Genomic DNA, 53277 nt, shown 5'->3' on the forward strand with positions numbered 1-53277 from the left:
AATTCGGCTTCGTCCTCTTCACTGCCTCGGCCGCGAGCCTGATCTTCCCGCGCGAGACCTCCTCGCTGCTGATCGCGATCGTTACCCTGTCGATGGCGCTGACACCGCTGGCCACATGGCTGGCGCGACGGTTTTCCATCGAACACACCGAAGAGGAGACCTTGGAGGAGGATTTCGAAGGCGCCGGTTCGGCCGTTCTGATGGTTGGCTTCTCACGCTTCGGGCAGATGGCAGCGCAGGTCCTGCTTTCCAGCGGCATCGACGTGACGATCATCGATTCCTCGGCCGAGCGCATCCGTAACGCGAGCAAATTCGGTTTCCGGATCTATTTCGGCTCCGGCCTGCGCAAGGACGTTCTGGAGGCGGCCGGCATCCGCAAGGCGAAGCTCGTCGCGGTCTGCACCAACAAGCGCGAAACCACGGATCGGGTCGTCGACCTGATCCGATCCGAATTCCCCAATGTCAGCCTTTATGTCCGTTCCTACGACCGCTCGCACGCGCTGTCGCTCCGCGCCCGTGGTGTGGATTTCGAAATACGGGAGACGGTCGAATCAGCGCTGGCCTTCGGTGCGGCAACGCTCGACGCCTTCGGAATCGAGGAGGAACTCGCCGATCGCATCGTCGAGGACGTCAGGCGGCGGGATCAGGCGCGGCTGAAGCTGCAGGAAGCCGAAGGCTTCTACGCCGGCAACGACATGGTGACGACGCGCGTCGTCACCCCCGAACCGCTGGTCAAGCCGCGCCCCTCCTTGCAAGCCATCGAAAAATCGGCTGATGAGAACGGAGACACGTCACCGATCGACGAAGGCCCTCCACGCAAACGCCGCCGTGGGCGCCCCTTTGCCGGGCGCCGCCGCAACTTCGACAAGGTCCAGTCCCGATGAGCACGACACCGTTCCACCTTGCCTTTCCCGTTCGCGACCTCGAGGAAACCCGGGCATTCTACCGCGATGTCCTCGGCGCCAATATCGGCCGATCCTCTGAGAGTTGGGTCGATTTCGATCTGTTCGGCCATCAGCTCTCGGCGCACAGCCGTCCCGGAATGACAAAAGCCGACGGCAGTGGACAGGTGGATGGCCACGCCGTGCCGATCCCGCACTTCGGCGTCGTGCTGACGATGACCGATTGGCAGGCACTCGCCGATCGCCTGACGGAGCGCGACGACGTCGACTGGATCAAGCGCCCGATGATCCGGTTCAAGGACGAGCCAGGCGAACAGGCGACGCTGTTTCTCTACGATCCCTCCGGCAATGCCCTCGAATTCAAGGGTTTCTCGGACATGAACCGGGTTTTCGCGAGCTGAGGCTAAGCGGTGACGCTCAGTAGCGTACCACGGTAAGCGACGCTAAATCGCGCAAAGGGGATCCGCCGTTCCGGGACACGCCCTCGCAAGCGCGCCTATGGCCGCCAAAGATTCCCTGACACGGCACCCAATCTTCACTCCTGCAGGTCTCGCCGTCAGAATGGCGGGCCTTTTGTCACGCAGTGTCTCGATTGTTCCCTTTTCAAATTTTTAATGCACTTTATCCCGTTTGTTGATTTTATTCACGACTGGTTGTTCTTGCCGCATAAGGCGGTTGACTGAGACACATCCGCCGCTTCGAGACCGATAGGCAACTCGGCAATCTCCCTTCCAAGCAGGGGAACCCGTTTCGCAAAGCTGGCGTTTCCGAGGGCCGAAGAACACGCCGGATGCAAGCCGTCTCCCGATGAACCGACATCTCGCCCTCCACGCCGAACGGTTTGGCCTTAGCGTCGTCGCACCGGAGATCTTCGACGTCGAGCGGCGTTTGAACGGTAAGGGGTTCCGCATCTGTTTCCGGGATGGCGAGCCGATCACCGACAAGGACATCAAGCGAAGGGTCGAGGCGCTGGTGATCCCGCCGGCCTGGACCGAAGTGCGGATTTGTATCGAGGCGACCGGCCATATCCAGGCGATCGGCCGCGACGAGAAGGGCCGGCTGCAATATCGTTACCATGACGAATGGGTGAATGTGTGCAACGCGGTAAAGACCGAGCGACTCCTGCGCTTCGGCCGCGCCCTGCCCCGACTTCGGCGGATGGTGGAAAAGGACATGCGCCGCAGCAAGGTCGACCGGCGGACGACATCGGCGATCGCGACGCGGCTAATCGACCTCACCGCCATGCGGCCAGGTCACGAGAAATATGCGGCCGATGGCGGCCGGGGCGTGGCCTCGCTGCGCAAGGGAAACCTCCGCATCGTCAAGAAGGTCGCGGTTCTGAACTTTGTCGGAAAATCCAACAAGGAACACTGCATCGAGATCGCCGACAAGCCGCTGGTGCGCTCGCTGAAGCGAGTTCGTAAGGGCAAGGGGCAGCGTCTGTTCCGGTTTCCCGGCCAGAAGAAGAAGCAGCGCGAGCTGACCGCGAACCTGTTGAACGACTATCTGCACGAGGCCGGCGCGGCACGGATCTCGGCCAAGGATTTTCGGACGTTTCACGGCTCGGCCGAGGCGCTGCGCTATCTGGTCGAGGACGTGGGTTCAGCAGCCGATACCGAGGCCAAACGCAAGCGCGCCGTTGCCGCGGCGATGAAATCGGTCTCGCGTCCTGCGCAACACGCCGACCGTAGCGCGATCCTCGTATGTCCATCCCCGGATCGTGCAGGCCTTCGAGGAGCAAAATCTGCCGCCAGACCTGCTGAAGGGCCGCAGGCGCGATGGGCTGACCCGGGTCGAGACCGGGCTGATGCGATTTCTCGAACAGACCGCCCAATAGAAGGGCGACCGCTCAGCGCGCCGAGGCTTTTCCTGCGTGGGTGCTTTCGGCCGCCGCCGCAGTGCTCTTATGGTCTCCCAACAGGCGACCGAGCGCGCGCTTGGTTTCCTCCTTGAATGAGGCCGTCTCCTCGAGGATCTGCCGCGTGCGCAGGAAATCGAGCACCCGATAACCCGACACCGATGGGCGCAGCAGCAGGTCGGGTGGACACATCCGCAGTTTGGAGTCGGTGATCGACTGCATCATCAGTTGCGAGGCGCCGAACATCGCCTCCATCTGCGTCGGCATGGTGTCGCCACTGCCCACCGGACCGCCGTTGACGTCGACCGCGACGACAAGGTCGGCCTTGCCCCGCAGCCGGTCGAAAGGCAGCGGATTGAAGATACCGCCGTCGAACAGCACCTTGCCGTCCCGGCGAATCGGGCGGAACACGGCGGGGATGGCCGCCGAGGCCGCCAAGGCGCTGGGCAGGTCGCCGCTGTCGATCTCGCACTCGGTGCGGGCGTAGAAGTCCGTCGCCATCACCCCGAGCGGTATTTCGAGGCCCTCGAAGGTCGTCGGCAGATCGGCGGGCAGGAAGACCGACAGCACGCGCTCGGCATCGAAGGGGCCGAAGCGCAGGGCCCCGTCGCTCATGAAGTCCTGGAAGGGCGTGGGCCGCGTTTGCCAGAGCCGGGACAGCACGAGCCGCTTGCGGGCAAAGCTGTCGAGCGCGAAGGCGCGCAGCTCGGCACCGCTCATGCCGGCGGCGTAGCCCGCGCCCATGATCGCGCCGATCGAGGAACCGACGATGCGCTTCGGCCGCACGCCGAGCTCATCGAGCGCCTCGATCACGTGGATATGGGCGATGCCACGGGCACCGCCGCCGCCAAGCGCCAGCGCGAAATCGCTCACGCCGTCAGGCTCCGCCTGGGCCGACGGTGATGACGGTGGGTTCGTCCGAGAGCAGCTTGCGCGCGATCTGCTTCACCTCCTCCATCGTCACGGCATCGATAATCGCCTTGCGACGATCGATATAGTCGTTGCCGAGGTCGTCGAGCTGAATCCCCACGAGTGTCGAGGCAATCGCCAGGGAGGAGTCGAGATTGCGGATGGCGTAGGAGCCTTTGACATAGGCTTTGGCCTTGGCGAGTTCCTCCTCGCTCGGACCGTCCTTCGCCATGCGCTTCAGTTCGTCGCGGATGATCTCGATGCTTTCGGCCGCCTTGTCGGAGCGGGTCGCGGTGCTCGCGCCGAGCACGGCGGCATGATCGTAGCTCGCCAGCCACGAGCCGGCGCCATAGGCAAGACCACGCTTTTCGCGAATCTCGGTATAGAGCCGCGAGGTGAACGAGCCGCCGCCGAGGATATGATTCATCAGATAGGCGGCGAAGAATTCCTCGTCGTTCCGCATGACGCCGGGAAGCGCGAACTGGATCGCCGTTTGCGGCACGTCAAGCTCGACGGCGACGGTCTTGCCGGTCACCGGTTCGATCTGGGCAACCGGCTTCAGATCGGCCGTCTCCGGCAAGGCGCCGAAAACCGCGTCGAGCCTTTCACCCAGCTTTTCCGGGCTGATCGCGCCGACGACGCCGACATACAAATTGTCCTTGGCGAAGGTCTTGCCGCGCAAAGCCTTCAAATCCTCGGCCGTCACCTTGTCGAGGCTTTCCAGGGTGCCCTCAGTCGGACGCGAATAGGGATGGCCGGCGAAGACGGTCTCGCGGAATGCCTTGCCGGCAAGTTCGCCGGGGTCGTTCTGGTCGGCGAGGATGCCGGCCTTGATCTGACCACGGATGCGCGCCACCGGCTCCTCGTCGAAACGCGGATCGTTGACCGACAGCTTCAAGAGATCGAAGGCATCGTCCTCGAACTCCACGATGGTGCGGAAATTGCCGGTGAAATTGTCGAGGCTGGCGTCGTAGCTCAGCGAGACACCGAGATCGTCGAGACGCGCCTGAAACGCGCGGCTGTCGATCTCGCCGGCACCCTCGTCGAGCAAACCCGACATCAAATTGGCGGTGCCTTCCTTGCCGTCTGCATCCTGGGTCGAGCCGGCGCCCTTGAAAGCGAATTTCATGGCAATCAGCGGGTTCGTGTAGTCCTCGACGAGGAGGGCCTTGATCCCGCCTGGGCTCGTCACCTCCTGGATTTCCACCGCGCCGACCGGGCCGAGCGAAGCAAAGGAAAGACCGAGGGACAGGGTCAGGGCGGCGACTGCGCCGGCAAACGGATTGGCGAATGGCTTCAACGGTTTCTTCCTTCCGCGATGCGAAAAATCAGGAGCGGGTTTCGGCGGACGGCTCCGGCAGCAGATAGCCGGTCACGGAGCGCTTCGGCTGGAGATATTTCCGAGCCGCGGCCGCCACGTCTTCGACGGTGACCGCCTCGATCCGCTCGGGCCAACCCTCGACATCCGCGATGGTGCGGCCCGTCGAAAGCGCCGCGGCATAACGGCGCGCCATCGAGGTCTGACTGTCGCGCAAATAGATGACATCCTTGCGGACGCGGTTCTTGGCGCGCTCCAGTTCCTCCGCGGTGATGCCCTTTTCGACGATGCGGGCGATCTCGGCATCGATCGCCGCCTCGATCTCCTCCAGGCTCGCCTCGCCCCGCGGCATCCCGTAGACGACGAACTGTCCCTCCTCCAGCGCGGTTCCGGCGTAGTGGGCACCGGCGCCGGCGGCGATCGCCTTGTCGACGACAAGGCCGCGATACAGCCGGCTCGTGGTGCCACCGCCAAGAACGTCAGCCAGGACATCAAGCGCTTCGGCCTCGCCCGGATCGGCGGTCGTATCGGAAGGCACGAGATAGGCCCGTTGCATCGACGGCTGGGTGACGCGCGCGTCGGTCAGCGTCACCGTCCGCGCGGCCAGCGGCTCCGGCTCCACCGGCCGGACGCGCTCGCCAGGTTCCGCGCGGCGCGCAACCTTGCCATAGGTCGCCTCGGCAAGCCGGCGAACTTCCGCTTCGGTCACGTCGCCGGCGATCAGGAGGATCGCGTTGTTGGGGGTATAATATTTGTCGTAGAAGGCGACGGCGCCATCCCGCGACAGCGCCTCGATCTCCGAGCGCCAACCGATCACCGGATCGCCATAGGGGCTGTTCTGGAACAGTGCCGCCTGAACGGCCTCGGCGAGCTGCGAGCCGGGATCATTGTCGACGCGCGACCGGCGCTCTTCCAAAATGACGTCGCGCTCGGGTGCCACCGTTTCCTTGGAGAGCACAAGGTTCTCCATGCGGTCCGCCTCGAAGGTCATAACCATTTCCAGCGCGTCGGCCGGCACCTGCTGATAGTAGCCGGTGTAGTCCGAGGTGGTGAAGGCGTTCTCCTGACCGCCGATCTCGGCGACGGCCCGCGAGAAAGTCCCTTCCGAGTTGGTCTTGGTGCCCTTGAACATCAAATGCTCGAAGAAGTGGGCGATGCCGCTTTCGCCGGGCGCCTCGTCCGCCGCGCCGACCTTGTAGTAGAGCATCTGGGTCACGACCGGGGCGCGATGGTCGGGCAGGACCACGACCTGGAGCCCGTTGTCGAGCATGAAGGTCGAGAGTTCCGCGGCCTTTTCCTTGGCCGTGGCCTGCTGCGTCGCGGCCTCGGCCTTCGGTGCGGCCACCGTTTCGGCACGGGCCGCGAGTGGCAAAGCGAAGGCGACGGCGAGAGCCGATAGGCCGATCTGGCGCGAGAAAAGCTTCATCGTTCGGTCTGATCCTCGTTCAGTGCATCTGGTCAGGGACGCCCGGACTATGGCGGATCGCAGGAATCGTGACCAATTACGGTTTAGTTAGGTCGCCGGGTTCAGGGACGCGGAGTCGGACGCGGCCACCAGAAAGCGCAAAATCGTCTCGCCCATGGCCCGCTCTTCTTCGAGCGTGAAGCCGTCCGGGGTCTCGAATGGGGCGGAGACCGCCTCCTCGACCACTACGAGCGCGCCCGGCTTCAGCCAGCCGCCATCGCGGGCGGAGACCAGCGCCGCCTCGCCGAGCCGCTTGCCGTAGGGCGGATCGGCAAAGAGACAGGAGAACGGCTCCATCGTGCTGACGCCGCCGAGCCGGGTCGCATCGCGCCGAAAGATCTTCGATCGCCCCTGCAGCCCGAAGGCCTCGACATTCTCGCGCACGAGCCCCCGGCCCTCGACACCCTCCTCGATGAAGAGACAAAAGCGAGCGCCACGCGAGAGAGCCTCCAGCCCTAGCGCGCCGGTCCCCGCGAACAGATCGAGCACCCGGCACCCATCAAGGGTGAAGCCGCCCCTGTGAGCCAGCACGTTGAACAGGGTCTCGCGGTTGCGATCCGTGGTCGGGCGGATCGCGTCGGTCTTCGGTGTCGCCAGGCGGCGGCCACGAAATTCACCCCCGACGATGCGCATCGCGGCTCAGCCCTTGCGCGGCGGTCGCGGGCCGCGCGGTCTATCGCCGCCCTCCCGCCCGGTCGAGCCGGCGCCGGCGGGCGGCCTGCCCCCGCCTCCCGGTCCCCGGCGCTGCGGACGGTCCTGAGCCGCCAACCCCTTTTTCGTGCCCTGTGGCCGCGCGCCCGGCGCCATCCAGACATTGGCCGAACGCTTGCCTTCCCCGAACGGCTTCTTGGCCGCCGGCTTGTCGCCATCAGCAGACGCCGCGCCGCGATCGCCATAGGGCTTCTTCGGACCGTCGAAGCGCTTGCCGGCGCCGCCACGCTCCGGCCTGTCCGGCCGTTCGCCGCGCTGCGGACGCGGTGCGCGCGTGTCCAGACGGCCGAGGGCATCCTCGCGCTTGGCCTCGCGGGCGCGCTTCTTGTTCGGCGCCGTCTCGCTGGCGGAAATCCAGTCGCCGCGCTTGATGGGCCGCAGATCCTCGTTCGGCTGTTCGGCCTCGACCGGCTTGTTGGAGAAGGGCTTGGCGACAGGCGCGTCGAAGTCGGCGCCGGCCTCCTCGATCAGGCGATCGCCGAGCTGGTCGCGCAGCGTCCGTCCCTTGATTTCCTGCACCGAGCCTTCGGGGAGATCGCCGAGCTGGAAGGGGCCGAAGGACAGCCGGATCAAGCGGTTCACGTCCAGGCCGAGATGCGCGAGGACGCGTTTGACCTCGCGGTTCTTGCCTTCGCGCAGGCCCAGCGTCAGCCAGACGTTGGAGCCCTGCTCGCGATCGAGACTGGCCTCGATCGCGCCATAGAAGACGCCGTCGATGGCAATGCCCTGACGCAGCTCGTCGAGGCGCGCCTGATTGATCGCGCCATGGGCACGGACGCGGTAGCGGCGCAGCCACCCGGTCGCGGGTAGTTCGAGGATGCGTGCCAGACCACCGTCATTGGTCAGGAGCAGGAGGCCCTCGGTGGTGATATCGAGCCGGCCGACAGTGAGGACGCGCGGCATATCCTTCGGAAGTCGTTCAAAAACGGTCGGACGCCCTTCCGGATCGCGGTTCGTCGTGACCGTCCCGGCCGGCTTGTGGAACAGCCACAAGCGCGTGCGCTCGATCGCCGGTAGCGGTGCGCCGTCGATCTCGATCCTGTCGGCGGCGGTTACGTCCAGCGCCGGCGTGTCGAGCACCTTGCCGTTCACCCGCACCCGGCCGTCGGCGATCATGCCCTCGGCGTCGCGGCGCGAGGCGATGCCCGCCCGCGCCAGCCGCCGGGCGATCCGCATCTTGCCCGGCATCGTCGCTTCCGCGTCGGCGCTCGCAGGACGATCCGTCCGTGGTGGCCGTCTTTCTTTGTCCGCAGGCCTTGGCTTGCGCTCGGCTTTCCCGGAATCATGAGCGAGCTGTCCGTAGCTGCGCGGCTTCGACGCCGCGCCGTCGCCGCTCTCGCTTCGTGGCCCGCCATGGGAGGCCATTCCGCGGCTGCGCGGCGTGAACGGCTTGCGCTCGCCGTCGGCGCCAGCGCCACCGGCGCGGCCGGGCCGCGGCTTGTCCGACGAGGGACGGTCACCGCGTGGCTTGCCGGCGTCCGGCCGATCGCCAGTCCGGGCTTCGGCGCGCGGCCGGAAGGGGCGCTTTTCGCCGCCGCCGCCACTCTTGCCGCCACGCGCACCGCCGCCATCACCCGGTTTGCGGCCGCGGCCTTTCCTGTCGTCGCCGTTCGTCGTATCGCTCATGCCATTGCCTTTGCTGCGGCGGACCCTGGCCTCGGGAACCCCTCAGATCGAATAATATGTGCCTTTGTCCGGCATGCCGGATCGGCTGGAAAGACCGGTCTGCGGCGCGGCGAAGGGCGCGACGAGCTTCAAGTCGATCCGCGCACCGGCCGAGGATCGCTCTAACAGGTCGTCACCCCTGGAGCGAGAGGAACCCGACGGTGGCCAGTCAGAATTTCATGGATGTCGCGCTCGAAGAAGCCCGCGACGCGGCCGAACGCGGCGAGACGCCGGTCGGCGCCGTGTTGGTGCGAAACGGCGAAATCCTCGCCCGGGCCGGCAACGAAACGCGCCAACGCCACGATCCGACCGCTCATGCCGAAATCCTCGCTATCCGCGCTGGCGCAACGGCGCTCGGCTCGGAACGGCTGCCGGACTGCGATCTCTATGTAACGCTGGAGCCCTGCGCCATGTGCGCCGCGGCGATCTCCTTCGCGCGAATCCGGCGGCTCTATTTCGGCGCCAGCGACCCAAAGGGCGGCGCCATCGAGGCCGGTCCGCGTTTCTTCAGCCAGCCCACCTGCCATCACGCGCCGGAGGTCTATGCGGGCATCGCGGAAAGCGCGAGCGCGACGATCCTGCGCGAGTTCTTCCGCGCCAGACGCTGAGACCGGCACGTCGCGCAACTGAAAAGCCAATTGCGGCCTGGGTGTCCCGCCCCGGTGATCAGAACGGCAGCAGGTTGCGGATTTTCGAACCGATACTTCCGTCGCTGCCGCGCATTCTCCGCTCCTTGACGCTCTCGTCCTCGCCCGGATCGCCGACCGGCGCCGTGGCCGCCGGCTTGCGATAGGCGATCGGCGGCTCGCTCAGATATTTGCGCTGGGTCGCGCTGCCCTGCTGACTGTCGCGCTGGCGCTGACGAATGAGTTCGCCGCGGCTGCGAAGTTCTCCAGGCGAAAGCGTGGTGTCGGGCCTGCCGTTGTCGAATTTGTAACCGCTACCGCCCGCGCGATCGAGATAGGCTTGGGTCACGCCTTCCTTGCGCGCCGTCGCAACATCGGCCGGCACCGGGCCATCGCCCTGATAGGCGGCCGCCTGCAGACGCGCCGCGCGCTGCTCCGGCGATTCCGGCCAGTTGGGATCGCCAGTGGTGTTGCGGGTTGCCTGCGGTGGCGGCAAAATGCTGGTGTTCTCAGGCTTCACCAATTCCGGTCGCGGGGCGTAGGCGATCTGGGCGGCATCGCTGCTACCCCCAAGGGAAACCACGTTGTTGAGATCGTCGAACAGCGTCTCGCCCTGCGACTTGCCGGTGCCGTAGGTCGGTCCGAGACAGCCGGAGAGGGCCAGCGCGACCGCGCCGATGGTCATCGCGTGAAACGCGAATCGAACTGTCTTCGTCATACGATACGGCCCCCTAGCCGAATTTGCCGCCCTCATGTCAGCGGAGGGCCGGCGGCCGGCAGTCGCCGGACGCGGCCCGCGCATGCCACGAAATTCAGGCGAATTCCGGGCGCATTTTTAAGCCGCTCTCCATCACCGCGCAAGCGCGGTTGGCGGTTTTACCCCACCATCTTCGATGGGAGAGCCGTCCATTGGCGCAATTCACGCGCCTACCGAGAACCCTCAGCCTCATGGAGGACGCGCGCGGTGGTCAGGCCCAATTCCCGCAAGGCCGCCGCGTCGCGCGCCGAAACGTCGGGGAAATCGGAATCCGATCCGACATCGTCGGTGATCTTCCACGACCGGGCGCATTTTATCCCCTGGGCCTTGCGGAAGATGACGGCGATGCCGGGTGTGTCGGCCAGGCGGAAAGCCTCGGCCGGCGCCGGCTCGCCGGAGATTTCGAGGCCGCTGGTGATGGCGATCTCGGCGAAATCGACGGACGCGGCCAGTGCGCGCAGATCGGCGTCGTCGAGATGGACGACAGGCGCGGCCTCCAGCGACGATCCGATGGTCTTTGCGCGTCGCTGTTCCTCCAGTGCGCCCATGACGACCCGCCGGATGCGGCGCAGCTTTTGCCAGCGGGCGGCGAGCGCATCCTCGCGCCAGGCCGGATCGACATCGCGGAAGGATTCCAGATGCACCGACCGCGCCTCCGGATAACGCGACAGCCACGCCTCCTCCATGGTGAAGGGCAGCATCGGCGCGAGCCAGGTGACCAGATGGTCGAACAGCGTCCGCACGACCTGCAGCGCCGCCTTGCGGCGGACCGCCGAGGGCGGATCGCAATAGAGCGAATCCTTGCGGATATCGAAGTAGAAGGCCGACAGCTCGACCACGACGAAATCGAGCAGCGCGCGGCTGATCCGCTTGAAATCGAAGCCGTCGTAGCCCTTGCGGACCACCTCATCGAGCTCGGCGAGCCGGTGCAGCATCAGCCGCTCCAGCTCCGGCATCTCGGCCAGCGGCACCGTTTCACCGGTGTCGTGGGCAAGTGTCCCGAGCATCCAGCGCATGGTGTTGCGCAGCTTGCGGTAGCTGTCGATGTTGGTCTGCAGGATCGTCTTGCCGAGCCGCAGATCCTCCGAATAGTCGGAACTGACCACCCACAGCCGCAGGATGTCGGCGCCGGACTGCTTGATGACGTCCTGGGGGGTCACGACGTTGCCGAGGGACTTCGACATCTTGCGCCCCTCCTCGTCCATGACGAAGCCATGGGTCAGCACCGCGTCATAGGGCGCCCGGCCGCGCGTGGCGCAGGATTCCAGCAGCGAGGAGTGAAACCAGCCGCGATGCTGGTCGGAGCCTTCGAGATAAAGGTCGGCCGGCCATTTGAGGTCGGGCCGCTTTTCGAGGCAGAAGGCATGGGTCGAGCCGGAATCGAACCATACGTCGAGGATATCGCGGACCATCGTCCACTTCTGCGAATCGTGTTCGTTGCCGAGGAAGCGCTCCTTGGCACCGTCGGCGAACCAGGCATCAGCGCCCTCTTCCGCGAAGGCTTCCAGGATGCGAGCGTTCACCGCATCGTCCTTGAGGATCTCGCCATTCTCGTCGGCGAAGACGCAGATCGGCACGCCCCAGGCGCGCTGGCGGGACAGCACCCAGTCCGGTCGATCCGCGATCATGCCGCGCAGCCGGTTCTGGCCCGATGTCGGCACGAAGCGGGTGGTGTCGATGGCGGCGAGTGCGCGGGAGCGGAGGGTGTCACCCTCCCCACCGGTGGGGAGGTGGGCGCCGGCGTTCATCCCATACCCGCCGAGGTCCTTGTCCATATGGACGAACCATTGCGGGGTGTTCCTGAAGATCACCGGCTTCTTGGAACGCCAGGAATGCGGGTACTGGTGCTTCAGGCGACCCCGCGCGAGCAGATTGTTCCGCTCGATCAGCGCGGCGATGACGCGCTTGTTGGCGTCGCCCTTCTTGCCCTTGTCGTCGATGACGCGCGCGGGACCGCCTTCCGCGTCCGGCCCGAAGCCCGGCACGTCCTTGGTGTAGAAGCCGTCGTCGTCGACGGTGAACGGGATCGCCGTGTCGATACCGCGCGCTTCGAGATCGCGGCGGGCGTCCATCCAGGCGTCGAAATCCTCGCGGCCGTGGCCGGGCGCCGTGTGGACGAAACCAGTGCCTGCCTCGTCGGTGACGTGATCGCCGGCAAGGAGGGGGACCGAGAACTCATATCCTCCGCCAAGGCATTTGAGCGGGTGGTCAACGAGCAAGCCTGCGAGAGCGGTTGCTGGTACGCCCTCGACACGCCGGTAGCCACCGTCCGGAACACGCGCCTTGGCAAAGACGTCGGCCGCCAGCGCGTCGGCCAACACGAGCCGGTCGCCGTGCGCTGCCCAGCGCGGGTTCTCGGCGTCATCCGGCGCGGTGACCTCGTAGAGGCCGTAGGCAATGCGAGGTGAGAAGGCGACAGCACGGTTGCCCGGGATCGTCCAGGGCGTCGTGGTCCAGATAACGACGGAGGCTTTTCCAAGATGATAGTCATCCGGAACAGACATTGAGGGCTCGGTGTCATGTGCCAGGAATCGCGTAGCGCCATCCCGGACCGGAAACTTCACCCACACCGTATCGCTTTCGTGGTCGTGGTATTCGACCTCCGCTTCTGCCAGCGCGGTCTTTTCCACCACCGACCACATGATCGGCTTGGAGCCGCGATAAAGCTGGCCCGACATGGCGAATTTCAACAACTCGCCGGCGATCACCGACTCGGCCCCATAGGCCATGGTCAGATACGGGTCCTTGAAGTCGCCCTCGACGCCGAGGCGGCGGAACTCCTCAGTCTGCACCCCCACCCAATGGGCGGCGAAGTCGCGGCATTCCTTGCGGAACTCGTTGACCGGCACCTCGTCCTTGTTCTTGCCCTTTGCCCGATACTGCTCCTCGATCTTCCACTCGATCGGCAGGCCGTGACAGTCCCAGCCGGGGACGTAATTGGCGTCGTAACCGCGCATCTGGAACGAGCGGGTGATGACGTCCTTGAGGATCTTGTTGAGCGCGTGGCCGATATGCAGGTTGCCGTTGGCGTAGGGCGGCCCGTCATGCAGGACGTATTTCGGCCGGCCCTCGGACGCCTTGCGCAAGGTGCCGTAGAGATCCATCGCGTCCCATTTGGCGATCCATTCCGGCTCGGCCTTGGGCAGGCCGGCGCGCATCGGAAAATCGGTCTCAGGCAGGAACAGCGTCTTGGAATAATCGACGGCGCCGTCGGAATCTGTCGTCTTGGTGTCGCTCATGATGTCAGCCATGTCGTCCGCCGCGATCAAAGCACGGCACAAAGGAAAAAAGCGGTGGTGGCGCGGCGGCCGGCAAACCCGGCCCCTCCCCGGCCGAGCCGGTCAGAAGGCCGGGCGGCTAATTCGTATGAAAACGGAATGCGCGCGCGGACTGAGCATGGCTCGAGCCTTTAGCAAGTCCGGCCAGCGAAGGAAAGGCGGGCGCGGTGGCCTGCCTCAAGGAGGCAAGCGCCACGTTGGCCTGGCGGGCCGAATGATATAATTTCGAACATCGGGGTCGGCACGCTTGCTCGATGCCCCGTAAGGAGGTCGCGATGCCCCATCTCTTTCGCTTTCTCGCCCGCAACGCGCTGATCGGCTTTTGTGCCGCCGCGTTCTTCGTCGCCGTGCTGGCGCTTGCCGATATCGGCGGTTTCGGGACGATGATCGCCCGATCGGATTCCGGCCCGCTGGCGATCGGGCTGGTCATCTATTTCCTCGGCCTGACCTTTTCGAGCGTTCAGATCGGCATGGTGATCATGCTCAGCGGGCGCCTTCCCGACGATGACGAGGGTCCGAATGGCGGCAAACGCAAGCGCGCCGGGATGGCTCGCTCCGCCGGCCGGCCGCTCGCCGATCATGGCCGCAGCGCCGGCGCCGAGACCAACGCAGGCCGGCTAAAACGCGATCGCGTTATCCAGCGGCGAGAGCGGCGCCACGCCGGCGAGCACCGCCTTCGCCTCTTCGGCATCGCGGTCCATCTGGGCGACAAGGGCTTCGGCGCTCTCGAAGCGGGCCTCGCCGCGCAAAAAGGCAAAGATCGAGACGTCGACGGTTTCGCCATAGAGATCGCCGGAAAAGTCGAACAGAAACGTCTCGAACAATGTCGCGCCATTGTCGAAGGTCGGGCGGCGGCCGAAGCTGGCGGCGCCGTCATGCAGCGTGCCGTCGGCGCGGCGCAGGCGCACGGCATAAATGCCGTGCTTCAGCATCTCGTCGGGCTCAAGCACCAGATTAGCGGTCGGATAGCCGAGGCTGCGGCCGAGCTTCTGGCCGTGGACGATCTCGCCGCGGATGGTCCAGCGATAACTGAACTGGCCGGCCGCCGCCGCGACGTCGCCGGCTTCGAGAAGCGCACGGATACGGCTCGACGAGACTGTTTCTCCGCCCTCGTCGGCGAAAGCCGGCACCAGCGTCACGCCGAAGCCGTGGCGCGGGCCCGACTCGGCAAGCGTCTGCGGCGTGCCGCCGCGCTTGGCGCCATAGTGAAAGTCGAAGCCGGCAACGACGTGATGGGACTTCAGGCAATCAACGAGAACGGTTTCGACGAAGGCCTCAGGCTCCAGCGCGGCAAATGCCCGGTCGAAGGGCTGCTCGACCACGGCGTCGAACCCAAGCGCTCCGAGCAGCCGCGCTTTCATCGGCGCCGGGGTCAGTCGCGCAACTGGCATGTCGGGACGGAAGACCGTGCGCGGATGCGGCTCGAAGGTGAGGCAGACGAGCGGCCGACCCTCGGCCTCGGCCAATTCGCGCGCGACCGCGAGCACCGCCTGGTGGCCGCGATGGACGCCGTCGAAATTGCCGACCGCGACGACGCAGCCGGCGAGGCTCTCGGGAATGTCCGCGATGCCGCCAAGCCGCAGCGCGGCGCCATTCGTCATGCCAGCGACGCCATGAAAGTGCGGGCGTCGAGACCGCGTTCGCCCAAGACCCGCGCGACCGCCTCGGGGTCGGGGTCCGGTCCGCCGAACTCGTCGCCATGGACGCCGTCGGTGATCAGCAGCACATCGATGCCGAAATCGTTGGCGCCCTTGATGTCGGTCATCAGGCCGTCGCCGATGGCGAGAATGCGCGCGCGATCCGACATGCCGGCCACCCGGGTCGCGACGTCGTAGATCGGCCGATGCGGCTTGCCGGCGAGATGGACCGTCGCCCCGAGGGCGGCATAGTCACGCGCCAGCGCGCCGGCACAGTAGATCAGCCGGTCGCCACGATGCACGACGAGGTCAGGGTTGGCGCAGATCATCGGCAGGCCAAGGGCGTTGAGGCGAGACAGCAGATCGCCATAGTCGGCGGGCGTCTCCGCCTCGTCGTCGTAGAGGCCGGTCGCCACAATCACCGCCGCGTCCGCCTCATCGACCCGGTCGACGCAGAGCCCGTCGAACAGCTCGATGTCCCGTGCCGGGCCGAGATGGAAGACCGGCCCGCCGGTCTCCGCGATCAGCGCGCGGGTTGCGTCGCCGGAGGTGACGACCGCATCATAGGCATCGCGCGAAAACTCCAGCGCGTCGAGCTGGTCGATGACGCTCGCCGATGGACGCGGCGAATTGGTCAAAAGAACCACTTTGGCGCCGGCCCCGCGCGCCGCTGTCAAGGCGGCTTCGGCGGCCGGGTGCTTGCGCTCGCCATTGTGGACGACGCCCCATACGTCGCAGAACAGCGCGTCGTAGCCGTTGGAAATTTCGGCCAGAGCCTTTATCTTGCGACTGATGCCGGAATTACCGGGAGTGGTGATGTCCATCGACGGCCCGTTGTCTTTCAACTGATCGCCCGAGGCGTTAGAGGCGGGGCGCCGACCGGTCAAGGCGCTGATCGACCGGACCTGCGTCCCGACGAACGAGCCGAGCATGACCGTCTCGGCATATAAAAATCCTGTCGTCAGCCGTCCGCGACATCTTGACATCGCGCCGCGCGCCACCCTATCTGCCTCGTCGTTAGCACTCTCCATTGGTGAGTGCCAAATTCTTCGAGCCGGGTCCCGTTCTGGGTCCGGCCGTATTCGTTCAACGAAGGGTTCAACGAACATGGCAGCTGTGAATTTCCGTCCCCTGCACGATCGCGTCGTCGTACGCCGGGTGGAATCCGAAGCCAAGACCGCTGGCGGGATCATCATTCCGGACACGGCGAAGGAAAAGCCCCAGGAAGGCGAGATCATCGCCGTCGGCTCCGGCGCGCGTGACGAGTCCGGCAAGGTCGTACCGCTCGACGTCAAGTCCGGCGACCGCATCCTCTTCGGCAAATGGTCGGGCACCGAGGTCAAGCTGAACGGCGAAGACCTTCTGATCATGAAGGAATCCGACATCATGGGTATCGTCGGCTGAAGACGAGCGACGGCTCCTGAGCCGACGTTCCACAACGACATTCCAAGAAACTTCAAACGGCGCGGCCTTCGATGGCGCGCCCGGGAGAATTAAGACCATGGCAGCTAAAGAAGTAAAATTCGGCCGCGACGCACGTGAACGCATGCTGCGCGGCGTCGACATCCTCGCCGACGCGGTGAAGGTGACCCTCGGCCCCAAGGGCCGTAACGTCGTCATCGACAAATCCTTCGGCGCGCCGCGCATCACCAAGGACGGCGTTACCGTCGCCAAGGAGATCGAGCTTGAGGACAAGTTCGAGAACATGGGCGCCCAGATGGTGCGCGAAGTGGCCTCGAAGACCAATGACAAGGCCGGCGACGGCACCACGACCGCGACCGTTCTCGCCCAGGCGATCGTTCGCGAGGGTGGCAAGTCGGTTGCCGCCGGCATGAATCCGATGGACGTCAAGCGCGGCATCGACATGGCCGTCATCAAGGTCGTCGAAGCCCTGCAGGCCTCTGCCCGCAAGATCGAGACCTCGGACGAAGTCGCCCAGGTCGGCACCATCTCGGCCAATGGCGAGAAGGAAATCGGCGAGATGATCGCCGCCGCCATGCAGAAGGTCGGCAACGAGGGCGTCATCACGGTCGAGGAAGCCAAGACCGCCGAGACCGAGCTCGAAGTCGTCGAGGGCATGCAGTTCGATCGCGGCTATCTGTCGCCCTACTTCGTGACCAACCCGGAGAAGATGGTCGCCGAGCTCGAGGACGCCTACATCCTCCTGCACGAGAAGAAGCTCTCCAACCTCCAGGCGCTGCTGCCGGTGCTCGAGTCCGTCGTGCAGTCGTCCAAGCCGCTGATCATCATCGCCGAGGACGTCGAGGGCGAGGCTCTGGCCACGCTCGTCGTCAACAAGCTGCGTGGCGGCCTGAAGATCGCCGCCGTCAAGGCGCCGGGCTTCGGCGATCGCCGCAAGGCGATGCTCGAGGACATCGCCGTCCTCACCGGCGGTCAGGTCATCTCCGAGGACCTCGGCATCAAGCTCGAGAATGTCACGCTCGACATGCTCGGCCGCGCCAAGAAGGTCTCTATCACCAAGGAAAACACCACCATCGTCGATGGTGCCGGTGAGAAGGAGCAGATCCAGGCCCGTGTCGGCCAGATCAAGGGCCAGATCGAGGAGACCACCTCGGACTACGACAAGGAGAAGCTGCAGGAGCGTCTCGCCAAGCTGGCGGGCGGCGTCGCGGTCATCCGCGTCGGCGGTGCGACCGAGGTCGAGGTCAAGGAAAAGAAGGACCGCGTCGACGACGCGCTCAACGCCACCCGCGCGGCCGTCGAAGAGGGCATCGTCGCCGGTGGTGGCGTCGCTCTGTTGCGCGCCTCCAACGCCCTGACGATCAAGGGTGAGAACCAGGACCAGGAAGCCGGCATCACCATCGTGCGCCGCGCGCTCCAGGCTCCGCTTCGCCAGATCGTCACCAATGCTGGCGCCGAAGGCTCCATCATCGTCGGCAAGATCCTCGACAATTCGTCGGTGACCTTCGGCTACAACGCCCAGACCGGCGAATATGGCGACATGATCCAGATGGGCATCGTCGATCCGGTCAAGGTCGTGCGCTCGGCGCTCCAGGACGCGGCTTCGGTCGCCGGCCTGCTGGTCACCACCGAGGCGATGATCTCGGAGGCTCCGAAGAAGGATTCGGGCGGCGGCATGGGCGGCGGAATGCCCGGCGGCATGGGCGGCATGGGCGGCATGGACTTCTAAGAAGCCGTCAGGCTTCGCGGAAGGTCATCATCGCGCATTGCGACAATATAGAAGGGGCTCGGCATCGCCGGGCCCCTTTTTCGATTCCAGGTCGTGGCCAACGATTTATCGATCCATCTTCGGAACGCGCGCCGAGGAAAAGCGTTTGTTTTTCCGAAGCCTGGCAAGTTCGCCGGACTATTTCTCAAAGGAATGGATCGATGGTCGACAAGAACGAGATCAAGGGCGGCGCCAAGGAAATCGGCGGCAAGCTCAAGGAAGCGGCCGGCAAAGCCGTCGGCAACGAGCGGCTGGAAGCCGAAGGTCAGATTGACCAGGTCGAGGGCAAGACCCAGAAGAACTACGGCAAGGTCAAGGATGCGGTGCGCGACCAAGTGAAGTGACCATTGGTCGCACCGGACTGACATCGAGGGCTGCTCCGACGCTGGAGCGGCCCTTTTGTTTCGCCCCTTCGCCAACGTCGGCGGGGATCGACCTGCCCACCACGCCCGTGGTTGCCGTCAGTGGATCCGCCCAGAGACCAGAGGTGAACACAGAGTTCCGCTTTTCGGCCACGTAGCTGCACTTGTCTCGCGCAAGGCCGCGGCTAAGTTTTAGAAAATGCTAATTTTCGGCCGCGGGAAATTTCCGGCCGCTCCCTTTCAGCCAACCGCAAGGAGGCTTGCTTGATCAATTTCACGCTTAACGGCGAAGAGAAGACGTTCGACGGTGATCCCGACACACCGCTGCTCTGGGTGATCCGCGACGCGGAAAAACTGACCGGCACGAAATATGGCTGCGGCATCGCCCAATGCGGCGCCTGCACCGTCCATCTCGACGGCATGACCCGCCGCTCCTGCATTACCCCGATCTCGACGGTTGACGGCTCCAGCGTTACCACCATCGAAGGGGCCGAGGGTCGCGAGGCCGAAGCGGTCCAAGCCGCCTGGACGGCGATCGACGTGCCCCAATGCGGCTATTGCCAGTCCGGCCAGATCATGTCGGCTGTCTCACTACTGCAGTTCAATCCCAAGCCGAGCGACGAGGACATAGACAACGCGATGGCCGGCAACATTTGCCGTTGCGCCACCTATGTCCGCATCCGCCAGGCGATCCATGACGCCGCCGCGAAGCTGGAGGGCTGACCCATGAATATCCAGAGCATCCAAACGACACGGCGCGGCTTCCTCGCTGGCGCCGGCCTCGTGATTGGCGTCAGCCTCGCCATGCGCGGCAGAGCCGCGGCTTCCTTGCTGCAAGGCGCGCCGGCCGGCGCGGCGGGACCGGTCCAGGATCTCAATGCGTTCGTGCGCATCGCGCCGGACGGCGTCGTCACTGTGCTGTCGAAGCATATCGAGTTCGGCCAGGGTCCCTATACGGGCCTGACCACACTGGTGGCCGAGGAACTCGACGCCGATTGGGGCCAGATGCGGGTCGCGGCCGCCCCTGCGAATGACGAACTCTACGCCAATCTGGCCTTCGGCATTCAGGGAACCGGTGGCTCGACCGCGATCGCCAATTCCTACGAGCAGATGCGCAAGGCCGGCGCCACCGCACGGGCGATGCTGGTCGCCGCGGCCGCCGAGGAGTGGAGCGTTTCGGCCGGCGAGATCACCGTCGCCAAGGGTCGCATCCGGCACGAGGCGTCGGGCAAGGAGTCCGGCTTCGGCGAACTCGCTGAAAAAGCCGCCACCATGGACGCGCCGGCCGATCCCGTTCTGAAAGACCCGAAGGATTTCGTGCTGATCGGCACCGACCGGCCAAAACTCGACACGCCGGAAAAGACCAATGGTCAGGCAGTGTTCACGCTCGACGTGCTGGCCGACGATATGCTGATCGCCATGGTCGCTCACCCCGCGCATTTCGGCGCAACGGTAAAGAGTTTTGACGACACCGAGGCCCGCAAGGTTCCCGGCGTCGTCGACGTCAGGCAGATCACGCAAGGCGTCGCGGTGTTCGCCGAAAACACCTTTGCCGCGCTTAAAGGGCGGGCGGCGCTCACGATCGACTGGGACCTCAGCGCGGCGGAGACGCGCTCCAGCGAGGCGATCTACGCTGACTATCGCAAGCTTCTCTCGGGCGACGGGCTCGAAGCGACCAACAATGGCGATACCGAAAGCGCCTTGTCCGCCGACGGCATCACCACCTTGCGTTCGGAAATCACCTTCCCCTTCCTCGCCCACGCACCGATGGAGCCACTTGACGCGGTGCTGATCCGGGCCGCGGACGGCTCGATCGACTGTTATAACGGCTCGCAGTTTCCCGGCCAGGACAAGGCGGCGATCGCCGATGTGTGCGGCGTCGATCCGGCCAAGGTGCGGGTCAACACCCAGCTTGCCGGCGGCAGCTTCGGCCGGCGCGCGCAGTTCGGGTCTCCCTATATGCGCGAAGCGACGGAAGCGTTCAAAGCCTCTGGCATGACGCGGCCGATCAAACACATGTGGACCCGCGAGGATGACATTCGCGGCGGCTTCTACCGGCCGATCTACGTGCATTCGCTGGAAGGCGCCATTGATCGGGACGGCAACATCGTCGCCTGGGACCAGCAGATCGTCGGCCAGTCGGTCATGAAGAAGACCGACCTCGACGAGAGCACCGTCGAGGGGGCCGCGGATATGCCCTACGGGATTTCCAATCTGCGGGTGCGGGCCTACAATGTCGAGCTTCCGGTACCGGTGCTGTGGTGGCGCTCGGTGGGTCACAGTCACACCGGCTTTGCCGTCGAGACGTTCATCGACGAACTGCTGGAGAAGGCCGGGAAGGACCCGGTCGAGGGTCGCCTCGCCCTGCTTCAGAACGATCCTCGTCGCGCCAATGTCCTGCGCAAGGCGGCCGAGATTGCCGATTGGGGATCGCCCGTCGCCGACGGACGCCAGCGTGGCGTCGCCGTGCATAAATCCTTCAATACCTACGTCGCCGAGATCGCCGAAGTCTCGATCGGCGAGAGGGGCGAGCCACGGGTGCATAAGGTCTGGTGCGCCGTCGATTGCGGTGTCGCCGTCAACCCCAACATCATCCGCGCGCAGATGGAAGGCGGCATTGGCTATGGCCTCGGGGCGGTCCTCTTCGACCAGATCACCCTCGGCGAGGGCGGCGAGATCGTCCAGTCCAACTTCCACGACTACCGGTCGCTGCGCATCAACGAGATGCCCGAGGTCGAGGTCGCAATCATCGAATCCAGCGAGGCGCCGACCGGCGTCGGCGAACCGGGCACGCCGCCGGTCGGACCGGCCGTCGCCAATGCCTGGCGTCGCTTGACCGGCCAGCCGGTGCGGCAATTGCCATTGGTGAAGGCGCTGACATCGTGAACAACGGGATATTCAAAGTGACAGCATCAAAAATTCTGGCCGGCCGTTGGGCCGCTATGGCTCTGACCGCCAGCCTTATCCTGGGTTCGGGACCCGGCCTGGCCCAGGACAGCGCGTCCGAGGCGCCCGCCTCGCCGGCCGCGGTAGCCGATACAGACACCGGGTCGCTGAAGTCGGTCGCCGACTTCGATTCCATCGCCGATGAGAAGGAGCGCTCGATCGCCATCTTCGAGGAGACCGGCAAGGTGCTCCAGGATCCCCGTTGCGTGAATTGCCATCCGCGCGGCGACTCGCCTTTGCAAGGTGACGACATGGCGATCCACGAACCGCCGGTGGTGCGGGGCGAGGCCAACTTCGGCGCGCCCGGCATGACCTGCAACACCTGCCATGGGCCGGAAAACGCCCAGGTCGTCGCCCAGACCGAGGACATCCAGTCGATCCCCGGCAACCCCAACTGGCATCTCGCCCCGGTCGAAATGGCGTGGGAGGGCAAGTCGCTCGGCGAGATCTGCGCGCAGATCAAGGACGAAAACCGCAATGGCGGCAAGACCCTTGCCGAGCTCGTCGAACACATGGCGAGCGACGATCTCGTCGGCTGGGGCTGGAATCCGGGCAAGGGCAGGAAGCCGGCGCCGGGCACGCAGGAACAGTTCGGCCAGCTCTACGAGGCTTGGGTCGCCACCGGCGCCCATTGTCCGGCCGCGTAAGGCTAAAGCCTCGGACGGGCGGGTCTTGCGATCCGCCCGTTTTCTTTTTGGCACTGCCGCCCGTCGCACCTTGGCTTCATCTAAACCGATTTTACGCCGCCCACGCCTCTTTCGATCCGCACGCGCGCCAGCTAAGCAGGCCGCAACGACATGGCAGAGCAGCGAGGGCATAAGATGAGCACCCGGACCGAAACCGATTCCATCGGCGCGATCGAGGTCGAGGCCGACCGCTATTGGGGCGCCCAGACCGAACGCTCGCGCAACAATTTCAAGATCGGCGGCGACCGCCAGCCGATGCCGTTGATCGTTGCGCTGGCCACGGTCAAGAAGGCCGCCGCGCGAGTGAACACCGCGATGGGCCGCCTCGACGGCGGGGTCGCCGACGCGATCGAAAAAGCCGCCGACGAGATCATCGCCGGCAAGCTCGACGACCACTTTCCGCTGGTGGTCTGGCAAACCGGGTCCGGCACCCAGACCAACATGAACGTCAACGAGGTGATCTCGAACCGGGCGATCGAAGCGCTCGGCGGCACGATGGGCTCGAAAAAGCCGGTCCATCCCAACGACCACGTCAATATGAGCCAATCGTCCAACGACGTATTTCCGACCGCCATGCATGTCGCGGCGGTCGTCGAGACGACGGAGCGCCTCTTCCCCGCGCTTGACCGGCTGCACGCCTCGCTCGACGCCAAGGCCAAGGAATATGCGTCGATCATCAAGATCGGCCGCACCCATACCCAGGACGCGACACCGGTGACGCTCGGCCAGGAATTCTCCGGGTACGCCGCCGCGCTGGAACTCTCCAAGAAGCGGATCGGCGATGCCCTCGACGGCGTTTATGCGCTAGCGCAGGGCGGCACCGCTGTCGGCACGGGCCTCAACGCGCCGGAAGGCTTCGACACCGCGATCGCCGCCGAGATCGCCACGCTCACCGGCGAGCCGTTCCGCACCGCAACGAACAAGTTCGAGGCGCTGGCTTCGCACGGGGCGCTGACCTTCTTCCACGGGGCGCTCAATTCGCTGGCGGCCGATCTGATGAAGATCGCCAACGACATCCGCTTCCTCGGCTCCGGACCACGCTCCGGTCTGGGCGAGCTGAATTTGCCGGCCAACGAGCCCGGTTCCTCGATCATGCCCGGCAAGGTCAATCCGACCCAGGCCGAAGCGATCACCATGGTCGCCTGCGAAGTCTTCGGCCATGACACCACCGTCACCGTCGCGGCCAGTCAGGGCCATTTCGAGCTCAACGTCTTCAAGCCGGTGATCGCCAACGCGGTTCTCTCCTCGATTCGGCTGCTGGCAGATTCGATGGAGAGCTTCGCCGAACATTGCGTGGACGGGATCGAGGCCAATGAGGACCGGATCAGGAGTCTGATGGAACAGTCGCTGATGCTGGTGACGGCGCTGGCGCCGACCATCGGCTACGACAACGCCGCGAAGATCGCCAAGACGGCGCACCAGAACGGCACGACCCTGCGCCAGGAAGCGGTGGCCAGTGGCCTCGTCTCCGAGGCGGATTACGACCGCATCGTTGATCCGGCCGCCATGATCCACCCCGGCTGAGGCGGCGGAAGAGCAACTCAGACCGATCGTCACCCTTCGTTTTTGATTGTATCGCTTTTGGTTGACGTTTCGTCGGCTGCAGGCCGGCTGTATTCGGCGCCCTCTTGGTTTACCTGGGGACATCGGAACATGGAGAGAGGCACAGGCCTCTCCCGCCAGACGGAGTCTTTCGCATGAACCCCACTCTTATTCTCGTCGGCCGGGTCCTCCTGTCGATCATTTTCATCGTCTCCGGCTTCGGCAAGCTGACCGGTGCGGAAGACTTTGCCGGCTATCTCGGCAGCCTTGGCTTTCCGGCCCCGCTCGCGATGGCCTATCTGACCGGCGCATTCGAGCTGTTCGGCGGCCTGGCGATTTTCGCCGGCTTCCAGACCCGCGTCGTCGCGATCGCACTGGCGGCTTTCTGCGTCGCGACCGCCCTCGTCGCCCATCTCGCCGAGCCGAACGTCCTGATGAAGAACATCGCGCTCGCTGGCGGTTTCCTGGTGCTCGCCGGCTCCGGCGCTGGCGCCATGGCGGTCGACAAGACTAAGCGCGAAAGCCGCTACGCCTGAGAGGCGATCACGCTCGTGCTTTGAACCGGGCGTGATCCGCGCAGGTCAACCGGCCTTCCGCACCTCACCGTCCGGCAGTTCGCCCGACGCTTCGGCGTCGGGCATCCTTGACCAGACCTTGACACGATTGCGACCATCCTGCTTGGCGTCATAGAGCGCCCGGTCGGCCCGTTTGAGCGCGTATTCGATCGCAGCATCGTCTTTGAGACAAGGAGCGACGCCGATGCTGATGGTAAACGGGATCGGCCCCTGCTCTCCCCAATCGTGCTCGAATCGGGCTTTTGCAACCGCTTGGCGCAATCGTTCGGCAATAACGATGGCCCGCTCCTCATCGGTCTCGGGCAGGAGCACGGCGAACTCCTCGCCGCCGAGCCGCCCGAAGATGTCGGATTGGCGCAGGATGCATTTGCCGGCGGACGCCATGGCCTTGAGCACCATGTCGCCCGCCGGGTGCCCCCTGGTGTCGTTGATCCGCTTGAAGCGATCGAGATCGATCATCAGGATGGAGAGCGGCCGTTCGTGACGGCGTGCAAGTGCGATTTGGTGGACAGCCTGCTCATTGAAAGACCGCCGGTTCGGCAGTCCCGTCAACAGATCGATCAGCGCCTGGCGTTTTAGCTCGTCGATCAGCTTGGCGCGCTCGGAGATGTCGCGGATGAGGGCGGTGAACTCGGTGGCTCCGTCAACCGTGATCTTCGCGATCGAGATCTCGACGGGAAATTCCGTGCCATCCTTGGCCAGGCCGGAAATCCGCCCTCCACGCTCGAACATTTGCCGCGAGGAAATCGGCGATGTAGCGAAATTCTCCAAATGCTGACCGTGACGGTCATGATATTTTTCGGGGATGAGGGTGTTGAGCGGTTTGCCCTCGATCTCCTCGGCGCTGTAGCCGAACATCTCCTCGGCCGCGGCGTTGAACAAATGAATGCGCTGCTGCCGATCCACGGTGACGATACCGTCATAGGCCGACTGGATGACAGCGCCGAAGCGGGAATTAGCCGTCTTCAGCTCGTTTTCCAAGCGGATCTTCTCGGTGATATCCAGGCAGGTGAGCAAGACCCCGCCTGGCTCGCGGGCACCATTCAGGATCGGTTGCGCCGCAATGCGCCACCAGAACGTCCGACCTTCCAGATCGAAGGCCTGCACGATCTCGACCGGGGTGACGGTCCGAACGCATTCCTCGATTTGCGCCTCGATGTCCCGCCGTGCATAGCCCGGCAAGAAATTCCGGAGCCGAGCCCCGAGCCCGTCAGTCGCGGCGATACCCAGCATGCGGCGAAAGTGGCAGTTGCAGGCGAGGACCCGATCCGGTTTTCCACCATCGAGACCGATCACCGCGACGCTGGCAGCGATCGCGTCGACGACACCGGGAAGCTCGTCGAGCAGAATTTTCTTGATACTCACTAAGAGGCCGTTTCGAAACCCTGCCAAGACCAGCCTCCATGGTTCACCCGGGACGCCCAAACCCGCGGAAATCGGGTATCATGTCATTGCGGAGCGACCATCCGAGGGGCCTTTGAACCCGCCGCAGTGAGTTTCGAAACGGACTCTAAGTTTTACCCCCAGGCCGAAGGCGCAATTTTTAGCGCAGAATCGTTAACGCTGCCTTGCCCGCATGCTCCGACGGAAGCGGGCGTTACCCCCCTTGCCGGCGCGAGCGCACCCGAACCGCGGCGCGTTCCAGCATGTATGTTTCCGCTTCGATCATATGGCCGCGCATGATCATGCGGCCCAGTTCCGGATCGCCCGCCTTGAGTGCCCGCAAAAGGCGCACCTGGTAATGCAGGCCGGTCTCGCGCAGGCCGGGATTGGGCTCCTTGTAGATCGCTCGGCAGACCGTCATCTCCCGCAACAGGCTCAACAAGAATCTGCCGATGAAGGCCAGCAACGGGTTGTCGGAATGGCGCGTCAGCTCTTCGTGGAAATCGAGCTCGGCGAGACGCTGGGCGTATTCCTCCTCCGCAGTCGTCGGTTCGTCCTCATAGAGCCGAATGGTGGATTGCAGGGCCTCCAAGCCTTCCGGCGACAATTTTCCGGCGACGCTCGCGGCGAGTTCCGGCTCGACCCATTTGCGCAGCGCGTAGATATTCGCGATCGAGGGCTGCTCGAACAGGAACAGATTGTCCAGCAAGCGGATCGCCTGATCCGGACTGACGGCCGATACGAATATGCCGCCGCCCGGCCCGGTCTTGCTGGTGATCAGCCCCTGAAATTCGAGGATCTGCAACGCCTCCCGCAGGGTGCCGCGCGAGGCTTTCAGATTTTGAGGCTGGAACCACTCCGGCGCGACCGGATCGCCCGGCCGCAGGCCATGCGCGACGATCAGCTCACGAAGCTGGTCGGCGATGATATCCGGCCGTTTGCGGCGTCTGGGACCCTTGTCCGAGACGCGCGGAGCCGGGACCATGGGAGCTTTTTCGTGCATGGGATCAGCCCCCATTGGGATGGTAACAGGCCACAAGGTGGTCCGCGCCACCGCCGGGGATCGTATCGAGGGCAGGAGGCCGGGATCGGCACACATCCGTCGCGTTCGGACAGCGGGCGTAAAACGCGCAGCCCGGTGGTGGGTTGTATGGATCAGGCAGTTCGGTGTTGGCGTCTTCCGGAATCAAATCATGGCGGCCGGGCGCCGGGGCGGAGCGCATCAACAGATCGGTATAGGGATGGCGCGGCGCCGCGAAGACGCTTCGCGCCAGGCCGAGCTCGGCGATCCGGCCGAAATACATCACCGCGACGCGGTCGCTGACGCTCTCGACCACCGACAGATCATGGCTGATGAACACATAGGTGAGGCCGAAGCGGTCCTTCAGATCGTCCAGAAGGTTGAGCACCTGCGCCTGGATCGAGACGTCGAGCGCGGAAACCGGTTCGTCGAGGACGATCAGCTCCGGCCCGGCGGCGAGCGCCCGGGCGATACCGATGCGCTGAGCCTGGCCACCGGAAAACTCGTGCGGATAGCGCTCGAGGAATTCCGGCGCGAGATTGACGGCGGCCATCAACTCGTCCAGCCGCGCCGCGCGGGCGTCGCCCTTCAGCCCGACGAGGTGAATCAGCGGCGCCTCGATAATGGTTCGGATGGTCTTGCGGGGATTGAGCGAGGCGACCGGGTCCTGGAACACGTACTGGACCTGACGCGCCAGCGCCCGGCGGTCGCGCTTGGCCTCCGCGACGAGGTCGCGGCCGTCCAGCGTGATACGCCCGGCGGTTGGCAGGTCGAGCCCGACCATCAGCCGCGCCAGGGTCGACTTGCCGCAGCCCGATTCACCGACGATCCCGAGGGTCTCGCCCTTCTTCACGTCGAGCGACAGGCTCTGCACCGCATGAACCGCCGGCTTTCGCCCGCCGAACAGGGTTTGCCCGCCGCCGAAGATCTTGGCGACGTCCGCGATCGCAAGAAGTGTCCGGTCAGACATCGGCTTCCCCCGCTGCCAGAGGATACAGGCAGCGCACCGCCCGCCCCTCGCCTGCGTCGCTCATCGCAATGTCGCCGCTTCGGCAGTCCGCCCGCGCCCGTGGGCAGCGCGGCGCGAAGGCGCAACCGTCCGGCAGGGCGTCGACCAGCGGCGGGCGGCCCGCGATGGCGTCGAGACGGCGCTCCGGTTCGCCGAGTACCGGCACGCACTGGATCAGCTTTGCCGTATAGGGATGGGCCGGGGCCGACAGAATGGCCTCCGTCGGGCCGGTTTCCACGATCCGGCCGGCATACATCACCGCGACCCGGTCGCAAATCGCCGAAACGACGCCGAAATCATGGGTGATGAACAGGATCGCCATGTCGCGCTCCCGGCGCAGCCGGTTCATCAGTGCCAGGATCTGCGACTGCACGGTCACGTCGAGCGCGGTGGTCGGCTCGTCGGCGATCAGCACCCTGGCGTCGTTGGCGAGCGCCATGGCGATGCAGACGCGCTGGCGCATGCCACCGGACAGTTCATGCGGGAACACGTTCAGCCGCTCGCGCGGGTTCGGAATCCGCACCAGATCGAGGAGGTCGATGGCCCGCTTTTTCGCTTGCGAACCGGTCATCCTCTGATGCGCGCGGATCGCCTCGGTCAGCTGATCGCCGACGGTGAACAGCGGATGCAGCGTCGACAGCGGATCCTGGAAGACATAGGCGACGGCGGCGCCGCGCAGCTGGCGTATCCGCTCATTGGAAACGGCGAACAGATCTTCCTCGCCGAGAAAGGCCGCCCCGCCGACGATACGGCCCGGCGGCGTCGGCACCAGCCCCATGATCGACATGGCGGTGACGGATTTGCCCGAGCCGGATTCGCCGACAAGGCCGAGACATTCGCCCTTCATCAGGACCAGATCGATGCCGCCGACAGCCTTGTAGACGGACCCGCCGACATGAAATTCGGTGCGTAACCCCTGCACGTCGAGCACCGCGCCCGCCGCTGGCACGGGCGCTTCGGCGGGCCCATCGCGCATGATCGCGGTGCGGGCGACCGGGCGGGTCAGGGCGCCGGATCGCAGCCGCGGGTCGAGGACGTCGCGGATGCCGTCGCCGAACAAATTGATGCTCATCACCAGAGCGAAGATCATCAAGCCCGGAATGACCGAGACATGGGGCGAGGTGAAGAGGATCTTGCGCCCCTCCCCCAGCATCGAGCCAAGGTCGGCCTGCGGCGGCTGCGCGCCGAGTCCGAGGAACGACAGGCCCGCCGTCTCCAGAATCATCCAGCCGACCGTGGTCGACATGGTGATCACGATCACCGGCAGCACGTTGGGCAGGATTTCCAGAAACAGGATCTGCGCCGGGGTCTTGCCCGACAGGCGCGCGGCATCGACGAACTCGCGGCGCGACAACCCCAGCGTGAGGCCGCGGATGTTGCGGGCGAAGAACGGAATATTGACCAGCGCGATGGCGTAGAGCGCGTTGATCAGCCCCGGCCCCAACACCGCGACGATGGCCAGCGCCAGGAGAATGTAGGGAAATGCCATCACCATATCGATGCCGCGCATGACGAAACTGTCGGTGCGACCGCCCGCGTAGCCCGCGACGAGACCCAGCAGCGAGCCGAAGAACGCGGCTATGAAGGTGGCCGACAAGCCGACCGCGAGGCTGACCCGCGTGCCCCAGATCAGCCGCGACAGGATATCGCGGCCGAGATGGTCGGTGCCGAGCGGGTGTCCGGCGCTGAACACTGGCATCAAGCGGTCGACCGGCGCGGTGACATCGGGATCGGCCAGTGGCAGGATCGGCGCCGCCAGGGCGATCAGCGCGATCAGGACGAGAACGACGAGGCCACCGGTGGCCAGCGTGTTGGCGAACAGCAGCGCGGCGCTGCCCGGCCGGCCGCGTCGGGCCTTGGGTTTGGGAGAGGCCAAGGTCGCGCCCGTCATCAGCGCAGCCTCGGATCGAGCAGGGTCTGCACGACGTCGGCGATGAGGTTGAACAAGACATAGGCGGCCGCGACGACCAGGACGCCGCCCTGCACGAGCAGGAGATCGCGGGTCGAGATCGCCTTGACCAGCATCGAGCCAATTCCGGGCCACTGGAACACGGTCTCGATATAGACCGCGCCGCCGATGACGAAGCCGGCCTGGATTCCGATCACGGGAATCACGCTGACCAACGCCGATTTGAAGGCGTGGCGGAAGATCACCCGGCGCTCGGTCAGGCCCTTGGCGCGGGCGGTCCGGATATAGTCCTGCCGCAGCACCTCCAGCATGGCGGTGCGCGTCAGCCGCGCGATCACGCCGGTCGCGACGACGGAGAGGGTCAAAGCCGGCAGGGCCAGATGATGCAGGAGGTCGAGGAGATCGCCGCCGCCGTAGATCGCATACATGCCGCTAACCGGAAACAGCCGCAGATTGACCGCGAAGCCGAGGATCAGAAGCAGGCCGAGCCAGAAGGACGGCGTCGATATGCCGATCAGCACCAGGAGGGTGACGATCTTGTCGGTCCAGCCATATTGCCGGACGGCCGACGCGATGCCGGCGAGAAGACCGAAGATCGAGCACAGGATCAGCGATGTGCCCGCGAGGATCAAGGTCGCCGAGAAGCGCTCCAGCACCTCATCGAGCACGGGCCGGTTCAAGGTGTAGGAGCGGCCGAGATCGCCCTGGAACAGATTGCCGAGCCAGATGAAATATTGCTGAGGCAAGCTCTTGTCGAGACCGAGATCCCGGTTGAGCCGCGCGACGTTTTCCGGCGTCGCGTAGGAGCCGAGGATCGCCGTCGCGGGGTCGCCGGGGATCATCGCCATGATCAGGAAGACGATGATCGTCAGCCCGAACAGAACCGGGATCGCCGCGAGCAGGCGTTTGGCGATGTAGGCGGCCACGGCGCGCGTCCCGGTCGGATGCTAGAACGAGCGCCGGCGGCACGAGGCCACCGGCGCGATGGAGCGACGCTTAGGGCTTCTTTACGTCCTGCAGCATCAGGAAGAAGGACGGCTGCAGCTTGAAATCCTCGACGGCGGCGGCAGTCACCGCGTTCTGCTTCCAGTTGGCGACGAACACCCAGGGCGCATCCTCATGGACGATCTTCTGCATCTCCTTGTAGAGCGTGGCACGCTCGCTTTGGTCCGTCACCTGACGGGCCTTTTCCAGGAGTTCGTCCACCTTGGGGTTGGAGTAGTAACCGGAGTTGAATCCGCCCTTGTCGGGGAAGGCCTCGGTACGCAGGGCAAGGAACGGCAGGGTGTCTGGATCATTGGTCATCCAGGCCATTTCGGCCATGTCCGCCTTACCTTCCAGGCCCGGATTGACGTTGCCGAGGAAGGTGTTCCACTCATAGGTCTCGATCGAAACATTCATGCCGACGGCCTGAAGGTCGGCCTGGATCGCCGTGCCCATGGCGACCGGATCGAGCATCCCGGAGCCGCCCTCGGTCACATAGAAGGTGACCTCCTCACCGTCATATCCGGCTTCCTTGAGGAGTTCCTTGGCCTTTTCCGGGTCGTAGGGATAGGGCTCCAGCGTCTCGTCATAGGCCCATGCGAAGGCCGGCGGCGTCGGGCCAGCCGCGACATCGGCGGTGCCCTGCAGGATGTTGTCGACCAGCGCGGTCTTGTTGATCGCGTAGTTCGCCGCCTGGCGCGCCGCCTTGGACGAGAACGGCGCTTCCTTGGTGTTGAGGATCAGGAACCAGAGATGCGGCCCGGCCTGCTCGCGAACCGTGAAGTCGCCGGAGGATTTGAACTGCTGGAGACTGTCCGGCGGCACTTCCACCATGATGTCGAGCCCGCCCGACAGCATCTCGGCGATGCGGGTGTTGGCGTCGGTGATTGGCCGGAAGATGACCGCCTCGAGCTCCGGCGCACCGTCCCAATAGTCTTCGTTCCGGGTCGCCACCATTTTCGCGTTCGGCTCCCATTCGGCGAATTTGTAGGCACCGGTGCCGGAGGGATTGCGGCCGAAATCCTTGCCGTGTTTTTCAACGGCCGCAGGCGAGACGATCAGGCCGGTCGGATAGGCGAGATTGGACAGGAACGGCGCGTAAGGCGCGTCGAGCTTGAACGCGACCGTCGTCGGATCGACAGCCGTCACCTCCTCAACGGCGGAGAAGAAGAAAGCGAGCGGAAACGGTCCGGTGTCGGCAAAGGGATGATCTTCCTTCAGCATCCGGTCGAAGTTGAACTTGACCGCTTCGGCGTTGAACGGCGTGCCGTCGTGGAATTTGACGCCCTCCCGCAGCTTGAAGGTGTAGGTCTTGCCGTCCTCGGAGATCGTCCAGCTCTCGGCCAGCGACGGCTCGACCTCCAGCGTGCCGTCCTTGTAGCGGACCAACCCGTCATAGAGATTCACCAGGATGCGGAAATCGTTGACCGCCGTCACCGCCTGCGGATCGAGCGATTTCGGCTCGGCGATCTGACCGACCACCAGAACATTGGGCGGCGTCTGGGCGACCGCCGCCGGAGCCAGTGTCATCAATGCCGTGGCGATCGCCGCGGTCAGCCATTTTTTCATAACGCGCTCCCCTGCCTGTCTATCTTCCATAATTAATCATGATAAATTGCATGAAGGCAACGTGTAATTCATAATCAATTATATGACGTCTCGGGCAATCCTGCCTGAAATCGCGACAACACTTTGATTGAGGGGCGGAATTCGGATGCCTTCGGCGACGGCTCACATCGATCTCTCCCGTCTGCAAGCGCTTCTGGCCGGCGTGAACGGCTTCGGCCGGAACCCGCGGACCGGCGGCTTCAACCGGATCGGTTTCAGCGAGGCCGACATGGCGGTCCGCGACTGGTTCGCCGATAAGATGATCGCAGACGGCCTCGCGGTCCGCCGGGACGGCGCGGCGAATGTCTTCGGGCGGTTCGGCCCCACCGACGGCCCCGCGATCATCACCGGATCGCATCTCGACACGGTGCCGGAAGGCGGCGGCTTCGACGGCTCGCTCGGCGCATGCGTCGCTCTGGAATGCGTGCGGGCGATGCGGGATGCCGGGCTGAGCCCGACGACCGCTATCGAAGTTGTCGCAACGGCGGAGGAGGAAGGCCGCTTCGGCGGCATGCTCGGTTCCCAGGCGATCGCCGGCCAGGTGACACGGGAATGGATCGACCAGGCACGCGACGCCGACGGCGTCACCTTGGTCGCGGCGATGCGGGCCCACGGCCTCGACCCTTACGAGATCTTGAACGCGGCGCGCGCGCCGAATTCGGTGCGGGCCTTCCTGGAACTGCATATCGAACAGGGCCCGGTGCTGGAGGCGGCGGGTATCCCGATCGGCATTGCCGATTCCATCACGGGCGTCTGCCATCTTTTCGTGCGGCTGGGCGGCACAGCCAATCATTCCGGCACGACACCGATGGGCATGCGCGCCGACGCCTTCGCCGGGCTGGCGGAGGTGGCCGGCGCGATCCCGGCGGTTATCGCCGAAATCGGCGGCGAGCAATCGCGAATCACCATCGGCAAGGTCGATCTCACGCCCAATGCCCCGCACACGATTCCGGGTACCGCGGAGTTCTCCGTCATCATTCGGGACATTTCGGAAGCGGTCATGCGGCGATTGGCGGACCGACTGCGCAGCGAGATCGCCGCCGCGGCCGCCCGGCATCACCTGACAGCCGCCGTCGAGGACCAAACCTGGCTGCCGCCGGTCGTGCTCGATCGGGAACTGGCGAGCCTCTTGGCTGGGAAAGCCGCGAAACAGGGAATTGCCGTCCGCGCGATGCCGTCCGGCGCCGGCCACGATGCCCAGACCATGCAGGCGCTGTGCCCTTCGGCTTTGATCTTCGTTCCGAGCAAAGGGGGTGTCAGCCACGCCCCGGACGAATCGACCGCCTGGCCCGACATCGAGAAGGGCGCCAACCTGCTCCTCGCAACGCTGGTATCGCTGGCCGTTTGAGAAAAGGATTTCCCATCACCGGATCGAGTCCGGGACATCCGCAATATTTCCCGTTTACGTAAAGGGAAACGAATTCCGTTTCTCTCGCGTCTGCGCTATCGATACCCTTAGATAACGGGAGGTATCGACAATGCAGAAACCCTGGCTTCAGCACTATCCCGCCGACGTGCCGGCCGAGCTTCCGGATTTTCCCTACCGCTCACTGGCCGAGTTGCTCGACGAGGCCTTCGCCAAACATGGCGATCTTCCGGCGTTCCATTTCATGGGAACGACGATGAGCTTTCGCGAACTGGACGAGCAGTCGCGGATTTTTGCCGCCTATCTGCAGTCGCTCGGCCTGGAGCAAGGCGATCGCGTGGCGCTGATGATGCCGAACGTCTTGCAATATCCGGTCGCGGTCGCCGGGGTGCTGCGGGCCGGGATGGTCGTGGTCAACACCAATCCGCTCTATACGCCCCGCGAACTGTCGCATCAGCTGAAGGATTCCGGCGCCCGGGCGATCGTCATTCTCGAGAATATGGCGAAGACGCTGGAGACCTGCCGCGCCGAGACGCCGGTCGAGCATGTGGTCGTGGCGACCATCGGCGACATGCTGCCGACGGTCAAAGGCTTCATCGTCAATTTCGTGCTTCGCAAGGTGAAGAAGCTGGTGCCGGGATTCGATCTGCCGGACGCGGTTCCCTTCAAGGCGGCGATGGCCAAGGGCCGCGACAGGCAATTCACGCCGGTCGCGTCGGACCGTTCCGACGTTGCTGTCCTGCAATATACGGGCGGAACCACCGGCGTGTCGAAAGGCGCGACACTGACCCATGGCAACATTATCGCCAATGTTCTGCAGTCGGAACTGTGGAACATGCCGGCCATGAAGCACATACCGGCGGGGGAGCAGCAGCTCACGGTTTGCGCGCTGCCGCTCTACCACATCTTCGGCTTTACCGTGAACATGATGCTGTCGATGCGCACCGGCGGTTGCAACATCCTGATCTTGAACCCACGCGACATCGCGGCGACGCTGAAGGAACTGAAAAAATACAAGTTCCACTCGTTTCCGGCGGTCAACACGCTGTTCGGCGCGCTGGCCCGGCACAAGGACGCCGGGGCCGTCGACTGGTCGCACCTCAAACTGTCGCTCGGCGGCGGCATGGCCGTCCAGGCGGCGACGGCGGAGCTGTGGAAGAAGCGGACCGGTTGCTCCATCTGCGAGGGTTACGGCCTCTCCGAGACCGCGCCGTCGGCCTGTTGCAACCCGACGGACGCCACAGACTACAGCGGCACGATCGGCATGCCGATCCCATCGACCGAGTTGCGGATCATTGATGACGACGGCGAGGAATTGCCGATGGGCGAGCGGGGCGAGATCGCCATCCGCGGGCCGCAGGTCATGGTCGGTTACTGGAACCGACCGGACGAGACCGCGAAGGTGATGACGAAGGACGGCTTCTTCCGCACCGGCGACATCGGCGTCATGGACGAGCGCGGCAATTTCAAGATCGTCGACCGCAAGAAGGACATGATCAATGTCTCCGGCTTCAACGTCTACCCCAATGAGATCGAGGAAGTGGTCACCCGAATGCCGGGGATCGTCGAGGCCGCCGCGATCGCCATCCCGGACGAGAATTCGGGCGAGGCGGTCAAGCTGTTCGTGGTGGCGAGCGATCCGCAGATCACCGCCGACCAGGTCAAGGCCTTCTGCAAGGACAATCTCACCGGCTACAAGCGGCCGAGCGCGGTCGAGTTCAAGGACGAACTGCCGAAGACCGGGGTGGGCAAGGTGCTGCGGCGGGCGTTGCGGGACTGATGTGGCCGGAGCTGCCGCGGGACCGCCGCTCACGCGGAGGATATTGCGGCGCGATCCGGGTGGCCGGCCATCCGATCCGGTCTGATTTTCCGAAAAGCGAGAATGCCCCTTCACATTCAGCCAAGCCTCGCATATATCGCACTCACCGGCGGCGCAGAGCGGCGCACGGCCATGACGCGGGGTGGAGCAGCCCGGTAGCTCGTCAGGCTCATAACCTGAAGGTCGTAGGTTCAAATCCTACCCCCGCAACCACTTCCAGCATAAATCGCTTTCTATAGCGATATAAACCACGGTGAACCTGCCCGGCTTACTGCCGGGCAGGTTCACCGTGGTTTCCCTACCGATTTGCCGATGGTGGGCTTCGACCTTGCCGGGACCGCCGTCGCCAAGGTCCTGCAATGGCTGGCTTCGCCATCCGAACTGGCCTCACCGGCCACGCCAGCCTTAGCGCCAAGGCCCGTCATGCACTAAGATTTGCCCCGGACCCGGCAGAACCACGTGCCGCGAGGCATCGAAGACCGCGTCGACCGGCCGCGAGGGGGCGCCGCTTTCGGGCACCAGTTCGACCATCCGTCCATCCTCGATCACGACGCCGCCAGCCGCACCGTCGGCTAGGATCGCGAGCGGCTGTTTCAGCCACAGCCGCGTCACGCCGCGGACTCGACCATCGGCAGGCCGCCCGTAGCGGCGAGAAAGGCGAGGATGTCGCCGACGCCCTTGGCGCGCGACAGGTCGGTGAACAGCGTCGGGCGCTCGCCGCGCGCGCTGGCCGCGTCGATCCGCATCCGCTCCAGATCGGCCCCGACATGGGGCGCCAGATCGGTCTTGTTGATGACGAGCAGATCCGAGCGGCTGATCGCCGGCCCGCCCTTCCTTGGGATATCGTCGCCCTGGCACACCGAGATGACGTAGATCGACAGATCGACGAGGTCCGGCGAGAAGGTCGCGGCGAGATTGTCGCCGCCCGATTCCACCAGCACCAGATCGAGATCGGGATGGCGGGTCCGCAAATCGCGGATCGCCGCGATGTTGATCGAGGCGTCCTCACGGATCGCGGTGTGCGGGCAACCACCGGTCTCGACCCCGATGATGCGGTCGGAGGACAACGCTTGCAGCCGCACCAGCGCTTCGGCGTCCTCGCGCGTATAGATGTCGTTGGTCACGACCCCAATCGACCATGTCTCGCACGCCGCCTTGCAGAGCTTTTCGACCAGCGTCGTCTTGCCGGAGCCGACCGGGCCGCCGATGCCGACCCTGAGCGGGCCGTTTATGTGGATCATGACCGGAAGAGCCTCGTTCGCAGCGCCTCGTGCCGCATCGCGGCGATGTCGGACCCTAGCGCCGCCGAGCCAAGGTCGTCCAGCGTCGATCGCGTAGCGCGTTCGGACGTCGCCTGAATGGCCGGCTCCAGCCGCCGCAGCACCTGAACCGCGTCGCTCTGGGCCAGCGGAACCAGCCGCACGGCGGCTGAAACCAACGATGCCGCGAAGCCGTGAGCATAGCCGAGCAGCGTATCGGCGAGCGGCAGTCCAGCGCTGGCTGCCAGGCGTCCCGCCGCGACGGGATAAGACTCGGCCGCGCTGTTTTCCTCACGCCCCCCGACGTGTCCACCCAGCCCGGACGCACCGAGCCACGGCCGCGATGCCTCCGCGAAGGCCGTGCCCAACGCCAGCGTCTCGGCGCGCCGTTCGGCGCTTCCCGCCAGCGCCAGTGCCAATTCGGCCACGGCGGCAAGTCGGCCAGCGTCTCCGTCCTTGACGGCGTGCCACGCTTCGGCAAGCAACACACCATCGTTCCAGCCACTGCCACGGTCGAGCAGCACCGCGATCCAGTCGGTGACGCTGTCAGCGTCGGCGAGCAGCCCCTCGGCGACCACCGTCTCCAACCCGTGCGACCACGCGAAGGCCCCGATGGGAAAGGCCGGCGAAAACAGCGTCAGCAGTTGCGGCAGATGCGCGGTGGCGGCTTCGCCGGCCACGCCGAGCGCCTCTGGCGTCGTTGAGGGGGCGATATGATTCACCGGATTGGGGTCTCGGGCGAAGGCTCGTGGTCATGATCATGGCCGTGCGCCTCATAGGCGCCGCCTTCCGGATCGAACCCGGCCTCGATGTCGGTGATCGTCGCATCGAGGCCCGACAGCATCTCGCGAATGACCGGGTCGCGGCGGATCAGGATGCATTCGCCCAGAAGCTGCGCCGGCAGATGGCGGTTGCCGATCTGCCAGGCCAGAACGAGGAGATGCCGGGCGTCCTTGCCCCGGACCTCGTAGAGGTCTTCGGGCCTGGCCCGCACCGCGATCAACCGGGCGTCATCGAGCCAGATCGCGTCGCCATCCCTCAGCAGCGTCGCCTCGGGCAGATCGAGCAGAAAGGCGATGCCGTCGTCCGACACCATCGCCATGCGCCGGCGATGCCGCGCCGTCTCGTCGAGCGTGATCGTATCGGCGGCGTCCGTCCATTCGCCCGCGCGCTTGACCGAAGTGCCAAGGATCATTCAATCTTCCTGCTTCCGCACGCCAGCGCGCGCCCTGTCGCCTTCGCGGCGAGGATAGGGCGGCGCCACGCAAGCCGCCACCCCCAAGCCGACACAGGCGAGCCGCACCAGCCATGAGGAGCCGCCATGCCGCTGCAAAACCGGATGACCCCGCTGGGCGAGATCGTCGTAGACTCGGCGCGGGGCACGCTGATGGGCAATCGCGGTATCCTCCATGATGGCGACCGAGAACTCGGCCGGAGCCGCTGGAAGCACAAGGCCTGGATTGCCTGCGCCCTCGCCTTTCGCGGCAGGCGGCGCACGCCGATGACGCCGGGCCGCTACACCGAACTGTTCTTTCTCGACGAAGCGACGGCGCTGGCCGCCGGCCACCGCCCTTGCGCCGAATGCCGGCGCGCCGATTTCAACGCCTACCGCGCCGCTTGGGCGACGGCTCACAACCTCGACGCACCGCCGTCGGCGAAAGCCATGGACGACATGCTCCATGCCCATCGGGTAAAATCAAGGCTGCGCGAACAGGTGCATCATACGAGAACGGCGTTGGACATTCCGGACGGCGCCTTCGTGCTGGTCGACCGCGCGCCACGGCTGGTCTGGAAGCGCCGCCTGCTGCGCTGGAGCCCCAGCGGCTACGACCGCGTGGGCAGCCTTCCCGGCGGCCGGCTGGCCGTGGTCACGCCGCAACCCAGTGTCGAGGCCCTTGCCGCCGGCTATCGCGTCACTGTCTATGACAGCGCCAGCGATCTTGTCGGGGACTGAACCAGTTGGCCCCGACGCATGTGTCAGTCGGTCTCGGGGTAGAAAGTCTCATCGAGGATCTGATCGATCGTGAACGGGCAATCCTGCAGGAAGATTTCCTCGGGCAGACCGGTCTCGCCGGCAGCCTTCAAGCAGGCGTCAGGATATTCCTCGTGGACGATCTGGCTCGGATAGCCCGCGAGACTGGGACTAGCGATGATGTCACGGCCTATCCGTCGGGGAAGGTTCGGCCGTGGACCCAATTCTAAAACAGAAAATACCGCTGCGCCATTGGCAGGACCGTGGCGGGCTCGCAGGTCAAAAGCACGCCGTCGGCCCGCACCTCGTAGGTCTCCGGGTCGACCTCCATCTCAGGCGTCGCATCATTGAGGATCATCGAAGCCTTGGATATGCCGCCACGGGTGTTCTCGACCGCTACAAACGCCTTGTCGCAGCCGAGCTGCTCGCGCAGCCCCTCGCCCATCGCGGCCTTGGAGACGAAGCTGATGCCGCTCGCCCCGACCGCCTTGCCGAAGGCGCCGAACATCGGCCGGTAGTGGACCGGCTGTGGCGTCGGGATCGAGGCGTTGGGGTCGCCCATCGGCGCCGCGACGATCGTCCCGCCGAGCAGCACCATCGTCGGTTTGACGCCGAAGAAGGCCGGGTCCCACAGCACCAGATCGGCGCGTTTTCCCACTTCGACCGAGCCTATCTCGCGGCTCATCCCCTGCGCGATCGCCGGGTTGATGGTGTATTTCGCGACGTAGCGGCGGGCGCGGTAATTGTCGTTGTCGCCGGTCTCCTCCGGCAGCCGCCCGCGCTGGCGCTTCATCTTGTCGGCGGTCTGCCAGGTGCGGATGATCACCTCGCCGACGCGCCCCATCGCCTGTGAATCGGATGCGATGATCGAAAAGGCGCCCAGATCGTGCAGGATGTCCTCGGCCGCGATCGTCTCCTTGCGGATGCGGCTTTCGGCAAAGGCGATATCCTCGGGGATCGACGCATCGAGATGGTGGCAGACCATCAGCATGTCGAGATGCTCTTCCAGCGTGTTGATCGTGTAGGGCCGGGTCGGGTTGGTCGAGGACGGCAGCACGTTGGGCAGGCCGCAGATCTTGATGATATCCGGCGCGTGGCCGCCGCCGGCGCCCTCGGTGTGGAAGGCGTGGATCGTGCGGCCCTTGAAGGCGTCAACGGTGTTCTCGACGAAGCCCGATTCGTTCAGCGTGTCGGTGTGGATCATCACCTGGACGTCGTAAGCGTCGGCGACCGAGAGACAGCAGTCGATGGCGGCCGGCGTCGTGCCCCAGTCCTCGTGCAGCTTCAGCGCACAGGCCCCGCCCTTGACCATCTCCTCCAGCGCCGCCGGCAGCGAGGCGTTGCCCTTTCCGGAAAAGCCGAGATTCATCGGAAAGGCGTCCGCCGCCTGCAGCATCCGCGCCATGTGCCAAGGTCCGGGCGTGCAGGTCGTGGCGAGCGTGCCGTGCGCCGGGCCGGTGCCGCCGCCGAGCATGGTCGTGACGCCGGAAAACAGCGCCTCCTCGATCTGCTGCGGGCAGATGAAATGGATGTGGCTGTCGAAGCCACCGGCGGTGACGATCTTGCCCTCTGCGGCGATCGCCTCGGTACCGGGCCCGACGATGATGGTGACGTTCGGCTGGGTATCGGGATTGCCGGCCTTGCCGATGGCGGCGATCCGCCCGTCCCTCAGGCCGATATCGGCCTTGTAGACGCCGGTGTGGTCGAGGATCAGCGCGTTGGTGATCACCGTGTCGACCGCCCCTTCGGCGCGTGAATGCTGGCTTTGCCCCATGCCGTCGCGGATCACCTTGCCGCCGCCGAACTTCACCTCCTCGCCATAGGTGGTCAGGTCCTTCTCGACCTCGATAAAGAGCTCGGTATCGGCCAGTCGCACCTTGTCGCCAGTGGTCGGGCCGAACATCGCGGCATAGGAGGAGCGGGGGATAGTGGCGGGCATGGGCGATCTCGCGTCGAGGGCCGGAGAGGATCGGCGCTCCGCGCCGTCCGTCGCTGCGTCGCACCATTCAAGACCATAAGTCGGTCGCGAAGGCTTGTCTTCCCCGATTTGTCGGGATCGCGCAGACTGCCGGCGCGTTCCTGGATGGACCGACCGCCATCAGCGATCGCGCGCGGCTGTCGCCGATCACGATCGACCATTTGCCGGAAAGGAGTGTTTCGTGTTTCGTTTCGCGCAGCTCGCAGCACTCCTCTTGCCGGCGCCGGCCGTCGCCCAGACGTTCGATCCCGGCCCCATGGGAGACGTGCCCGGCATGTCGATGTCCGATTTGCCGATCGTCGGCGCGCCGCACCTGCCAGCCGGCCCGCACATTCCCGGCGCCACGATCTTCGGCGACACAGTCGAGGAGCGCGCCTATGGCCGCGATTTCGACGACAGCTATCTGCGGCCGGTCGTTCCCCGCTTCGGGCGCGACGCGAAGGTGCCGAACGAACTCAGGGCAACGGAGGGCCGCTCCGATCTCAACAGCGTCAATGCCGGCGCTTTTGCCCGTAGCGGTCCGACCGCCATCGGTCGCAGCGCGGTGACGCGCGGACGCTCGCCCGGCTCGCACCGGGCGATCATCCGGCGATCGCCAAAGCAGTCGACGCCGAAATAGCGGGTCTTCGCGCGCGGGCCTCGATCAGGCCAGAAACTCCGGATCGACCGCCACTTGCAGGGCGTCGGCCAGTTGGTTGGTCTTGCCGGCGAGGCCAACAATCGCCCGAAGCTCGCCGTATTGGTCGGCCGTCATGCCCTTGGCCCGCGCCGCCGCCGTGTGCGAATGCGCGCAGTAGCCGCAGCCATTGGTCACCGAGACCGCGATGTAGAGCATCTCCCGCGTCAGCGGATCGAGCGCGCCGGGCGCGATCATCACCGCCTTCACCTCCTCCCAGGTCCGCTTGAGCGTCCGGGGGTCCGCCGCCAGCACCCGCCAGAAATTGTTGACGAAGTCGGTGCCCCGCGTCGCGCGGATATCGTCGAACACCGCGCGAACTTCGGCACAGGCTTGCTCGTCGGAAACGATCGGCGCGGTCGCCACGGCGTTCCCCCTCAGCTCAGCGCCAGAACCCGCGACGGCCCGCCCGAGCCGCCCCGGTGCTTCGGCGCGCCAAGGATGAGAGTGGCGCCGACAGCCGGCATCGCGTCGAGATTGGCGATGCATTCGAGGCCCCAGCGCCCTCCCGGCAGCCATGCATAATGCACGGCGAAGTCCGGCGACTGGCCGAAATCGAGCGACAGCGTGTCCACGGCGATGCCGACGGCGGAGCCTTCGAGCAGCATTTGCGCCGCCTCGACATGAAACCCGGGAAAATGCATCACGCCCTTGTCGTCGGCGTTGCGGAATTTTTCGCTATCGAGATGTTGCTGCCATCCCGAGTTCATCGCCACGCAGCAGTTTTCGGGCAGTTCGCCATTGGCGTCGGTCCAGGCCTTGATGTCGTCGGGCGTCACCTGCGCGTCCGCATCGTCCGCCGCCTTCGCCTTGATGTCGATGACGACCAGGGGCGCCATCAGCTTCTCGACCGGAATTTCGGCGACCGACTGGCCGTCGGCGGAAAAATGCAGCGGGGCGTCGACATGCGTTCCGGTGTGCTCATTCACCCTGAGCTCGAACAGGTTGAACTTGTCCTTTTCGTAGGAGAACTTCTGCTCCATGAAGAATTGCTGCTCGCCGAAAAAGGTCGGGAAGTCCGGATGGAGCTCATGGGTCAGATCGCTGATCGCCATGTCCGCGAGAGACTTGCCGGCATCGACAGCGGGGTTCGCGGCATCCTGAGCCAGGGCCGACCCTGCCAGGCCAAGCGTCGCCGCCGCGGCCGCGCCGCCCCCGAGCAGCCGCCGCCGGCTCAGCATCGTCCGCTTCACACCCTCGATCACGCATTGGTTGCACATTGGTTTCCTCCTCCTTGCAGAACACACTGGCCTGATCGGATCAGGCACAGGCTGAACAATTGCATCGCGAGGCTGGCGCGGCCGCCTCAGAGCGCGCCCATCACCTTGCCGTTGAAACCATAGACCTTGCGTGCGCCGCCGAGCGGCACCAGCGTCACCTCGCGCGTCTGCCCCGGCTCGAAGCGCACGGCCGTGCCGGCGGCGATGTCGAGGCGCATGCCGCGCGTCACCTCGCGGTCGAAGGCGAGCGCCGGGTTGGTCTCGGCGAAGTGGTAGTGGCTGCCGATCTGGATCGGCCGGTCGCCCGTGTTGGCGACCTCGATCGTAACCGGAACCGCCCCCTCGTTGAGGACGATGTCGCCCGCCGCCGTGATGATTTCGCCAGGGATCATGACCAGTGACTCCAAAGCTTGCGGATACCGATTATGACGAGCACGGCCAGGAGAACCGGGCCGATCGCCATCAGATCATATTCCCCGACCGGTTGCGGTGCCCGCAGGACTTCCGGCATGACATCTGCCAGCCGCCCGGCGCGGCTCGACGGTCGCGGACGATCAGCCGGCCATCAGATAGAGGCCGGCGCCGGCGGACAGCGCACCGATCGCCCGCAGAAGGATAGGGTTCGCCGTCCGGACCAGAGCGTTGCCGAGCAGCAATCCGCCGCCATGCAGCAGTGCCGTCGCGCCGGCAAAGCCGAGACCGAAGGCCGCCGCCCCGGACGCGCCGAGTTCAGCGCCATGCGCGGCCCCGTGAAAAAGTGCGAAGCCACCGACGATGGTCGCTGCGAGCGGAACCGGCAGCTTCACCGCCATGGCGATCAGCAGGCCGAGCGCGACGACCGAGGCAAGCACCACCGGCTCGACGAAGGGCAGCGCGATTCCGGCGACCGCCAGGCCGAAGCCGGCGCTCATCACCGTGACGAAGGCGAGTGGCACCGCCCACAACGCGCGGCCACCGATCATCGCCGCCCAGATGCCGACGGCGACCATGACCAGCACGTGGTCCCAGCCCAGCAGCGGATGGACGAAGCCGGTCAGCAGCGAGCCGTGCTCGGCCGGATTGATATGCGCAAAGGCGGGGGCCGTCGCGGCGAAAAGCGAGGCGGCGGTAAGAGAAAGGCGTTTGAGCATGATTGTCCCTCGTTTGGTCGACGGTCGCCCCGAATTGGGTCGCGTCCGCCCGGCATTCGGCCGGGTTGCTGTGCGGAGCATGGAAGGCCGGAAAGCAGGTGTCAAAGGGTTTCTCGCCGCCTTTCCCGCCGCGCTTCAAGGGACCACCGATCGCCGGTCGTTGAAAGGGTTTTGGAAACGATAAACCAAAGCCGGCGCGACAAGCGAGAAACTCTGGCAACCACCTTTCGTTATTGTCTCGGCAAGCCCGATTTTCGACGCCGCACATTGGCTCTGGAGGATCGAGGCCAGGCCGTTCCAGAGTTTCGAAGCGCAACGATCGAAGCCAGACGGCCGGCAACAGAAGGGAGTCGACTTCATGCTGAGATCATTCGTGATCGCGGCGGTACTTCTTGCATGAACCGGATCGGCGGGGTCAGGCGACCCGGTCATGATTCGCACCGTGACCATGAACGGAATCGTCGGGACCGCGTACTATTCAACGGTCGAGCAGGGCTATCGCTTCATCGGCGGACCGCCGCGGAACGGCCTCGCCGCCGCTGATGCGCCGATCGCGGTCTCCTCGCTCGATGAAGCCGAGAATGCGGCCGCGAGCGAGGCTTCGAGCATGACGATGCCGAAGGCCAGCGCCTCGGACCAAGGTCAGGCCGGCGAGAACGACGAGGACGTCCAGCAGGGCAGCTGATCGATCGCCTCTATGGGCTGGGCGTTCGACCGCCCCCCGCGCCGATCCTCAGCGGATCGGTTCGTGGACCGTCACCAGCTTGGTGCCGTCCGGGAACGTCGCCTCGACCTGCACGTCGTGGATCATCTCGGCAATGCCTTCCATCACCTGATCGCGGGTGATCACATGCGCCCCCGCCTCCATCAGATCCGCCACCGAGCGACCGTCGCGCGCGCCCTCGACGACGAAGTCGCTGATCAGCGCGATCGCCTCCGGATGGTTCAGCTTGACGCCCCGCTCCAGCCGCTTCCGCGCCACGATGGCGGCCATGGAGATGAGCAGCTTGTCCTTTTCGCGCGGGGTCAGTTGCATCCGTCCATCCTTCGCCGGTTCGTCAGAGCGACCATACAAGCGGCAGCGGCCCGTTCGTCAGAGCCGACAGCAGCGGAACCAACCGCTTGCGCAACAGAAAACCCGAAGGCGCCATGATGCGGGCGACGAGCAAGCCGCCGACAAGGCTCGCGCCCCCTGCCTCCCCGATAATCGCACGAATGTCGTTAAGACCGCGTTCGGCACCGGCCCCCTGCGCGACCAACGTGGCGAAGGCCCGGTTGCCGGCAAGGCTGGCGGCCCGCGCCGTCGCCTCGGCGATCGCGCCGTCGAGCCGCAGATCGTCGGCGAACACCAGCCGGCCGCCGACGCGCACACGCCAGCGGTCGCGGAACAGACCGGCCTCGACAGTCTCGCCCATGCGCTCGCGTCCGAGGATCACGCTTTCACATAACAGGAAGCGGGAGGATTCGGCCGCCTCAAGATCCAACGAGCGCTGGACCGCGCCGCCGTCATAGAGGATCGTTTCCTGCGGCAGCCAATGAAAACCCGCCTCGGGCCCGAGGGCGATGCGCGTCGCGACGGCGGCATGGCCTTCCGCCGCCCGGTAAACGCGCTCACAGGCCTGGGTCGTCACCGTCAGGCTGGCGCCATCCGAAACGGCAAAGGTCTGGTCGATGCGATCACCGCCGGTCAGCCCGCCAGACGTGTTGATCAGGATCGCCTCGGCCTCTGGCCGCGGCAGGCGGGGAAACCGCAGTTTCAGGCATCCGGACTGGTGCAAGCGCTTCAGACGCGTGCGGCCCGTGACGAGCTGGAATTCCGCTGTCGCCGAACCGGCCGCGCGCTGCATCGGAACGACACGCCCGGCTTCGGCCGGAAGCGACGGCGAGTCGAGCGGCCGATTCACGGGCATTTGAGGAAGGTGAATCTGCATAGGCCGTGCTTGCCGCATCCTTGCGACTGCCGCCAGCTCAAACCGTCAGGTGCTTGCGTACTTCGGGATCGTCGAGCCCCTCGGCGGGGCCGTCGAAGACGATCTCGCCGCGATCCATGATGTAGACCTGGTCCGCGAGCTCCCGGCAGAAATCGAGATATTGCTCGACAAGCAGGATCGCGAGGCCGGACTGATCCTTCAGATAGCGGATCGCCCGGCCGATATCCTTGATGATCGACGGCTGGATGCCCTCGGTCGGCTCGTCGAGCACCAGCAGCCGGGGCCGGGTCACCAATGCCCTGCCGATCGCGAGTTGCTGCTGCTGGCCGCCGGACAGATCCCCGCCGCGCCGGCCGAGCATGTCGGCGAGAACCGGGAACAGCTCGAACACATGCTCGGGGATCGACCGGTCGGCGGATTTGAGCGGCGCGAAGCCGGTCTGAAGATTCTCCTTCACCGTCAGCAACGGGAATATCTCGCGGCCCTGCGGCACGAAGCCGATTCCCTTTCGTGCACGGGCGTAGGGAGCGGAGCGGCCGAGATCGTCGCCATCGAGGGCGATCTGGCCGGCGCGGATCGGCTGCTGGCCGACGATGGCGCGCAACAGCGAGGTCTTGCCGACGCCGTTGCGGCCGAGCACGCAGGTGATCTCGCCGGGTTTGGCCGTGAGCGAGACACCGCGTAGGGCCTGGGCGGCACCGTAATACAAATCGACATTCGAAACGGTCAGCATGGCAAGCCCCTCATCGCCCCAAATACACCTCGACCACGCGCGGGTCTGCCGAGACATGATCGAGCGATCCTTCCGACAGCACCGAGCCCTCGTGCAGGCAGGTGACCTTGACCCCCAGCGCCCGGACGAAATGCATGTCGTGCTCGACGACGACGACCGAGCGCGTCCGGGCGATTTCCTTGAGCAGCCGGGCGGTCTCCTCGGTCTCGGCGTCAGTCATGCCGGCCACCGGTTCGTCCACCAGCAGGAGCTCTGGATCCTGGGCGAGCAGCATGCCGATCTCCAGCCATTGCTTCTGGCCGTGGCTGAGGTCGGCGGCTGGCGTTCGCCGCTTTTCGCTAAGAGTCCGTTTCGAAACTCACTGCGGCGGGTTCAAAGGCCCCTCGGATGGTCGCTCCGCAATGACATGATACCCGATTTCCGCGGGTTTGGGCGTCCCGGGTGAACCATGGAGGCTGGTCTTGGCAGGGTTTCGAAACGGCCTCTAAGGCGTGTGGTTTCCAGAATCGCGTCGATCTTTGCCTGCTCGGCGGCGTCCTTGCGATGGAGCAGCGCCTTGAAAATCGAGCGCGAGCCGGCGAGCGACAGGCGAATATTGTCCTCGACCGAATGCCCCTCGAAAACCGTCGGCTTCTGGAATTTGCGACCGATCCCCATGTTGGCGATCGCCGCCTCGTCCTCTTGGGTCAGATCGACATCGCCGGCGAAATAGACCTCGCCCTCGTCCGGCCGGGTCCTGCCGGTGACGATATCCATCATCGTCGTCTTGCCGGCGCCGTTCGGTCCGATGATCGCCCGCATCTCGCCCTTCGCCACGACCAGCGAGAGGTTGTTGATCGCCTTGAAGCCGTCGAAGCTCTTGGTCACGCCGCTGAGATAGAGCAGCGTATCCCTGCGTTTGCTTCCCGCCGCCTGCTCGGCGAGCAGGGCCGCGCGCTGCGTCGCATAAGGGTGGGGCGAAACCGCCGGCTGGGGGGGCCGGGTCGTTTCGCTGGCGGGGTTCATGTCGCTCATCGTTTTACTCCGCCGGGTTCGGGACGGGCTGCGCATCGCCCGTCAACGCCGCCTCCCCCTTCTCGGCCTCGACTGACGCGCGGCGATCGCGCCACGACCGCCAGCCATGATCGAAGGTGCCGACGATCCCCTTCGGCAGGAACAGCGTGACGAAGACGAACAGGCCGCCGAGCACGAACAGCCAGGATTCCGGCGCGATTGCGGTGAAGGTGCTCTTGCCGAAATTGACCAGCAGCGCGCCAATGACCGGGCCGAGCAGCGTGCCGCGTCCGCCGACGGCCGCCCAGACGACGATCTCGATGGAATTGACCGGCGCGAATTCGCCCGGATTGATGATGCCGACCTGCGGCACGTAGAGCGCCCCGGCAATGCCGGCCATCACCGCCGAGACGGTAAAGGCGAACAGCTTCACATGCTCCGGCCGCCAGCCGATGAAGCGGGTCCGGCTTTCGGCGTCGCGCACCGCGACCATCAGCTTGCCGAGCTGCGAGCGGGTGATCCAGCCGACGAGGAGGACACCGAGCGCCAGCGCGACGCAGCTCGCCGCGAACAGTCCGGCGCGGGTCGAGGCGGCCTGCAGCGGAAAGCCGAGCAGCTCCTTGAAGTCGGTCAGGCCGTTATTGCCGCCAAATCCCATGTCGTTGCGGAAAAAAGCCAGCAGCAGCGCGTAGGTCATCGCCTGGGTGATGATCGAGAGATACACTCCGGTCACGCGGCTGCGGAAGGCGAAATAGCCGAAGACGAAGGCGAGCAGGCCGGGCGCGGCGACGATCATGATCGCCGCGAACCAGAACTGGTCGAAGCCGGTCCAGTACCAGGGCAGTTCCCGCCAGTTGAGAAAGACCATGAAATCGGGCAGCACCGGATCGCCATAGACGCCGCGCGGGCCGATCTGGCGCATCAGATACATGCCCATGGCGTAGCCGCCGAGGGCGAAGAACGCGCCGTGGCCAAGCGACAGGATGCCGACATAGCCCCAGACCAGATCGAGGGCGAGCGCCAAAAGCGCGTAGCAGACATATTTGCCGAACAGCGGCACCAGATAGGGCGGGACATGCAGCGGGTGGCTCGCCGGCAGCCACAGGCTCGCCATCGGCACGAGCACGGCGGCGGCCAGAAGCGCTGCAACGAGAATGAAGACCCTTGGGCCGAGAAAGCGCGCGAGGATCATGCGTCGACGAACCTTCCCTTTTGGGCGAACAGGCCGCGCGGCCGTTTCTGGATGAACAGGATGATGAGCACCAGGACGACGATCTTGCCGAGCACCGCGCCGGCATAGGGCTCAAGGAACTTGTTGAGGATGCCAAGGCTCATCGCGCCGACCAGCGTGCCCCACAGATTGCCAACCCCGCCGAAGACGACGACCATGAAACTGTCGATGATGTAGCCTTGGCCGAGACTGGGCGAGACGTTGTCGATCTGGCTGAGCGCGACGCCGGCGATCCCGGCGACGCCCGAGCCGAGCGCGAAGGTCATCGCGTCGACCCACGGCGTGCGGATGCCCATGGCCGACGCCATCTTCCGATTTTGCGTCACCGCCCGCATCTGCAGGCCGAGCGCCGTGCGGTTAAGTACCAGAAGCAGCCCGGCGAAAACGACCAGGGAGAAAACGATGATCCACAGCCGGTTCCAGGTCACCGACATCAGGCCGATGTCGAAGGCGCCGGACATCCAGTCGGGATTGCCGACCTGGCGATTGCTCGGGCCGAAGATCGTACGGACCGCCTGTTGCAGCATCAGCGACACGCCGAAGGTTGCGAGCAGGGTCTCCAGCGGCCGGCCGTAGAGAAAGCGGATGATGCCGCGCTCCATGACGAGACCGACGAAACCCGAAACGAGGAAGGCGAGCGGCAGGGCGATCGCCAGCGACCAGGGGAACAGCCAGGGCGCGTCGACCCGGATGACCTCCTGCACGACGAAGGTCGTGTAGGCGCCGAGCATCACCATTTCGCCATGCGCCATGTTAATCACACCCATCACGCCGAAGGTGATGGCGAGGCCGATCGCGGCGAGCAACAGGACCGAGCCCAGCGACAATCCGTACCAGATGTTCTGCATCTGATTCCAGAAGGCGATGTTGCTCTCGATTCCCGCGACCGCCGCTTCGGCGGCTTGCCGCGCCGCCGGATCGGCGGTCGCGGCGGCGAAACGCGTGAGCATCGTCAGGGATTCCCGGTCGCCGCGCGCTTCGAGGATTGCGGCGGCCTCCGCCTTGGCGGCGGCGGGCCGGTGGGAGGCAAGGATTGCCGAAGCGCGGGCTTCTTCCATTCGTGCCTTGACCGCCGGGTCGGTTTCCTCAGCGAGGGCCGCCTCGATCGGCTCCAGCATGTCGGGATCGGCATCCGAAAACAGCGTCGATGCGGCCCTCAGCCGCACGTTCGGGTCGGCGGCGCGAAGCGTCAAACTGCCGAGCGCGCCGGTGATGGCGTTGCGGATCGAATTCTTGATGCGGACCTTGGTCAGATCACCGGATGGAGCGGTTCCGGCCTCCTTGCCGGTCAGCGGATCGCGCAGCGTGACCGCGTTGCCCTTGCCGGTCACGATGAACACTGCTTCGTCGGATTCGCGCCAGTAGAGGTCGCCGGCGGACAGCGCGCGCAATGTCCTGGCAACTTCCGGTTCGCCGGTGGCGGCCAGTTCGGCGATCACCGCCTCGGTGTCGTCGAAGCTCTGCTTGCCGCCGAATTTCTGGATGATTACCGCCGGATCACCGTCCTGGGCCAAGGCGGCAACCGGGAGGAGCGCGCCACCGAAGGCCAGGAGGCCGACAAGGCACCAGCGCAGGAGATCGTTCATGGAGCGTCCTGATCGGGATCGAAGGTCACGGGGACGGCCGGCATGGCCGCCCCCACCGGGTCGCGCCTTGGGAGGAAGGCGGACGTCTAGGAGGCGCGGAGGCTCACTTGGCCGCCGCCTCCTTGCTGCCGCAGCTCTTCGTCTCGGTGTTGTAGTTGCCGCAGTTGATCGGGTCGGTCCAATCGGCTTTCAGCATCTTGGAATCCGGCAGGAAGTCCGACCAGGCATCGCCCTCGACCAGGTCGGTCTCCTGGACGATGTCGAACTGGCCGTCCGCGTTGATCTCGCCGATCAGCACCGGCTTGGTGATGTGGTGATTGGGCAGCATCTTGGCGGTGCCGCCGGTCAGGTTCGGCACCTCGACGCCCGGCAGCGCCGCGATGACGGCGTCGGCCTCGGTGGTACCGGCTTTCTCGACCGCTTTCACCCACATGTTGAAACCGATGTAATGGGCTTCCATTGGGTCGTTGGTCACGCGCTTGTCGTCACCGAGATAGGCTTTCCATTTCTTGATGAATTCGGCGTTTTCCGGCGTGTCGACGGACTGGAAGTAGTTCCAGGCGGCGAGGTGGCCGACCAGCGGTCCGGTGTCAATGCCGGCGAGTTCTTCCTCACCGACGGAGAAGGCGACGACGGGGATGTCTGTCGCTTCGATGCCCTGATTGGCGAGTTCCTTGTAGAATGGCACGTTGGCGTCGCCGTTCACCGTCGAGACCACCGCCGTCTTCTTGCCGGTCGCGCCGAACTCCTTGATCGACGACACCTCGGTCTGCCAGTCGGAGAAGCCGAACGGCGTGTAGTTGACCTTGATGTCATCCGCCGCGACGCCCTTGTCCTTCAGATACTGCTCGAGGATCTTGTTGGTGGTGCGCGGATAGACGTAGTCGGTGCCTTCCAGCACCCAGCGCTCGACGCCTTCTTCCATCAGATAATCGACGGCCGGGATCGCCTGCTGGTTCGGCGCGGCACCGGTGTAGAAGTTATTGCGCGAGGATTCCTCGCCCTCATACTGCACCGGATAGAACACCACCGTGTTCAGTTCCTCGGCGACCGGCAGGATCGACTTCCGCGACACCGACGTCCAGCAGCAGAACACCGCCGCCACGTCCTGCGCCGAGACGAGGTCGCGCATCTTTTCGGCGAATAGCGGCCAGTCCGAGGCGGGGTCGACGACGACCGCCTCGAGCGGCCGTCCGAGCAGACCGCCCTTGGCGTTCTGTTCCTCGATCAGCATCTCCATGACGTCCTTGAGGGTCGTCTCGGAGATCGCCATCGTGCCCGACAGCGAATGCAGGACGCCGACCTTGATCGGATCGCCGGAAGGTTTCTCTTGGGCGGTTGCGCCGGTCAATGCCACGCTGGCCATAGTGGCCGCGGCCACAGCGCCGCGAAGCCATGTGATAGGGGATGTCATACGCGCTCTCCAGTTGTTTCGCCTCCGTTGTCACCGGAGGTCACGACTGGATGGTTAGCAAAGCGCGTGCCAAATGCCGTCGCGGGCCATGGGAGGCGCGACCGCCCCGCTGGCGGCCCCTCCCCTAACGCATCGAGGAAGCCGCATCAGAGAAGAATCGTCTATTTTTTAGGCTAATTTATCAGCCACGATCAATTTCGCCATTAAATTAGGCAAATACGGTCGCCGCAGATCGCATCGACGTCGGGGTCGATCTGGGTGATGTAGGAGCCGTAATCCGCGGTGTTCAGCGGCGGCCACAGCTACTGGACGACGGTGCCGCCATTCTCCTGGAACACCCGCTGGAAGCCCGAGGCAATCGACGACCCGCTGACGTCGGTGTTGCGTGACGGTGCGCGCCGGCTGCTTGCCGAGGCGATCGAGGCGGAGGCCGAGGCTTTCCTGGTCGCGATGCAGGACGAGCGCCTTGCCGATGGCCCGCTTCGCCATCCGGCCCGGCTTCACCGGCCACGCCAGCCTTGGCGCCAAGGCCTGTCATGCACTAAGATTTGCCCCGGACCACTCGGTTGGGGGCAGGCCAGGAGGAGGATGTTCAAAGTCTGCTGCGCTGCGGCTTTCCAACAGTGTTCATCGATACCTACCATCCATTTCTCGATGCCAATTTCGTCGACATNGCAGGCCAGGAGGAGGATGTTCAAAGTCTGCTGCGCTGCGGCTTTCCAACAGTGTTCATCGATACCTACCATCCATTTCTCGATGCCAATTTCGTCGACATGGATAACGAGCAAGCGATCTTTCAGACGCTCAATTATCTCAAGGGACGCGGTTTTCAACGTATCGGTCTCGTCAGCAGCTATGCGGCGGTGACTAATTTCCGTCTTCGCCACAATGCCTTTTTGCATGGTATGTCATCGCTCGGGCTGGAGGTGGAGGACGGGGCTATCCTCTCCGTGGACTCGACCCTCGAAGGCGCCTACCGGGATGCCGAAACGCAGCTCGCTCAGGACCGTCCGATCTCAGAAGCCTATCTCTGCGCAAACGACATCGTTGCGTACGGCTTCATCAAGGCCTTGCGCGATCGTGGCTACGAAATTCCACGCGACGTCTCGATCGTAGGGTTCGATAATCTCCCAATGAGCGACATGATCGAGCCAGCCCTCACGTCGGTCAATGTTCCCAAACAAAAGATCGGAGCGATGGCGATAAGACTCCTCGATGATCTCATCGTATCGAAAGAAAGACAGCCTGCGGTGAAAGTGCTTGTAAGCGGAAATCTCATCGTTAGGAAAAGCGTCGGCGAGGCTCAGAATAAGCCATGACGTTTTTGCTTCCCATACGGTCTTGAATGGCAGAATCGGTTCTCCCGAACCGATCGCCAACTTTTTGAACCGGACAGGTAGCCTCGGCCCGAACTCGGACGAGCAGACTGATTACCCCCCATGTCGTCGACAGCGGCCGGGACCGGCCGCTTCGGATTGTCCGCGAGCGTGATCCGAGCGGCGCTTATGGGCCGGACGCGGAAGGTCGGCCATGGGCCGAAGAACGAACCCGCTCGCGCGGGATGGGCGGCGGCCTCGCCGTTCGCGGACTGATACGAGCGTCATGTGCTGATTGAGCGTCGCCCGGCA

General features: G+C 65.1%; 49 protein-coding genes, 1 tRNA gene and 3 pseudogenes (1 of these 53 cut by a window edge). 19 read left to right on the plus strand and 34 right to left on the minus strand.

Annotated elements, in window-relative coordinates; translation table 11 throughout:
- The 3 genes from VQ044_RS00785 to VQ044_RS00795 all read left to right on the plus strand — a co-directional run.
- Positions 1-884, plus strand: the end of a protein-coding gene (locus tag VQ044_RS00785) for a monovalent cation:proton antiporter-2 (CPA2) family protein (protein ID WP_442872834.1). Its footprint begins 1063 nt before the window's first position; the window shows 884 of its 1947 coding nt (coding positions 1064-1947); its start codon lies beyond the left edge, outside the window; the stop codon is at positions 882-884.
- Entirely contained in the window at positions 881-1303 is a 423-nt protein-coding gene (locus VQ044_RS00790) for a VOC family protein (RefSeq protein WP_327645077.1), read from the plus strand. Before VQ044_RS00785 ends, VQ044_RS00790 begins: the two co-directional genes overlap by 4 nt.
- Before the next feature lie 406 nt (positions 1304-1709).
- Positions 1710-2855 (plus strand): DNA topoisomerase IB, encoded by a 1146-nt coding sequence (locus VQ044_RS00795; RefSeq protein WP_327645079.1) that lies wholly within the window; start codon positions 1710-1712, stop codon positions 2853-2855.
- Here VQ044_RS00795 and VQ044_RS00800 read toward each other — a convergent pair.
- From VQ044_RS00800 to VQ044_RS00820, 5 genes are all read right to left on the minus strand, one after another.
- Positions 2752-3633, minus strand: a complete 882-nt coding sequence (locus VQ044_RS00800) for a patatin-like phospholipase family protein (RefSeq protein WP_327645080.1) — start codon at positions 3631-3633, stop codon at positions 2752-2754. The genes VQ044_RS00795 and VQ044_RS00800 overlap by 104 nt on opposite strands.
- Positions 3634-3637: 4 nt before the next feature.
- Positions 3638-4969, minus strand: coding sequence for a M16 family metallopeptidase (locus VQ044_RS00805; RefSeq protein ID WP_327645082.1), 1332 nt, complete (start codon positions 4967-4969; stop codon positions 3638-3640).
- 28 nt (positions 4970-4997) lie between these two features.
- A complete protein-coding gene (locus VQ044_RS00810; protein WP_327645083.1) occupies positions 4998-6413 on the minus strand; it encodes a M16 family metallopeptidase in 1416 nt (471 codons plus the stop codon).
- 87 nt (positions 6414-6500) lie between these two features.
- Positions 6501-7085, minus strand: coding sequence for a 16S rRNA (guanine(966)-N(2))-methyltransferase RsmD (gene rsmD / locus VQ044_RS00815; RefSeq protein WP_327645084.1), 585 nt, complete (start codon positions 7083-7085; stop codon positions 6501-6503).
- A gap of 6 nt (positions 7086-7091) precedes the next feature.
- Positions 7092-8789: a pseudouridine synthase gene (locus VQ044_RS00820; RefSeq protein WP_327645086.1), complete on the minus strand. Its 1698-nt coding sequence runs from the start codon at positions 8787-8789 to the stop codon at positions 7092-7094.
- Between the two features lie 218 nt (positions 8790-9007).
- On the opposite strand from VQ044_RS00820, the gene VQ044_RS00825 reads away from it, so the two are divergent.
- Entirely contained in the window at positions 9008-9436 is a 429-nt protein-coding gene (locus tag VQ044_RS00825) for a nucleoside deaminase (RefSeq protein ID WP_327645148.1), read from the plus strand.
- Positions 9437-9494: 58 nt separating this feature from the next.
- Here the strand turns inward: VQ044_RS00825 and VQ044_RS00830 are convergent, their stop codons facing one another.
- The 5 genes from VQ044_RS00830 to VQ044_RS00850 all read right to left on the minus strand — a co-directional run bounded on the left by VQ044_RS00830 (position 9495) and on the right by VQ044_RS00850 (position 16058).
- A complete protein-coding gene (locus VQ044_RS00830) occupies positions 9495-10172 on the minus strand; it encodes a hypothetical protein (protein ID WP_327645087.1) in 678 nt (225 codons plus the stop codon).
- A gap of 209 nt (positions 10173-10381) precedes the next feature.
- Complete coding sequence (ileS, locus tag VQ044_RS00835; protein ID WP_327645089.1) at positions 10382-13462, minus strand: isoleucine--tRNA ligase; 3081 nt, start codon at positions 13460-13462, stop codon at positions 10382-10384.
- A 106-nt stretch (positions 13463-13568) separates the two neighbouring features.
- On the minus strand, positions 13569-13919 hold the full coding sequence (locus tag VQ044_RS00840) for a hypothetical protein (RefSeq protein WP_327645091.1): 351 nt from the start codon (positions 13917-13919) through the stop codon (positions 13569-13571).
- 187 nt (positions 13920-14106) lie between these two features.
- Complete coding sequence (locus tag VQ044_RS00845; RefSeq protein ID WP_327645092.1) at positions 14107-15090, minus strand: bifunctional riboflavin kinase/FAD synthetase; 984 nt, start codon at positions 15088-15090, stop codon at positions 14107-14109.
- Positions 15087-16058, minus strand: a complete 972-nt coding sequence (locus tag VQ044_RS00850; RefSeq protein ID WP_327645093.1) for a TIGR01459 family HAD-type hydrolase — start codon at positions 16056-16058, stop codon at positions 15087-15089. Before VQ044_RS00850 ends, VQ044_RS00845 begins: the two co-directional genes overlap by 4 nt.
- Positions 16059-16233: 175 nt before the next feature.
- Here VQ044_RS00850 and groES point away from each other — a divergent pair, with 175 nt between their 5' ends.
- The 8 genes from groES to VQ044_RS00890 all read left to right on the plus strand — a co-directional run bounded on the left by groES (position 16234) and on the right by VQ044_RS00890 (position 24388).
- Entirely contained in the window at positions 16234-16530 is a 297-nt protein-coding gene (gene groES / locus VQ044_RS00855; protein WP_327622445.1) for a co-chaperone GroES, read from the plus strand.
- A 97-nt stretch (positions 16531-16627) separates the two neighbouring features.
- Positions 16628-18277, plus strand: a complete 1650-nt coding sequence (gene groL / locus VQ044_RS00860) for a chaperonin GroEL (protein ID WP_327622446.1) — start codon at positions 16628-16630, stop codon at positions 18275-18277.
- A gap of 200 nt (positions 18278-18477) precedes the next feature.
- Complete coding sequence (locus VQ044_RS00865) at positions 18478-18660, plus strand: CsbD family protein (RefSeq protein ID WP_327645095.1); 183 nt, start codon at positions 18478-18480, stop codon at positions 18658-18660.
- A 282-nt stretch (positions 18661-18942) separates the two neighbouring features.
- Positions 18943-19401, plus strand: coding sequence for a (2Fe-2S)-binding protein (locus VQ044_RS00870; RefSeq protein WP_327622448.1), 459 nt, complete (start codon positions 18943-18945; stop codon positions 19399-19401).
- A gap of 3 nt (positions 19402-19404) precedes the next feature.
- Complete coding sequence (locus VQ044_RS00875; RefSeq protein WP_327645096.1) at positions 19405-21564, plus strand: xanthine dehydrogenase family protein molybdopterin-binding subunit; 2160 nt, start codon at positions 19405-19407, stop codon at positions 21562-21564.
- Positions 21565-21581: 17 nt separating this feature from the next.
- A complete protein-coding gene (locus VQ044_RS00880; protein WP_442872833.1) occupies positions 21582-22271 on the plus strand; it encodes an Isoquinoline 1-oxidoreductase subunit in 690 nt (229 codons plus the stop codon).
- A 174-nt stretch (positions 22272-22445) separates the two neighbouring features.
- Positions 22446-23834 (plus strand): class II fumarate hydratase, encoded by a 1389-nt coding sequence (gene fumC, locus VQ044_RS00885; protein ID WP_327622451.1) that lies wholly within the window; start codon positions 22446-22448, stop codon positions 23832-23834.
- Positions 23835-24007: 173 nt separating this feature from the next.
- Positions 24008-24388, plus strand: a complete 381-nt coding sequence (locus VQ044_RS00890; RefSeq protein WP_327645098.1) for a DoxX family protein — start codon at positions 24008-24010, stop codon at positions 24386-24388.
- Positions 24389-24433: 45 nt separating this feature from the next.
- On the opposite strand, the gene VQ044_RS00895 is transcribed toward VQ044_RS00890, so the two are convergent.
- From VQ044_RS00895 to VQ044_RS00920, 6 genes are all read right to left on the minus strand, one after another.
- A complete protein-coding gene (locus VQ044_RS00895; protein WP_327645100.1) occupies positions 24434-25792 on the minus strand; it encodes a sensor domain-containing diguanylate cyclase in 1359 nt (452 codons plus the stop codon).
- A gap of 232 nt (positions 25793-26024) precedes the next feature.
- A complete protein-coding gene (locus VQ044_RS00900; protein ID WP_327645101.1) occupies positions 26025-26795 on the minus strand; it encodes a FadR/GntR family transcriptional regulator in 771 nt (256 codons plus the stop codon).
- A gap of 22 nt (positions 26796-26817) precedes the next feature.
- Positions 26818-27801 carry an ABC transporter ATP-binding protein gene (locus tag VQ044_RS00905; RefSeq protein ID WP_327645102.1) on the minus strand — a complete coding sequence of 328 codons (984 nt, stop codon included), beginning with the start codon at positions 27799-27801 and terminating at the stop codon, positions 26818-26820.
- Positions 27794-29731, minus strand: coding sequence for a dipeptide/oligopeptide/nickel ABC transporter permease/ATP-binding protein (locus tag VQ044_RS00910; protein WP_327645104.1), 1938 nt, complete (start codon positions 29729-29731; stop codon positions 27794-27796). The genes VQ044_RS00905 and VQ044_RS00910 overlap by 8 nt, the downstream gene beginning before the upstream one ends.
- Positions 29731-30675 carry an ABC transporter permease gene (locus tag VQ044_RS00915; RefSeq protein WP_327622457.1) on the minus strand — a complete coding sequence of 315 codons (945 nt, stop codon included), beginning with the start codon at positions 30673-30675 and terminating at the stop codon, positions 29731-29733. Before VQ044_RS00915 ends, VQ044_RS00910 begins: the two co-directional genes overlap by 1 nt.
- 70 nt (positions 30676-30745) lie before the next feature.
- A complete protein-coding gene (locus VQ044_RS00920) occupies positions 30746-32302 on the minus strand; it encodes an ABC transporter substrate-binding protein (RefSeq protein ID WP_327645105.1) in 1557 nt (518 codons plus the stop codon).
- Between the two features lie 145 nt (positions 32303-32447).
- Between VQ044_RS00920 and VQ044_RS00925 the strand changes: the two genes are divergently transcribed.
- The 3 genes from VQ044_RS00925 (at position 32448) to VQ044_RS00935 (ending at position 35739) form a co-directional block, all read left to right on the plus strand.
- Complete coding sequence (locus VQ044_RS00925) at positions 32448-33689, plus strand: Zn-dependent hydrolase (protein WP_327645106.1); 1242 nt, start codon at positions 32448-32450, stop codon at positions 33687-33689.
- 130 nt (positions 33690-33819) lie between these two features.
- A complete protein-coding gene (locus tag VQ044_RS00930) occupies positions 33820-35487 on the plus strand; it encodes a long-chain-fatty-acid--CoA ligase (RefSeq protein ID WP_327645108.1) in 1668 nt (555 codons plus the stop codon).
- Positions 35488-35662: 175 nt separating this feature from the next.
- Positions 35663-35739, plus strand: a tRNA-Met gene (locus VQ044_RS00935).
- A gap of 231 nt (positions 35740-35970) precedes the next feature.
- Here the strand turns inward: VQ044_RS00935 and VQ044_RS00940 are convergent.
- The 4 genes and pseudogenes from VQ044_RS00940 to VQ044_RS00955 form a co-directional block, all read right to left on the minus strand.
- Positions 35971-36138, minus strand: a pseudogene (locus VQ044_RS00940) (8-oxoguanine deaminase); the annotation flags it as partial.
- On the minus strand, positions 36135-36767 hold the full coding sequence (gene ureG, locus VQ044_RS00945) for an urease accessory protein UreG (RefSeq protein WP_327645110.1): 633 nt from the start codon (positions 36765-36767) through the stop codon (positions 36135-36137). The gene ureG and the pseudogene VQ044_RS00940, both read right to left, overlap by 4 nt.
- On the minus strand, positions 36764-37507 hold the full coding sequence (locus tag VQ044_RS00950; protein WP_327645112.1) for an urease accessory protein UreF: 744 nt from the start codon (positions 37505-37507) through the stop codon (positions 36764-36766). The genes ureG and VQ044_RS00950 overlap by 4 nt, the downstream gene beginning before the upstream one ends.
- Positions 37504-37980 (minus strand): urease accessory protein UreE, encoded by a 477-nt coding sequence (locus tag VQ044_RS00955; RefSeq protein ID WP_327645114.1) that lies wholly within the window; start codon positions 37978-37980, stop codon positions 37504-37506. Before VQ044_RS00955 ends, VQ044_RS00950 begins: the two co-directional genes overlap by 4 nt.
- Positions 37981-38106: 126 nt before the next feature.
- On the opposite strand from VQ044_RS00955, the gene VQ044_RS00960 reads away from it, so the two are divergent.
- A complete protein-coding gene (locus VQ044_RS00960; protein WP_327645116.1) occupies positions 38107-38739 on the plus strand; it encodes a hypothetical protein in 633 nt (210 codons plus the stop codon).
- A 23-nt stretch (positions 38740-38762) separates the two neighbouring features.
- Here VQ044_RS00960 and VQ044_RS00965 read toward each other — a convergent pair whose 3' ends face one another.
- Positions 38763-38981, minus strand: a complete 219-nt coding sequence (locus tag VQ044_RS00965; protein WP_327645117.1) for a DUF29 family protein — start codon at positions 38979-38981, stop codon at positions 38763-38765.
- Between the two features lie 2 nt (positions 38982-38983).
- Positions 38984-40696, minus strand: coding sequence for an urease subunit alpha (ureC, locus tag VQ044_RS00970; RefSeq protein ID WP_327645118.1), 1713 nt, complete (start codon positions 40694-40696; stop codon positions 38984-38986).
- A gap of 220 nt (positions 40697-40916) precedes the next feature.
- On the opposite strand from ureC, the gene VQ044_RS00975 reads away from it, so the two are divergent.
- Positions 40917-41354 carry a hypothetical protein gene (locus VQ044_RS00975; protein ID WP_327645120.1) on the plus strand — a complete coding sequence of 146 codons (438 nt, stop codon included), beginning with the start codon at positions 40917-40919 and terminating at the stop codon, positions 41352-41354.
- 24 nt (positions 41355-41378) lie between these two features.
- Here VQ044_RS00975 and VQ044_RS00980 read toward each other — a convergent pair whose 3' ends face one another.
- The 4 genes from VQ044_RS00980 to VQ044_RS00995 all read right to left on the minus strand — a co-directional run bounded on the left by VQ044_RS00980 (position 41379) and on the right by VQ044_RS00995 (position 43761).
- Positions 41379-41777, minus strand: coding sequence for a carboxymuconolactone decarboxylase family protein (locus tag VQ044_RS00980; RefSeq protein ID WP_327645122.1), 399 nt, complete (start codon positions 41775-41777; stop codon positions 41379-41381).
- An 11-nt stretch (positions 41778-41788) separates the two neighbouring features.
- Positions 41789-42631: a cyclase family protein gene (locus VQ044_RS00985; protein WP_327645124.1), complete on the minus strand. Its 843-nt coding sequence runs from the start codon at positions 42629-42631 to the stop codon at positions 41789-41791.
- 86 nt (positions 42632-42717) lie between these two features.
- Positions 42718-43023, minus strand: coding sequence for an urease subunit beta (locus VQ044_RS00990; RefSeq protein ID WP_327645126.1), 306 nt, complete (start codon positions 43021-43023; stop codon positions 42718-42720).
- A gap of 162 nt (positions 43024-43185) precedes the next feature.
- A complete protein-coding gene (locus tag VQ044_RS00995; protein ID WP_327645127.1) occupies positions 43186-43761 on the minus strand; it encodes a HupE/UreJ family protein in 576 nt (191 codons plus the stop codon).
- 430 nt (positions 43762-44191) lie between these two features.
- Here VQ044_RS00995 and VQ044_RS01000 point away from each other — a divergent pair, with 430 nt between their 5' ends.
- A complete protein-coding gene (locus VQ044_RS01000; RefSeq protein WP_327645128.1) occupies positions 44192-44446 on the plus strand; it encodes a hypothetical protein in 255 nt (84 codons plus the stop codon).
- A gap of 48 nt (positions 44447-44494) precedes the next feature.
- On the opposite strand, the gene VQ044_RS01005 is transcribed toward VQ044_RS01000, so the two are convergent.
- The 8 genes and pseudogenes from VQ044_RS01005 to urtA all read right to left on the minus strand — a co-directional run bounded on the left by VQ044_RS01005 (position 44495) and on the right by urtA (position 51649).
- The gene (locus tag VQ044_RS01005) at positions 44495-44797 is read right to left on the minus strand and encodes an urease subunit gamma (RefSeq protein WP_327623338.1); all 303 of its coding nucleotides are present in this window, start codon (positions 44795-44797) and stop codon (positions 44495-44497) included.
- Positions 44798-44819: 22 nt separating this feature from the next.
- Complete coding sequence (locus VQ044_RS01010) at positions 44820-45671, minus strand: urease accessory protein UreD (protein WP_327650730.1); 852 nt, start codon at positions 45669-45671, stop codon at positions 44820-44822.
- Positions 45672-45729: 58 nt separating this feature from the next.
- On the minus strand, positions 45730-46425 hold the full coding sequence (urtE, locus tag VQ044_RS01015) for an urea ABC transporter ATP-binding subunit UrtE (RefSeq protein ID WP_327645130.1): 696 nt from the start codon (positions 46423-46425) through the stop codon (positions 45730-45732).
- A 10-nt stretch (positions 46426-46435) separates the two neighbouring features.
- Positions 46436-46750: pseudogene (locus tag VQ044_RS01020) on the minus strand (ATP-binding cassette domain-containing protein); the annotation flags it as partial.
- Positions 46751-46914: 164 nt separating this feature from the next.
- Positions 46915-47439 (minus strand): annotated as a pseudogene (locus tag VQ044_RS01025) (ATP-binding cassette domain-containing protein); the annotation flags it as partial.
- Between the two features lie 4 nt (positions 47440-47443).
- Positions 47444-48610: an urea ABC transporter permease subunit UrtC gene (urtC, locus tag VQ044_RS01030; RefSeq protein WP_327645131.1), complete on the minus strand. Its 1167-nt coding sequence runs from the start codon at positions 48608-48610 to the stop codon at positions 47444-47446.
- Positions 48607-50235 carry an urea ABC transporter permease subunit UrtB gene (urtB, locus tag VQ044_RS01035; protein ID WP_327650729.1) on the minus strand — a complete coding sequence of 543 codons (1629 nt, stop codon included), beginning with the start codon at positions 50233-50235 and terminating at the stop codon, positions 48607-48609. Before urtB ends, urtC begins: the two co-directional genes overlap by 4 nt.
- A 103-nt stretch (positions 50236-50338) precedes the next feature.
- On the minus strand, positions 50339-51649 hold the full coding sequence (gene urtA / locus VQ044_RS01040; protein WP_327645134.1) for an urea ABC transporter substrate-binding protein: 1311 nt from the start codon (positions 51647-51649) through the stop codon (positions 50339-50341).
- 773 nt (positions 51650-52422) lie between these two features.
- Here urtA and VQ044_RS01045 point away from each other — a divergent pair.
- Positions 52423-52968, plus strand: coding sequence for a substrate-binding domain-containing protein (locus VQ044_RS01045; protein WP_442880598.1), 546 nt, complete (start codon positions 52423-52425; stop codon positions 52966-52968).
- Positions 52969-53277 lie beyond the last annotated feature (309 nt).

It is taken from the genome of Aurantimonas sp. C2-5-R2, assembly GCF_036549495.1.
Classification (GTDB): Bacteria; Pseudomonadota; Alphaproteobacteria; order Rhizobiales; family Rhizobiaceae; genus Aurantimonas; species Aurantimonas coralicida_A.

Coding starts and splice junctions, on each gene's coding strand:
- ileS (WP_327645089.1), bottom strand. CDS start 13,462: ATGGCTGACATCATGAGCGACACCAAGACGACAGATTCCGACGGCGCC.
- VQ044_RS00920 (WP_327645105.1), bottom strand. CDS start 32,302: ATGAAAAAATGGCTGACCGCGGCGATCGCCACGGCATTGATGACACTG.
- urtA (WP_327645134.1), bottom strand. CDS start 51,649: ATGACATCCCCTATCACATGGCTTCGCGGCGCTGTGGCCGCGGCCACT.
- fumC (WP_327622451.1), top strand. CDS start 22,446: ATGAGCACCCGGACCGAAACCGATTCCATCGGCGCGATCGAGGTCGAG.
- groL (WP_327622446.1), top strand. CDS start 16,628: ATGGCAGCTAAAGAAGTAAAATTCGGCCGCGACGCACGTGAACGCATG.
- VQ044_RS00890 (WP_327645098.1), top strand. CDS start 24,008: ATGAACCCCACTCTTATTCTCGTCGGCCGGGTCCTCCTGTCGATCATT.
- VQ044_RS00845 (WP_327645092.1), bottom strand. CDS start 15,090: ATGACGAATGGCGCCGCGCTGCGGCTTGGCGGCATCGCGGACATTCCC.
- VQ044_RS00960 (WP_327645116.1), top strand. CDS start 38,107: ATGCCGCTGCAAAACCGGATGACCCCGCTGGGCGAGATCGTCGTAGAC.
- VQ044_RS00930 (WP_327645108.1), top strand. CDS start 33,820: ATGCAGAAACCCTGGCTTCAGCACTATCCCGCCGACGTGCCGGCCGAG.
- VQ044_RS00830 (WP_327645087.1), bottom strand. CDS start 10,172: ATGACGAAGACAGTTCGATTCGCGTTTCACGCGATGACCATCGGCGCG.
- VQ044_RS00955 (WP_327645114.1), bottom strand. CDS start 37,980: ATGATCCTTGGCACTTCGGTCAAGCGCGCGGGCGAATGGACGGACGCC.
- VQ044_RS00865 (WP_327645095.1), top strand. CDS start 18,478: ATGGTCGACAAGAACGAGATCAAGGGCGGCGCCAAGGAAATCGGCGGC.
- VQ044_RS00900 (WP_327645101.1), bottom strand. CDS start 26,795: ATGGTCCCGGCTCCGCGCGTCTCGGACAAGGGTCCCAGACGCCGCAAA.
- VQ044_RS00795 (WP_327645079.1), top strand. CDS start 1,710: ATGAACCGACATCTCGCCCTCCACGCCGAACGGTTTGGCCTTAGCGTC.
- VQ044_RS00810 (WP_327645083.1), bottom strand. CDS start 6,413: ATGAAGCTTTTCTCGCGCCAGATCGGCCTATCGGCTCTCGCCGTCGCC.
- VQ044_RS01045 (WP_442880598.1), top strand. CDS start 52,423: ATGGATAACGAGCAAGCGATCTTTCAGACGCTCAATTATCTCAAGGGA.
- VQ044_RS00875 (WP_327645096.1), top strand. CDS start 19,405: ATGAATATCCAGAGCATCCAAACGACACGGCGCGGCTTCCTCGCTGGC.
- VQ044_RS01005 (WP_327623338.1), bottom strand. CDS start 44,797: ATGCAACTGACCCCGCGCGAAAAGGACAAGCTGCTCATCTCCATGGCC.
- ureG (WP_327645110.1), bottom strand. CDS start 36,767: ATGATCCACATAAACGGCCCGCTCAGGGTCGGCATCGGCGGCCCGGTC.
- ureC (WP_327645118.1), bottom strand. CDS start 40,696: ATGCCCGCCACTATCCCCCGCTCCTCCTATGCCGCGATGTTCGGCCCG.
- VQ044_RS00910 (WP_327645104.1), bottom strand. CDS start 29,731: ATGACGGGCGCGACCTTGGCCTCTCCCAAACCCAAGGCCCGACGCGGC.
- VQ044_RS00820 (WP_327645086.1), bottom strand. CDS start 8,789: ATGAGCGATACGACGAACGGCGACGACAGGAAAGGCCGCGGCCGCAAA.
- urtC (WP_327645131.1), bottom strand. CDS start 48,610: ATGATCCTCGCGCGCTTTCTCGGCCCAAGGGTCTTCATTCTCGTTGCA.
- groES (WP_327622445.1), top strand. CDS start 16,234: ATGGCAGCTGTGAATTTCCGTCCCCTGCACGATCGCGTCGTCGTACGC.
- VQ044_RS00825 (WP_327645148.1), top strand. CDS start 9,008: ATGGATGTCGCGCTCGAAGAAGCCCGCGACGCGGCCGAACGCGGCGAG.
- VQ044_RS00840 (WP_327645091.1), bottom strand. CDS start 13,919: ATGACCAGCCCGATCGCCAGCGGGCCGGAATCCGATCGGGCGATCATC.
- VQ044_RS00850 (WP_327645093.1), bottom strand. CDS start 16,058: ATGCTCGGCTCGTTCGTCGGGACGCAGGTCCGGTCGATCAGCGCCTTG.
- urtB (WP_327650729.1), bottom strand. CDS start 50,235: ATGAACGATCTCCTGCGCTGGTGCCTTGTCGGCCTCCTGGCCTTCGGT.
- VQ044_RS00990 (WP_327645126.1), bottom strand. CDS start 43,023: ATGATCCCTGGCGAAATCATCACGGCGGCGGGCGACATCGTCCTCAAC.
- VQ044_RS00995 (WP_327645127.1), bottom strand. CDS start 43,761: ATGCTCAAACGCCTTTCTCTTACCGCCGCCTCGCTTTTCGCCGCGACG.
- VQ044_RS00905 (WP_327645102.1), bottom strand. CDS start 27,801: ATGTCTGACCGGACACTTCTTGCGATCGCGGACGTCGCCAAGATCTTC.
- urtE (WP_327645130.1), bottom strand. CDS start 46,425: ATGCTGACCGTTTCGAATGTCGATTTGTATTACGGTGCCGCCCAGGCC.
- VQ044_RS01000 (WP_327645128.1), top strand. CDS start 44,192: ATGATTCGCACCGTGACCATGAACGGAATCGTCGGGACCGCGTACTAT.
- VQ044_RS00925 (WP_327645106.1), top strand. CDS start 32,448: ATGCCTTCGGCGACGGCTCACATCGATCTCTCCCGTCTGCAAGCGCTT.
- VQ044_RS00985 (WP_327645124.1), bottom strand. CDS start 42,631: ATGTGCAACCAATGCGTGATCGAGGGTGTGAAGCGGACGATGCTGAGC.
- VQ044_RS00790 (WP_327645077.1), top strand. CDS start 881: ATGAGCACGACACCGTTCCACCTTGCCTTTCCCGTTCGCGACCTCGAG.
- VQ044_RS01010 (WP_327650730.1), bottom strand. CDS start 45,671: ATGCCCGTGAATCGGCCGCTCGACTCGCCGTCGCTTCCGGCCGAAGCC.
- rsmD (WP_327645084.1), bottom strand. CDS start 7,085: ATGCGCATCGTCGGGGGTGAATTTCGTGGCCGCCGCCTGGCGACACCG.